The sequence below is a fragment of the Streptomyces silaceus genome, from assembly GCF_001419745.1.
Lineage (GTDB): Bacteria > Actinomycetota > Actinomycetes > Streptomycetales > Streptomycetaceae > Streptomyces > Streptomyces silaceus.
In genome coordinates this window covers 1-57,671 of record NZ_LIRJ01000042.1, presented here as the reverse complement: position 1 = coordinate 57,671, position 57,671 = coordinate 1, and the positions used below count along the sequence as shown (strand labels likewise).

The window sequence follows — 57,671 nt, the reverse complement described above, 5'->3', positions numbered from 1 at the left end:
CATGGCAGGCTTGGGGCATGGCCGTGCAGATCAACCCCAGCATCCTGTCCGCGGACTTCGCCCGCCTTGCCGACGAGGCGAAGGCCGTCGAAGGCGCCGACTGGCTCCATGTCGATGTGATGGACAACCACTTCGTCCCGAATCTCACGCTCGGTGTGCCGATCGTAGAGTCGCTGGCCCGTGCGACGGACACGCCTCTCGACTGCCACCTGATGATCGAGGACCCCGATCGCTGGGCCCCGCAGTACGTCGAAGCGGGCGCAGGATCCGTCACCTTCCACGCGGAGGCCGCCGCCGCGCCCGTCCGGCTCGCGCGCGAGATCCGCGCCAAGGGGGCCCGCGCCTCCATGGCGCTGAAGCCGGCGACGCCCATCGAGCCGTACGAGGACCTGCTCCCCGAGCTCGACATGCTGCTGATCATGACGGTCGAGCCCGGCTTCGGCGGCCAGGCGTTCCTGGACATCATGCTGCCCAAGATCCGCCGCACCCGTGAGCTGATCGGCAAGCACGGCCTGGAGGTGTGGCTGCAGGTCGACGGCGGTGTCTCGGCCGCCACCATCGAGCGCTGCGCCGAGGCGGGCGCCGACGTCTTCGTCGCGGGCTCGGCGGTCTACGGCGCCGAGGACCCGGCCCAGGCGGTACGTTCACTGCGCGCCCAAGCCGAGGCAAAGACGTCGTCAAGCGCATGGGCATGCGACCACTGAGCCACAGGAACGTGAACGCAGTCCCTCAGGGCTGATCAACTAGGCCGGATCTGCGAGGATGAACGGCGTACCCAGTTTGTGAACAGCAGTGAGGAGAGCGCCGTGTCGGCCATGTCGGCGGGTCGGTCAGCCATGCGGATGGGACCCGCGGAGCTGGTGCAGGCGGCGGCCATGGCCCGCCGCTTCTACCTCGAGGGCAAATCGAAGATCCAGATCGCCGAGGAGTTCGGCGTCAGCCGCTTCAAGGTGGCCCGGGTCCTGGAGACCGCCCTCGAGCGAGATCTCGTGCGCATCGAGATCAGGGTCCCGGCAGAGCTGGACGCCGAGCGCTCGGACGCGCTGCGGGCCCGCTACGGCCTGCGGCACGCGGTCGTGGTGGAGTCACCGGCGCCCAGCGACGAGATCGACGAGTCGCCCGACCCCGAGAACCTCGGCGAGGTCGCGGCGGGCCTGCTCGGCGAGCTCGTCACCGAGGGCGATGTGCTCGGCCTGGCCTGGGGCCGCTCGACCATCCACATGGCGGCCGCGCTGGAGCAGCTGCCGCCCTGCACGGTCGTGCAGCTGACGGGCGTGTACGACGCAGGGACCGCCGAGCGCGGCTCCGTCGAGGCCGTCCGCCGCGCCGCCCAGGTCTCCGGCGGCGAGGCCCACCCCATCTACGCGCCGATGCTGCTGCCCGACCCCGCCACGGCGGCGGCGCTGCGCAACCAGACCGGCATCGCCCGTGCCTTCGAGTACTTCGACAAGGTCACGGTCGCCTGTGTCTCCATCGGCTCCTGGGAGCCGGGCATCTCCACCGTCCACGACATGCTCAGCGACGAGGAGCGGGCGCACTACGCCTCGCTGGGCGTGGCCGCCGAGATGTCCGCGCACCTCTTCGACGCCGAGGGCCGCCGGGTCGGGCGTGACCTGGGCGAGCGGTGCATCACCGTCGAGGCGGACCGGCTGCGCCGGATCCCCGAGGTGGTCGCCATCGCGGGCGGGCAGCGCAAGGCCGCCGCGATCGACGCCGTGCTGCGGTCCGGTCTGGTCACCAGCCTGGTGACGGACACGGCCGCCGCGGACCAGCTCCTGGTGGCGGGCCCGCCGCCGCGGCCCGCGCTGAACCGCACGGACCCGGACGGCAGCTAGGCACCGCACGGGGTGCGGAATCCGCCCACGGGCCCTGAGCGGCCCGGTGTGCGGTGCCCCGCGCCCCCTGCGGGCCCTGCCGTGCGGGGCCCGCTGTGGCAGCATCTGTCGCATGGTGTCCCGTTTCATTCCCCGCGTCCTCGGGGTGCTGCTGGTCTGTGTCGCCTTCCTGGTCTCGGGCTGTTCGTCCGGTGGCGGCGACGGCGGGAGCGGGAGCGCCTCCTCCGCCGCCTCCGTGCCCGCCTGGGCCCGTGGGATGGCGACCGTGCGGGCCGAACGGCTCCCCGCGGAGGCCCGGACCACGCTGCGGCGCATCGACGACGGCGGCCCCTTCCCGTACGGGAAGGACGGCAGTGTCTTCAGCAACTTCGAGCGGGAGCTGCCGCAGCGCAAACGCGGCTACTACCACGAGTACACCGTCCGCACGCCGGGCGAGCGCGACCGCGGGGCCCGGCGGATCGTCACCGGGAACGGCGGCGAGTTCTACTACACCGATGACCACTACGCGTCCTTCAAGGCGGTGCTCAGGTAATGGCCGGCGGTACTGACACGACACCCGATCCGCTCGCTCCCGTGCTCGACGCGGCGCGCGGCTCCGGGTGGACCACCTGGACGCTGCCCCTGGCCGGGGTCGGCGACAAGGCGGGCCTCATGGAGCGCTGCGCAAGCAGCCTCGCGCTGCCCGACTGGTTCGGGCGCAACTGGGACGCCCTCGCGGACTGCCTCACCGATCTGTCGTGGGCGCCGCCCGCGGCGGGGCGGCTGCTCGTCGTCTCCGGCTGGCAGGAGTACGCGCGCACGGCGCCGGGGGAGTGGGAGATCGCGCAGGAGGTGTTCTCCGCGGCGGTGGAGTACTGGCGGGACGCGGGGACGCCGCTGGAGATCGTCCTCACCATGGGGTCGGCCCCCGCCGTGGAGCACGACGGGGGCTGAGGCCTCATCCGGCCGGGCGGGCGCCGGGCGGAACACCGCTGGGCGGGTCGTTCAGGCGCCGAGCCGCGCGCTGATCCTCCCGAGCACGGAGGCGGCGTGCACGTCGAGGTAGAAGTGCCCGCCGGTGTACGTGTGGAGCTCGAACTCGCCGGTGGAGAAGTCCTGCCAGCCCTTCGCCTCCTCGACGGTGACCATCGGGTCTGCGTCGCCGGTGAGCACCACCAGCGGGCAGTTCAGCGGCTCACCGGGAGTGAGCTTGTACGTCTCCACGGCCCGGTAGTCGTTGCGGATCGCGGGCAGCAGCATCTCCACCACGTCCGGGTCGTCGAGCAGACCGCCCGACGTGCCGCCCAGCTCCTTGACCTTGCGGAGCAGGCCCGCGTCGTCGCGCCGGTGCACGCCCTCGTCGCGCGAGAGGGAGGGCGCGGCCCGGCCCGAGGCGAAGAACGACACCAGCCGGATGTCCTTCCTCTCCAGGCGGCGCGCCACCTCGAAGCCGACCAGCGAGCCCATGCTGTGGCCGAAGAAGGCCAGCGGCCGGTCGGCCCACTGCAGGAGCTCCTCGGCCAGGGTGTCGGCGAGTTCGTCCACGCTCGCCACGAGCGGCTCCTTGCGCCGCTCCTGACGCCCCGGATACTGCACCGCCAGCACGTCGGCCACCCCGGACAGCTGCCGGGAGACGGGGAAGAAGTAGCTGGCGGCGCCTCCCGCGTGCGGGAAGCAGACCAGGCGTACGCCCGCGTCCGAGGGGTGGAAGCGGCGGATGGAAGGGGTACTGGGTTCCGTCGTGTCTGTCATGGCTGTCGTTGCTCCTCGGTACGGGATCTGCGGGGTGTGCCGACTCCCTTGTCACGCACGGGTTCGCGCACGGATGCGCGCACGGGCGGGCGTACGCCGTCACGCACCGGCGTTCGCCCCGCCCGGCCCGCGCCACCGCTTCACCCAGTCCTCCAGGATGTCGACGGCCGTCTCGGTGCCCTGCTCGGCACGCACGGCCTCGCCGATGGTCGCCGCGCGCTTCGCCATGGCCTCGTCGTTGAGGGCCTTGCCGAGGGCCTCGTCAAGGAGCTCGGCGGTGAACTTCGAGAACGGGATGGGCTTGGGGGAGACACCGAGCCGGTGCACCTGCGCCGCCCAGAACGGACTGTCCGCGAACGTCGGCACGACGACCTGCGGCGTACCCGAACGCAGCGCCTCGCCCGTGGTGTTGCAGCCGCCGTGGTGGATGACGGCCGACGAGCGGGGGAACAGCCAGGGGTAGTGCACGTCCTCGACGCGGAACACGTCGTCCGGCACCTCCTCGGGGCCGCCGCCCACCAGCACCAGGCGCTTGCCGTACGAGCGGACCACGCCGAGCACCTTGCGCAGCGTCTTGTCCGGCTGGTGCACCGGCCAGATGCTGCCGAACGACAGCGTCACCGGGGGATCCCCGGCCTCCATGAAGTCGACGAGCGCGTCCGAAGGGCTCCACTCGCGGTCCCAGAACCAGTAGCCGGTGAACTTCGACAGCGCGGGCCAGTCGCCGGGCTCGGTGAACATCTCGCGGGTGACCGGGCACAGCAGCGGGACGTCGCGGCCCAGTTCGCGGTAGGGCGCGCCGAACGGCAGCGGCGGCATGCCCGCGTCCTTGCGGTAGCCGCGGATGGAGACCCAGTCCAGGAGACCGGCCATCTTGTGCGTCACGCGGTTGTATATCGGGCCCGACTTGCTCTGCGGCGCCATCATGGCCGGCCACTGCTTGGTGGGCGGCAGCGGCCACCAGGTCAGCGACGCCCAGGGCGCCTTGCCGTTGTCCTGGAACAGGATCCGGCTCAGCACGCTGTTGACCACCAGGTCGGCTCCCTCGCACACCTCCGCGATGCGGGAGGCCAGGAGGCGGATGTGCTCGGGCGTCTGGCGCGGCACCTTGCGCGCCGCGCGGAACAGCGAGGCGCCCTGCTGGAGCGCCTCGGCGAGGGCCGGGTGCGCGAGGAAGTCCCGCGGGCTGCCCGGGAGTTCGGCGAAGTCGAGGCCGGCCTCGCGGACCAGCTTCTCGAAGTCCCCGTGGGTGGCGAGGATCACGGAATGTCCGCGGGCCGTCAGGGTCCTGCCCAGCGCGATGAACGGCTGGACGTCACCCCGTGAACCTGTGACAACGAGCGAGACCTGCATGCATCCTCCGTACGAAAGGGGCGGTGGAGAGGGGAGCCGCCCGCGCGCCGTGCCTCAGCGGCAGCCGTTGCTCCAGTGGTGCGGGGCGTGAACGGGCGTCGGTGTGAATGGAGTTGACCGTGTTTCAACAGTGCTTGGGGTGACCGTACTTGAGTTGCCCCGTCGTCGTCGCCGACGTCGGAGGGGCGTGACGTCGGCGGGAGAGAAGCGCGGCGTCAGTAGTAGGGGACGTAGCGGTCGAGCATCCGGTCGAGGTAGTCGGGCTCGGTCACCGACCGCATGCCGGGCAGCAGCGCGCACAGCTTGTCGATCGACACCGGCGTCATCGTGACGGGTACGTCGACGATCTCGCGGCGCGCGGTCAGGCCGAGGCGCTTCTCGATGCCGTCGACGACCTCCTCGACGGGCCGGGGCGTGCCCGAGGCCACGTTGACCACTTCGTTCTCGACGCCCTCGGCGAGCAGCCCGTCGACGGCCCGCACCAGGTCGGCCACGTCCACCATGTCGCGGTGGGCGCCCTGGAACAGTCGCACGGTGCCCTCGCGCACCTGCTGCGCGAACGCGGGCAGGAGCTGGTGCGCGCGCTGCCAGCGGCCCGTCGCGTGGCTCACCCGCAGCGCGAGCCAGGGCGCGCCGCACTCGGCGACGATGCTTTCCAGGCGCAGCTTCTGGCGGCCGTACGCCGAGGCCGGGGCCAGCGCGGCGTCCTCCGCCATGGGGGTGTTCCCGGTGCCGTACAGCGCGTGGGACGAGGTGGACAGGAACACCACGAGCCGGCCCTCGGCGCGGCACCGCCGGGTGATCTCGTCCACCAGGGCCGCCTCGCGGTCGAACTCCTCGTCGCGCGTGCTGGTGCTGGTGCTGGAGACGCCGGCGGCGATGACCGTGGCGTGCGGGTGGCGGTCGCCGACGGGCGCGAGGTTCCGGGCGATGAAGCCCCTGCCGACGATCTCCATCAGGGGGCCTCGGGGGCGGTGACGCGGACCGCCGACTTCTGGATGGCGTCGAGGAGTTCGGCGGTCCGCACGGTGGTGGCGGCCCAGGCCTCGTGGTCCGGGTCGGCGCCGGTGGCGACGCTCTTGCGCACCGCGGCGGCGAACGCGGCGACCGAGCCCGCGAACTGGTGCTCGGCGGGCAGCACGATCTCCTCGGTGTGGTTCTGCTCCTCGATGCGCAGCACGGGCGCCGCGGTCGCCGCCGGGGTGAAGGCGCGGTCCACGGACAGCCGGGCCTCGCTGCCCCACAGGGTGTAGCGCGAGCCGTAGGTGTGCACGAAACCGAAGCTGAGGGTCGCGATCTCACCGCCGGACGCGGCGAGCACGGCGCTGCCGGCCACGTCGACGCCGGAGGCAGGGTCGTCGTGGAGCACGGCGCCCGCGACGGTGAGGTCGTCGCCGAGGTGGTACTGCGCGAGGCGCACGGGGTAGATGCCCGCGTCCAGGAGGACGCCGCCGCCGAGTTCGGGGACGTAGCGGACGTCCTGCGGGGGCAGTGGCGGGAAGCAGAACGCCGCGTCGATGTGGCGCAGCCGGCCGAGGCGGCCCTCGGCCACCAGCTCGGCCACGCGGCGGTGCATGCCGTGGTGGACGAACGCGATGTTCTCGCGCAGCACCAGGCCGCGCTCCCGTGCGAGCGCGGCGAGCGCCGCGGTGTCCGGGGCGGCCGTGGTCAGCGGCTTCTCCGACAGCACGTGCTTGCCCGCGTCGAGCGCCGCGCGCACCCAGGCGGCGTGCAGGGCGTTGGGGACCGACACGTAGACCGCGTCGATGTCGTCGCGCTCCAGCAGCTTCTCGTAGCCGTGCACCGCCTCGCAGCCGAAGTCGGCGGCGAACCGCTGCGCCTTCTCCCGCTCCCGGCTGGCGATGGCGGCGACGGCGGTGTCCGGCACCTCGCGCAGCGCGGGCAGCGTGCGCCGCGCGGCGATCGAGGACGCGCCGAGCACACCGACCCGCAGCGGCTCCGGCGTCGTGGAGGTACTCACGTTCATTCCCCTCTGGTCTGGCGCAACAGGCTGTGCAGGCAGGCGAGCAGACTCCTGGCCTGGATGTTCAGGTAGTTGCTGTGCTGGACGAGCCCGGACAGCTGATGGGCCGTCAGCCAGCGGTAGTCCTCCGGTGCCCGCAGCTCGCGCCCGGCGGGGACCTCGACGATCAGATAGCGGCTGCGGGTGTGGAAGAACCGGCCGCCCTCCTCGGAGAGCACGCTGTCGAAGCGGATGGCGTCGGCCGGGGCGTGCAGCACCTCGTCCAGGAAGGGGGGAGCGGCCTCGGGCGGCAGTACGGTGTAGTTCTCGGGGGTGCACTGCACGGTGGGTGCGAGTTCGACCGCGTCCATGAAGCCGGCCTCGTGCTTGACCCGGGTCAGGGCGTGCAGCACCCCGTCGATCCGCTGCACCAGGAAGGCCACGACGCCTTGGCCGCGCGCCTCGATCATCGGCTGGGTCCAGCCGCCGATCTCGCGGCTGCCCGTGCGTACGTCCACGGCCATCACGTCGAAGAACAGGCCGGATTCATGGGAGATCCGCTCCGCCGAGCGGTGCCAGCCGCCGATGGCGCCGAGGTCCACCAGCTCGGCGTGGCCGTCGAATTCGGCCCGCACGCCGCTGATCCAGTTCCGTACGGAGCCGAGCGGGTGCAGTGCGCCGTGGCCGGGATCCAGCGACCGTGCCAGAGAAGAACGGACGGTGTCGTCCTCGACCGGATAGGGTGATCGTGGATCACCGCCAGGGGACCCGAAGCCGGGTAACGCGGGGTCCGTCAACGGGAGGCAGGACATCACGGTGCGCGCGTCCATGTTCACGAGATCGTCCACCGCGAGCAGCGCGTGCAGCTGGCCGACGGACAGCCAGTAGAAGCCTTCGAGCAGCTCCACGTCCTCGGTGGTCTCGACGACGATGTTCCGATTGCGTTTCCGGTAGAACCAGGAGCCCTGCTCCGACTGGAGCACATCGGCGAGCACGCGGTGGCGTGCGGCATTCCGGAAGTAGTCGAGATACGGCACCGCCCGGCCGCCGTGCACCCGGGTGTAGTTGCTCCGGGTCGCCTGAACAGTGGGTGAGAGCTGTACGCCGTTGTGGTTTCCCGGCTCCATCTTCGCCTGCATCAGGCAGTGCGGTATACCGTCGAATTCCTTGACCAGAATGCCCAGTACGCCGACTTCGGGCTGATGGATGACCGGTTGCTCCCAGGAGGGCACCCCGCCAGGGGCGTTGCGCACGCGCAGACCCTGTACCGAAAAGAATCGGCCACTGTCGTGGACCAGGTTTCCGCTCGACTCCTCGAATCGCCAGCCCTGTAGTTCCGTAAACGGGATGTGACGAATCTTCGACTGTTCCGTGTCTCGGTAAGCGTCGAACCACGTGTGAAAATCCCGCAGGCTTGTGACGGCGTGGTCCACGTCACGCATGGAACGGGCGATTCCGGTGGCCGAGCGGTTCTCCGGCCTGGTCAAGACGTTGGCGCTGCCCGACGGGGCGTGCGTCATCAGTCGCTCCTTGTTCCCTGGCGCGGTTCGCGTGGCGGAGTGGTGGGGGAGGTGGCGCATTGTGCCGCACCGGCGTGGATACGCAGTTGAGAGGCCGTCGGCTGCGCTATTCCCCGAAGTGGGTGCGGATAGTCCTGGGTTTTCTGGGCCTTGGCTAGTCCTACGTCTCACGGCGGCGGCTGTCAACTCGATTCTGTAGACCGTGGCATGACCATCATCCGGGCCCCCGCGTAGGGCTTCCGTGCATCCACTCGACACTTCTTTGGCATGTCAACAGCACTTCTTTGGCACGTTCTTGACGCCCTGGACCAGCAAGAACGTCTTGTGACCCCCGTCACATTGTCACTCTCGTTAGCGGTGTGGCAGAGTTGATGTACGCATTTGAACTGCTCTTTTTTCTCGGCGAATTGAAAAACTCGCATATTTCCTCCTGCGGCAACTTCCAGGTAGAAATTGACTGTTGGCAGTCATCGGCCGATGGATATGCGGGGCGACTTCGGCGAATCCAAAAGAACTAGCGGGGGTTCAATCTTGTCCAGGGCTGCTCGGTCGGCGCAGCACGGTGATGGCAACCAGATCGCGGTGGTGGGGCTCTCCTGCCGACTGCCGCAGGCCGGTTCGGTCGCACAGTTACGACAGCTCCTCCTCGACGGAGTCGACGCGGTCGGCGCGCTCCCGGACGGGCGGTGGCCCCAGCGCCCCGCCGAGGACGCGCTGTTGACGTCGGAGCGCGGTGGATTCCTCGACCGCATCGACCAGTTCGACGCCGACTTCTTCGGCATCTCGCCGCGCGAAGCCGCGGCCATGGACCCCCAGCAGCGCCTCGCGCTCGAACTCGGCTGGGAACTCCTGGAGAACGGCGGCCTCACCCCCGACCGTCTGACGGGGCAGCGCGCCGGTGTCTTCGTCGGCGCCATGAGCGACGACTACGCCACCCTCACGCGACAGCGCAGCTCCGCCGCCGTCTCGCACCACACCCTCGCCGGTCTGCAGCGCAGCATGATCGCCAACCGGCTCTCCTATCTCCTCGGGGTCAACGGCCCCAGCCTGACGGTCGATTCGGGCCAGTCCTCCTCTCTCGTCGCCGTGCACATGGCCTGCCAGAGCCTGCGCGCCGGGGAGTGCGAGGTCGCCCTCGCCGGCGGCGTGAACCTGAACCTCACCTTCGATGGCACCCTGACCGTCTCGCGCTTCGGTGGACTCTCGCCCGACGGCCGCTGCTACACCTTCGACTCCCGCGCCAACGGCTACGTACGCGGCGAGGGCGGCGGCTTCGTCCTGCTGAAGCCGCTGGAGCGGGCGCTGCGCGACGGTGACCACATCCACGGCGTCCTGCGCGGCAGCGCCGTCAACAACGACGGCGGCGGCGACAGCCTCACCACCCCCAGCCGGCAGGCCCAGGAGGACGTGCTCCGCCGCGCCCACGAGGCCGCGGGCGTCCGCCCCGAGGACATCCAGTACGTCGAACTCCACGGCACCGGCACCGCCGTCGGCGACCCCATCGAGGCGGCGGCGCTCGCCGCGGTCCTCGGTGCCACCCGCCCGGCGGACGCACCGCTGCGGGTCGGCTCGGTCAAGACGAATGTCGGCCATCTGGAGGGTGCCGCGGGCATCGTCGGACTGATCAAGGTCCTGCTCTCGCTCGAAGCGGGAGCGCTCCCGCCGAGCCTCAACTTCGAGACGCCCAACCCCGCCATCCCGCTGGACGACTGGCACCTCCAGGTCAACACCGAGCGCTCGCCCTGGCCGCGGCCGGAGACGTCGCTGGTCGCGGGCGTGTCCTCCTTCGGCATGGGCGGCACGAACGCGCACGTGGTCGTCGAGCAGGCTCCGGCGGAGGAGTCCGCCGAGGCCGACGGAACCGCAGAGTCCGCACCCGCGGGTGTGGTGGCCGGTTCCGGTGTGGTGCCGTGGGTCCTGTCGGGCCGGTCGGCCGCGGGTCTGCGCGGGCAGGCCGAGCGCCTGCGCGAGTACGTGGGTGCCGGTGCTGACACTTCGTCAATAGCAGACTTGGGTTGGTCGTTGGCCACCGCGCGGGCCGGTCTTGAGCACCGTGCGGTGGTGCTGGGGTCGGACCGTGCGGAGCTGCTGGCGGCGCTGGAGGCCGTGGCGGCGGGGGAGCCCGCCGACGGCGTGGTCTCGGGCGTGCGGGCCGACGACGCCGACGGCGTCGTGTTCGTCTTCCCCGGCCAGGGCTCGCAGTGGGCCGGCATGGCCACGCAACTCCTCGACTCCTCGCCGGTGTTCGCGCAGCGCTTCGTCCAGTGCGCCGCCGCGCTCGCGCCCCACATCGACTGGTCCCCCGAGGACGTCCTGCGCGAGCGGGACGGCGCGCCGTCCCTGGACCGCGTGGACGTGGTCCAGCCGATGCTGTGGGCCGTCATGGTCTCGCTGGCCGAGATGTGGCGCGCGCACGGCGTCGAGCCCGCCGCCGTCGTGGGGCACTCCCAGGGCGAGATCGCGGCCGCCGCGGTCGCCGGTGTGCTCTCGCTGGACGACGCGGCGCGGATCGTGGCGCTGCGCAGTCAGCTGATCGGGCGTGAACTGGCCGGTCAGGGTGGCATGGTGTCCGTGCCGGTCGCTCAGGCGACGGCGGAAGAGCTCATCTCGCCGTGGGCCGGTCGCATCAGCGTGGCCACGATCAACGGCCCGCAGTCCACCGTCGTGGCCGGTGAGGCCGCCGCTCTCGACGAGCTGATGGCCGCGTGCGAGCGCGACGGGGTCAACGCCCGTCGCATCCCGGTGGACTACGGCTCCCACACGCCTCAGGTCGAGCTGCTGCGCGAGGCGCTGCTGGAGCTGGCCGCTGCGGTGACTCCGCGCGCGGGTGACGTACCGATGTACTCGACCGTCACCGCCGAACTGCTCGCGGACGGCACCGCGGACGCGGACTACTGGTTCCGCAACCTGCGGCAGCCGGTGCGGTTCCTGGACACCGTGCGCGAGCTGATCGCCGCGGGGCACACCACCTTCGTCGAGGTCAGCCCGCACCCCGTGCTGACCTCCCCGGTCGAGGAGACCGGCGAGTCCGTGGGCGTGGACGTCTTCGCGGGCGGCACCCTGCGCCGCGAGCACGGTGACGGCCGCCGCTTCCTCACCTCGCTCGCCGCGCTCTGGGCGCACGGCGGCACCCCCGACTGGACCGAGGTCTTCGCCGGTACCGACGCGCGCCGCGTCGAGCTGCCCACGTACGCCTTCCAGCGCCGCCGCCACTGGCTGGACGGCGAGGTCACCGCCCCCGACGCCGTGGCCGGGGCACCCGAGGCCCTCGCGCACGACGGGGGCACCGAGGCCCCACGGGACGTCGCGCACGCCGTACGCGCCCAGACGGCCGCCGTGCTGGGCCACGACGCGCCGGAGGAGATCGACGCCCGGCGCTCGTTCAAGGACCTCGGCTTCGACTCGATCATGCTGGGCGACCTGCGCGGCCGGCTGAACACCGTGCTGGGCGGGCGGCTCACCATGGCCACCCTCTTCTCGCACCCGTCCCCGGCCCGGCTGACGGGACACCTGGAATCCATACGCGGCGGCGACGGCCCCACCGCGGCCGTCGCCGTGCGCGAAGCGGGACACGACGTCGCGGCGGACGACGACGACCTCATCGCCATCGTCTCCATGAGCTGCCGCCTCCCCGGCGGCGTGGCCTCGCCCGAGGACCTGTGGCGGCTCGTCACGTCCGGGCAGGACGCCATCACGCCCTTCCCCGACGACCGCGGCTGGGACCTGGAGCGGCTCCTCAGCCCCGACGGCCAGGGCCGCGTCACCACCGGCGTCGGCGGATTCGTCGACCAGGTCACCGACTTCGACCCGCGCTTCTTCGGCATCTCGCCGCGCGAGGCGCTCGCCATGGACCCGCAGCAGCGCCTCCTCCTGGAGACCTCCTGGGAACTCCTGGAGCGCGCGGGCATCGACCCGGACGAACTGCGCGGCACCAAGACGGGCGTGTTCGTCGGCACGATGGACCAGGAGTACGGCCCCCGGCTGCACGAGGCGCCGGAGACCCTCGACGGCCTGATGCTCACCGGCAAGACCACCAGCGTCGCCTCGGGCCGCATCGCCTACGTCCTCGGCCTCACCGGCCCCGCCCTCACCATCGACACCGCCTGCTCGTCCTCCCTGGTGGCACTCCACCTCGCCGTGGAGTCCCTGCGGCGCGGCGAGTGCTCGCTGGCGCTCGCCGGCGGTGCCACCGTCCTGTCGACGCCGGGCATCTTCACCGAGCTCACCAGCCAGCAGGGGCTCGCGCAGGACGGCCGCTGCAAGGCCTTCGCCGCCGCGGCCGACGGCACCGGCTTCTCCGAGGGCGCCGGCATGCTGCTCGTCGAGCGGCTCGCGGACGCCCGCCGCAACGGCCACCGCGTCCTCGCGGTCGTCCGCGGCTCCGCGATCAACCAGGACGGCGCCTCCAACGGCCTCACCGCGCCCAACGGCCTCTCGCAGCAGCAGGTCATCCGCGACGCCTGGACGCGCGCCGGACTCGCCTCCGCCGACGTGGACATGCTGGAGGCCCACGGCACCGGCACCGCGCTCGGCGACCCGATCGAGGCCGAGGCGCTGCTCGCCACGTACGGCCAGGACCGGCCCGAGGACCGGCCGCTGCTGCTCGGCTCCCTCAAGTCCAACATCGGCCACACCCAGGCCGCCGCCGGTGTCGCGGGCGTCATCAAGTCCGTGCTCGCCATCCGGCACGGCCTGGTCCCGCGCACCCTGCACGTCGACGGCCCGACGCCGGAGGTCGACTGGACCGCCGGCGCGGTCCGGCTCGCCACCGAAAGCACCCCGTGGCCCGGGACCGGCACGGTCCGGCGGGCCGGTGTGTCCTCCTTCGGCATCAGCGGCACCAACGCCCACGTGATCCTCGAACAGGCCCCCGAGGACGCCCCGGCCCCCGCCGAGGCCGCGCCCGCGCCCGTCGCCCGGCCGCGTGACGGCGGCGCCCTACCGTGGGTCGTCTCCGGCCGCACCGCGGCGGGACTGCGCGCCCAGGCCGCGCGGCTGCGGGAGTTCGCCGCCGACAGCGCCGTGACGGACGAGGAGCTGGGCCGCGCCCTGGCCACCACCCGGGCCGCGCTGGAGCACCGCGCCTTCGTCGTCGCCGACGACCGGGAGACCCTCCTGGCCGGACTCGACGCCCTCGCGGCGGGCGAGTCCGCCCCGCACGTCCTCAACGGCAGGGCGCCCGACGCCCCCGGCGACCTCGTCTTCGTCTTCCCCGGACAGGGCCACCAGTGGGCGGGCATGACCGCCGAACTGATGGCGACCTCACCGGTGTTCGCCGACTCCATGCGCCGGTGCGCCGAGGCGCTCTCCGCGGAGGTCGACTGGGACCTGCTCGACGTCGTCCGCGACGACGCGGGCCTGGAGAGCGTGGACGTCCTCCAGCCCGTGCTGTGGGCCGTCATGATCTCGCTCGCCGAGGTCTGGCGCTCCGTGGGCGTGCTGCCCACGGCCGTCGTCGGCCACTCCCAGGGCGAGCTGGCCGCGGCCTGCTTCTCCGGCGCGCTCTCGCTCGCCGACGGCGCCCGGCTCGTCGTGCTGCGCAGCAGGCTCGCCGCGGCCGAACTGGACTGCAGCGGCGGCCTGCTCACGCTCACCGCGCCCGTCGACCAGGTCGAGGAGCTGCTCGCGGGGCGCGAGGGCATCTGGATCGCCGCCGCCAACAGCCCCGGCTCCACCGTCGTCGGCGGCCTCCCCGAGGTCCTCGCCGAGGTGCGCGCGGAGGCCGAGCGGGCCGAACTGCGCCCGCGCGTCGTCCCCGCCGCCTTCGCCTCCCACACCCCCGTCGTCGAGGCCATCAAGGAGCCGCTGCTCGCCGGCGCCGCCCCGGTCCGCCCGCGCACCGGCACCATCCCGATGTACTCGACCGTCACCGCCGGGCCGATCGACGGCGCGACGCTGGACGCCCAGTACTGGTACGACAACCTGCGTCAGCGGGTCCGTTTCCAGGACACCGTCGAGACCATGCTGGACGCGGGCAAGCGCGTCTTCCTGGAGATCAGCGCCCACCCGGTCCTGACCGCCCCGTTGCAGGCCGTCGGGCACGCCGCCGAGCGCGACATCCTCTGCGCCGGCACGCTCCGCCGCGAGCAGGGCGGCATCGGCCAGTTCCTCACCAACCTCGGCCAGCTGTGGCTCCGCGGCGTCCGGCCCGACTGGGCCGCGCTGTTCGCCCCCGCCGCCGACGAGCCGGTCCAGCTGCCCACGTACGCCTTCCAGCGCGAGCGCTACTGGCTCGCGCCCTCGGCCGCCGGCGCCCCGGTGCTGGTGGAGCTGCCGTCCGCGCCGGTCACCGAACCGGTCGACGGCTTCCGGCAGAAGGTGTTCGACGCGCCCACCGACACCCAGCGGCTGCGCGTCGTCCTGGACGAGGTGTGCGGCCAGGCCGCGGCCGTCCTCGGCTGGTCCTCGGCGCAGGAGGTCGAGGTCAACCGGGCGTTCCGCGAGGCCGGCTTCGACTCGCTGACCGCCGTGGACCTGCGCAACCGGCTGACCATCGCGACCGGGCAGACCCTCGCGCCGACCGCCGTGTTCGACTACCCGACGCCGCGGCTGCTCGCCGAGCACCTGCGCGACCGCGTCCTCGGCGGGGACGCCCCGCAGGCCCCGGCCGACGAGGCCGCGCCGGTCCTCGCCGCCCGGACCGCCCGCACGGCGTCCGGCGACGACCCCATCGCCATCGTCGCCACCAGCTGCCGCTTCCCCGGTGACGTGCGCTCGCCCGAGGACCTGTGGCGGATGCTGCACGACGGGCAGGACGCCATCAGCGGACTCCCCGACAACCGCGGCTGGGACCTCGACGCGCTGTACGACCCGGAGTCGTCGCGGGCCGGCACCAGCTATGTCGACCAGGGCGGATTCCTGCACGACGCCGGTGAGTTCGACGCGTCCTTCTTCGGCATCTCGCCGCGCGAGGCCGTCGCCATGGACCCGCAGCAGCGCCTCCTCCTGGAGACCTCCTGGGAGGCCATGGAGCGCGCGGGCCTCGACCCGGCGACGCTGCGCGGCAGCCGGACCGGCGTGTTCGTCGGCATCGTCCCGCACGGCTACGGCACCGACGCCACCAACGCCCAGGACTCCGGCGGTTACCTGTTCACCGGCGCCGCGGGCAGCGTGGCCTCGGGCCGCCTCTCCTACAGCTTCGGCCTGACCGGTCCCGCCGTGACGGTCGACACCGCCTGCTCGTCGTCGCTGGTGGCGCTGCACCTGGCGGTGCAGGCGCTGCGGCAGGGCGAGTGCTCGATGGCGTTCGCCGCCGGTGTCACCGTCATGTCGACGCCGGGCGTCTTCACCGAGTTCAGCCAGAACCGCGGGCTCGCCCCCGACGGCCGCTGCAAGCCCTTCGCCGCGGCGGCGGACGGCACCTCCTGGGGCGAGGGCGTCGGCGTCCTCCTCCTGGAGCCGCTGTCCGAGGCACGGCGCAACGGCCACGAGGTCCTGGCCGTCATCCGCGGCTCGGCCGTCAACCAGGACGGCGCGTCCAACGGCCTCACCGCCCCCAACGGCCCCTCCCAGCAGCGTGTCATCCGTCAGGCCCTCGCCAACGCCGGGCTCACCTCGTCCGACGTCGACGTGGTGGACGCGCACGGCACGGGCACCACGCTCGGCGACCCGATCGAGGCGCAGGCGCTGCTCGCGACGTACGGCCAGGACCGCCCCGCGGACCGGCCGCTGCTCCTCGGCTCGCTGAAGTCCAACATCGGCCACACCTCCGCGGTGGCGGGCGTCGCCAGTGTGATCAAGATGGTCGAGTCGATGCGGCACGGCGCGGTGCCCAAGACGCTCCACGTCGACGCGCCGAGCCCGCACGTGGACTGGACGTCGGGCGCGGTGGAGCTGGTGACCGAGGAGCGCCCGTGGCCGGAGACCGGCCGGGTGCGCCGGGCCGGTGTCTCGTCCTTCGGCGTGAGCGGCACGAACGCGCACGTGATCGTCGAGCAGGCGCCGGCCGATGAGCAGCAGGCCCCGGCGCGGACCGTGGCCGACGAGGGCCCGGCCGGGCTCGCCGGCGGCGGCGGAGTGGTGCCGTGGGTCGTGTCGGGCCGGTCGGCCGACGGGCTGCGGGGCCAGGCCGCGCGGCTGCGCGAGCACGTGGCCGCCTCCGCCGAGCTGTCGATCGCGGACGTGGGCTGGTCGCTGGCGTCCTCGCGGGCGGGTCTCGAACACCGAGCGGTGCTGCTCGGGGCCGACCACGAGGAGCTCCTCAGCGCCCTGAAGTCCCTGGAGGAGGGCGAGCCCGCGGCCGGTGTCGTGTCGGGCGTGGCCTCCGAGAACGCCTCGGACGTGGTGTTCGTCTTCCCGGGCCAGGGTTCGCAGTGGGCGGGCATGGCGACCGAACTCCTCGACTCCTCCGCGGTGTTCGCGGAGCGCTTCGCCGAGTGCGCGGCCGCCCTGGCGCCCCACATCGACTGGTCTCCCGAGGACGTCCTGCGCGAGCGGGACGGCGCGCCGAACCTGGACCGCGTCGACGTCATCCAGCCCATGCTGTGGGCCGTGATGGTCTCGCTGGCCGCCGTATGGCGTGCGCACGGGGTCAGGCCCGCCGCTGTGGTGGGTCATTCGCAGGGTGAGCTGGCCGCCGCTGTGGTCGCCGGTGTGCTGTCGATCGAGGACGCGGCGCGGATCGTGGCGCTGCGCAGCCGGCTGATCGGGCGCGAACTGGCCGGTCAGGGCGGCATGGTGTCCGTCCCGGTCGGACAGACGGCGGCCGAGGAACTCATCGGGCCGTGGGCCGGTCGGATCAGCGTGGCCACGATCAACGGTCCGCAGTCCACCGTCGTGGCCGGTGAGGCGGCGGCGCTGGACGAGCTGATGGCGGCCTGTGAGAAGGACGGTGTGCGGGCCCGCCGGATTCCGGTGGACTACGGCTCCCACACGCCTCAGGTCGAGCGCCTGAAGGACGCCCTCCTGGAGCTGGCCGCCCCGGTGACCCCGCGCGCGGGCGACGTACCGATGTACTCGACCGTCACGGGCGAACTGCTCGCGGACGGCGCCGCGGACGCCGAGTACTGGTACCGCAACCTGCGCGAACCCGTCCGCTTCCTCGACACCGTCCGGGCCCTGATGGAGACGGGCCACACCACCTTCGTCGAGTCGAGCCCCCACCCCGTCCTGACGTACGCCATCGCGGACGCCGGAGAGGCCGCGGCCACGGACGTCACCGTCGTCGGCACCCTGCGCCGCGACGAGGGCGGCCCGCAGCGGCTCCTCGCCTCCCTGGCCGAGCTGTGGGTCCAGGGCGTCGTCCCGGACTGGCGCGCGGTGTTCGCCGGCAGCGGCGCCCGCCGGGTGGACCTGCCCACCTACGCCTTCCAGACCAGGCACTACTGGTTCGACACCGCGCAGGCCCGCCCCGCGGCGGGCGCGGACCCGCACTCCGCCTTCTGGGACGTCGTCGAACGCGAGGACCTCGAAGGACTCGCCAAGACCCTGCGCCTGGAGGAGACGCGGACCGAACTGACCGCCGTCCTGCCCGCGCTGTCCGCCTGGCACAAGCGGCACGCCGAGACGAGCGCCCTGGACTCGTGGCGCTACCGGGCGCACTGGAAGTCGCTGCCCGGCGGCACCAGGAGCACCCTGTCCGGCACCTGGCTGGTGGCCGTCGCCCGGGACCGCGTCGACGGCCCCCTCTACACCGCGGTGGCCTCGGCCCTGCGCGCCCAGGGCGCCGAGGTCGAGCCGCTCGTGGCGGACGCGTCCGGCGACGGCGCGCGCCCCTGGGCCGACGCCCTGGCCGCGCACCCCGGCGCGGCCGGTGTCCTGTCCCTGCTCGCCCAGGACGAGACGCCCCTCACGGACGCGTCCGCCGTCCCCGCCGGATACGCCGCGAACCTCGCGCTGCTCCAGGAGCTGGAGGCCGCCGACGCGGACGCCGCGCTCTGGTGCGTCACGCAGGGAGCGGTGTCCACGGGCGACCGCGACGCGCTGACCCACCCCGCCCAGGCCCTGATCTGGGGTCTCGGCAGGGTCGCCGCCCAGGAACTGCCGACCCGCTGGGGCGGTCTGGTCGACCTGCCGCAGGAGCCGGACGACCGCGCCCTCGCACGGCTGTGCGCGGTGCTCGCGGGCGACGCCGACGACGACCAGGTCGCGGTCCGCTCCACGGGTACGTACGGCCGACGGCTCGTCCGCGCGCCCCTGGGCGACGCGGCGGCCGACCACTGGAACCCCGGCGGCGGCACGGTCCTGATCACCGGCGGCACCGGCGCGCTCGGCGGCCAGGTCGCCCGGCGCCTCGCCGCCCAGGGCGCCGAACACCTGCTGCTCGTCAGCAGGCAGGGCGACACGGCCCCCGGCGCCGCCGAGCTGACGGCCGAACTGGTCGCGGCGGGCGCCCGCGTCACCGTCGCCGCGTGCGACGTGGCCGACCCGGACGCCCTGCGCGACCTGCTGGCCGACGTGCCCGGCGACTGCCCGCTGACGATGGTCGTGCACACCGCGGCCGTGCTGGACGACGGCGCGCTGAGCACCCTGACGCCCGAACAGCTCGACCGGGTGCTGCGGGTCAAGGCGGGCGGCGCGTGGCGCCTGCACGAGCTGACCCGCGACATGGACCTCTCCGCCTTCGTGCTGTTCTCGTCGCTGGCGGGCACCGTCGGCATGGCGGGCCAGGGCAACTACGCGCCCGGCAACGCCTATCTGGACGCGCTCGCCCAGCACCGCCGCGCACAGGGCCTCGTCGCCACCTCCGTGGCCTGGGGCTCCTGGGCCCAGGGCGGCATGGCGGGACTCGACGCGGTGGGGGAGACCAGCACCCGGCACGGCGTACCGCTGCTGCGGCCGGAGCGCGCCACCGTCGCCCTGGAGGCGGCGCTGGCGCACGGCGACACCAGCCTCGTCATCGCCGACATCGACTGGGAGAGGTTCGCGCACGCCTACACCGCGACGCGGCCCAGTCGGCTCCTCGACGAACTGCCCGACGCCCGCGCCGTCCTCACCGCGGACGAGCCCGCGCAGAACACCGCCGCGGGCGCGCTGCCCGAGCGCCTCGCCGGTCTCGCGCCGGCCGAGCGCGAACGGCAGCTCCGCGAGGTCGTCCGCGCCCAGGTGGCGGCCGTCCTCGGCCACGACTCGGTGGAGACGGTGGAGCTCCGGCGCCGTTTCCTCGAACTCGGCCTCGACTCCGTCACCGCCGTCGAACTGCGCAACCGTCTCAACGTCGCGACGGGACTGCGCCTGCCCACCACCGTCATCTTCGACTACCCGACCGTCACGGAGCTCGTGCGCCATCTCGGCACCGAACTCTTCGACGACGAGGGGCCGGCCGCGGACCCCGCGGACGGCACGGCGCCCGGCACGGCCGAACTCGACCGGATCGAGGCGCTGCTGACCCGTCTGCCCGACGGCGACCCCGACAGAGCCGAGCTGGCAGGGCGGCTGCGGCAGCTGCTGCGTGCCGCCACCGGCACGGCCCCCGGCGACGACGACGCCGTCGACGCCGAGGACCTCGAATCCGCGAGCAACGACGAGATCTTCGACTACATCGGCAAAGAGTTCGGGATCTCCTGAACCCCCTGTTCACGTCGCGGTTCCGACCACCCGCGCCCTCCCGTGGGCGCACGCACACTTCCGTCTCACCCTCGGGGGCACGCAAGCATGGATGACGCCAAGAAGCTCCGCTACTACCTGACCCGGGTCACGGCCGAGCTGAAGGAGACCCAGTCGCGGCTGCAGGCCGCGGAGTCGGCGGGCAGCGAGCCGGTGGCGATCGTCGGCATGAGCTGCCGCTTCCCCGGCGGCGTCGCCTCGCCCGAGGACCTGTGGCGGCTGCTGTCCGAGGGCGGCGACGCCATCACCGGACTGCCGGAGAACCGCGGCTGGGACCCGGCCGCGCTCATCGACGTGACCGGTGAGCGCCCCGGTTCCTCGTACGTCGCCGAAGGCGGATTCCTGCACGAGGCGGGGGAGTTCGACGCGTCCTTCTTCGGCATCTCGCCGCGCGAGGCGCTCGCCATGGACCCGCAGCAGCGGCTCCTCCTGGAGACCTCGTGGGAGCTGTTCGAGCGGTCCGGCATCTCCGCGGACACGCTGGAGGGCAGCAGGACCGGCGTCTTCATCGGCTCCAGCTTCCGCGACTACGGCAGCAGGTTGCCCGCGATCCCCGAAGAGGTCGAGGGTCACGCCATGACCGGCACCGCGGGCAGCGTGGCCTCGGGCCGCATCGCCTACAGCTTCGGTCTGACCGGCCCGGCGGTGACGGTGGACACGGCGTGCTCCTCCTCGCTGGTGGCGCTGCACCTGGCGGTGCAGGCGCTGCGGCAGGGCGAGTGCACGATGGCGCTCGCCGGCGGCGTCGCGATCATGTCGACGCCCGACCTGTTCACGGAGTTCAGCCGCCAGCAGGGTCTGGCGCGCGACGGCCGCTCCAAGGCGTTCGCCGCCTCCGCCGACGGCATGAGCGCCTCCGAGGGCGTCGGCCTGCTGCTGGTCGAGCGCCTCTCGGACGCCCGCCGCAACGGCCACCAGGTGCTCGCCGTGATCCGCGGCTCGGCCGTCAACCAGGACGGCGCCTCCAGCGGTCTGACCGCGCCCAACGGCCCCGCGCAGCAGCGCGTCATCCGCCAGGCCCTGACGAGCGCCGGTCTCGCGTCGTCCGACGTGGACGTGGTGGAGGCGCACGGCACGGGCACGGCCCTGGGCGACCCGATCGAGGCGCAGGCGCTGCTCGCGACGTACGGCCAGGACCGTCCCGAGGGCCGGCCGCTGCTCCTCGGATCGCTGAAGTCCAACATCGGTCACACCCAGGCCGCCGCCGGTGTCGCCAGTGTCATCAAGATGGTCGAGGCGATGCGCCACGGCGCGGTCCCCAAGACGCTGCACGTCGACGAGCCGACCCCGCACGTCGACTGGACGTCGGGCGCCGTGGAGCTGGCGACGGAGGAGCGTGCGTGGCCGGAGACCGGCCGGGTGCGCCGGGCCGGTGTCTCGTCGTTCGGCGTGAGCGGCACGAACGCCCACGTGATCGTGGAGCAGGCCCCCGAGGCCGAGACCGCCCCCGCCGAGCGCGCGGCCGAGGCCGGTCCCGCGGGTGTGGTGGCCGGTTCCGGTGTGGTGCCGTGGGTGCTGTCGGGCCGGTCGGCCGACGGGCTGCGCGGTCAGGCGGAGCGCCTGCGCGACTACGTGAACAGCACTGCTGACACCACGTCAACGTACGATCTGGCCTGGTCGTTGGCGTCCTCGCGGGCCGGGCTTGAGCACCGTGCGGTGGTGCTGGGGTCGGACCGTGCGGAGCTGCTGGCGGCGCTGGAGGCCGTGGCGGCGGGGGAGCCCGCCGACGGCGTGGTCTCGGGCGTGCGGGCCGACGACGCCGACGGCGTCGTGTTCGTCTTCCCCGGCCAGGGCTCGCAGTGGGCCGGCATGGCCACGCAACTCCTCGACTCCTCGCCGGTGTTCGCGCAGCGCTTCGTCCAGTGCGCCGCCGCGCTCGCGCCCCACATCGACTGGGTGCCCGCGGACGTCCTGCGGGAGGAGCCGGGCGCCCCCTCGCTGGACCGCGTGGACGTCATCCAGCCGATGCTGTGGGCCGTCATGGTCTCCCTCGGGGAGCTGTGGCGTGCGCACGGGGTCAAGCCCGCCGCTGTGGTGGGTCATTCGCAGGGCGAGCTGGCCGCCGCTGTGGTCGCCGGTGTGCTGTCGATCGAGGACGCGGCGCGGATCGTGGCGCTGCGCAGCCGGCTGATCGGGCGTGAACTGGCCGGTCAGGGTGGCATGGTGTCCGTGCCGGTCGCTCGGGCGACGGCGGAAGAGCTCATCTCGCCGTGGGCCGGTCGCATCAGCGTGGCCACGATCAACGGCCCGCAGTCCACCGTCGTGGCCGGTGAGGCCGCCGCTCTCGACGAGCTGATGGCCGCGTGCGAGCGCGACGGGGTCAACGCCCGTCGCATCCCGGTGGACTACGGCTCCCACACGCCTCAGGTCGAGCTCCTCAAGGACGCTCTTCTCGACCTGGCCGCCCCGGTCACCCCGCGCGCGGGTGACGTACCGATGTACTCGACCGTCACCGCCGAACTGCTCGCGGACGGCACCGCCGACGCGGACTACTGGTACCGCAACCTCCGCGAGCCCGTCCGCTTCCTGGACACCGTGCGCGAGCTGATCGCCGCGGGGCACACCACCTTCGTCGAGGTCAGCCCGCACCCCGTGCTGACCTCCCCGGTCGAGGAGACCGGCGAGGAAGCGGGCGTCGACGTGTTCGCCGGCGGCACCCTGCGCCGCGACCAAGGCGACGGCCGCCGCTTCCTCGCCTCGCTCGCCGCCCTGTGGGCGCGGGGCGTGGAGCCGGACTGGCAGGCGGTGTTCGCCGGTACCGACGCGCGCCGCGTCGAGCTGCCCACGTACGCCTTCCAGCGCCGCCACTACTGGCTGGACGGCGCGGCGGGCGCCGCCGAGGTGTCCGGCGCCGGTCTCGCCGCCCTCGGCCACCCGCTGCTGGCCGCCGGCATCGCCCTCGCGGACGGCGAGGGCCACATATCCACCGGCCGCATATCCCTGCACACCCACCCCTGGCTCGCCGACCACGCCGTGCTGGGCCGGGCGCTGGTGCCGGGCGCCGCCGTGCTGGAACTCATGCTGCGCGCGGGCGAGGGCGTCGGCGCCGAGCAGGTGGACGAACTGGTCCTGCACGCCCCGCTGGCCGTGCCGGGCGGCGACGCCGTCGCCGACATCCAGGTCGCCGTGGACGCCCCCGACGAGCAGGGCAGGCGCGCCGTGCGGCTGCACTCCCGGACCATGCGCCCCGGGCAGGAGGACGACGGCGCCGAGTGGACCTGCCACGCCGAGGGCCTGCTGACCGCCGCGCCCGCCGAGGAGCAGGGCGCGGCCGACACCGCCTGGCCGCCCGCCGGTGCCGAGTCCGTGGACATCGACGGGCTGTACGAGCGCCTCGCGGCCACCGGCTACGGCTACGGGCCGGTCTTCCAGGGCATCCGCGCGGTCTGGCGGCGCGGCGACGAGCTGTTCGCCGAGGTCGCGCTGCCGGAGGGCGCCGAGCGGGACGCCGGACGGTTCGGGGTGCACCCCGCCCTCGTCGACGCCGCGCTCCAGACCCGCCTCGTCACCCTCCTGGAGGGCGAGGGCGAGCGCCTGATGCCGTTCTCGTTCGCCGGGGCCCGCCTGCACGCGACCGGGGCGACCACCGCGCGGGTCCAGCTGACCCCGACGGGACCCGAGACCCTCGCGGTGCGGCTGACCGACCACACCGGACTGCCCGTCCTCACCATCGACGCGCTCACCTCGCGGCCGCTCACCGCCGACGCGGTCGCAGGTCAGCGGGTGGACTCGCTGTACGAGGTCAACTGGACGCCGCTGCACGGCACTTCGTCCGACATCGATGCCATCGGGACGTCCGTCGTCCTCGGCGACGCCCTGCCCGGCCTCGACCTGCCGCGCCACGACGACCTCACCGCGCTCGCCGAGAGCGTCCGCGCGGGCGGCCCGGTGCCGGCGACCGTGTTCCTGGCCTGCCCCGCGCCGGCCGACGGCGACACCCCGGCGGCCGTCCGCGCGCTGCTGGCCGCCACGCTCGCCACCGCGCAGGAGTGGCTCGGCCTGACCGAGCTGGAGGAGGCCCGCCTCGCCGTGGTGACCCGCGGCGGCGCGGCCGTGGCGGCGGGCGAGCGCCCCGAGCCCGCGCACGCGGCCGTGCGGGGCCTGCTGCGCACCGCGCACACCGAGAACCCCGACCGTTTCCTGCTCGCCGACCTGGACGGCGAACCCGCGTCCGCCGCCGTCCTGCCCGCCGCCGTCGCCGGTGCCGTCGCCGCGGCCGAGTCGGCGCTCGCGATCCGCTCCGGCGCGGTCCTCGTGCCCCGCCTCGGCAAGGTCGCCCCCGCCGACGCCGGCACCCTGGCCCTGCCCGGGGACGAGGTCTGGGGCGTGGACCTGGACACGGCCGGCACCCTGGACGGGCTGCGCCTCGCCGCCGCCCCGCGCGCCGCCGAGCCGCTGGAGCAGGGCCGCGTACGGGTGGCCGTGCGCGCCACGGGCGTCAACTTCCGTGACGTCCTGGTGGCGTTGGGCGTCGTCCCGAACACCGAGGCGCTGTTCGGCAGCGAGGGCGCGGGTGTCGTCACCGAGGTGGGCCCGGGTGTCACCGGGTTCCAGGTCGGCGACCGCGTCATGGGTCTGCTGTCCGGCTCGTACGCGGGACCCGTCGCCATCGCCGACAGCCGCATGCTCGTACCGATGCCCGCCCACTGGTCGTTCGCCCAGGCGGCGTCCGTGCCCGCGGCGTTCCTGACCGCCTACTACGCGCTCGTCGACCTCGCCGGACTGCGCGAGGGCGAGTCGCTCCTCGTGCACGCGGCCGCCGGCGGCGTCGGCATGGCCGCCGTGCAGCTGGCCCGCCACCTCGGCGCCGAGGTGTACGCGACGGCGAGCGAGCCCAAGTGGCCCACCGTGCGCGCCACCGGAGTCGAGGCCGACCGCCTCGCCTCCTCGCGCAGCCTCGACTTCGCCGACCGGTTCCTCGCGCGGAGCGAGGGACGCGGCGTCGACGTCGTCCTCAACAGCCTCGCCCGCGAGTACGTGGACGCCTCGCTGCGGCTGCTGCCGCGCGGCGGCCGCTTCGTCGAGATGGGCAAGACCGACATCCGCGACGCCGACGAGATCGCCGCCGCCCACAGCGGTGTGCGCTACCGCGCCTTCGACCTCGGCGAGGCGGGCGCCGACCGCCTCGGCGAGATGCTCACGCACCTGGCCGACCTCTTCGCCCGCGGCGAGCTCGCCCCGCTGCCCGTCACCGCGTGGGACACCCGACAGGTGCCGCAGGCCTTCCGGCACATGAGCCAGGCCCGCCACACCGGCAAGGTCGTCCTCACCCACGCGCGCCCCGCCCTCGACGGCACCGTCCTGGTCACCGGCGGCACCGGCCTCATCGGCTCCGCCGTCGCCCGCCACCTGGTCACCGGGCACGGCGTGGGCGACCTGGTGCTCACCAGCCGCCGCGGCCAGGACGCCCCCGGCGCCCGCGAACTCGCCGCCGAACTGACCGCACTCGGCGCCACCGTGCGGGTCGAGGCCTGCGACGCCGCCGACCGCGCCGCCCTCGGTGCGCTCCTGGACGGCATCGACGGGCTGTGCGGCGTCGTGCACGCCGCCGGTGCCCTCGACGACGGCATCGTCTCCGCCCTCACGCCCGAGCGCCTCGACACCGTGCTGCGCCCCAAGCTGGACGCCGCCTGGAACCTCCACGAGCTGACCCGCGACCGCGACCTCGCGCTGTTCGTGCTCTTCTCCTCGGCCGCCGGGGCCCTCGGCTCCGCGGGCCAGGGCGGCTACGCGGCGGCGAACTCCTTCCTCGACGCCCTCGCCGAGGAGCGCCGCGCCCAGGGCCTGCCCGCGCACTCCCTCGCCTGGGGACTGTGGGCCGACCGCAGCGCCATGACCGGCACGCTGGGCACCGCCGACCTCGACCGGATGCGCCGCATCGGCATCCGCCCGCTCACCACGGACGAGGGCCTCGCCCTGTTCGACGCGGCGGTGCGCCTGCCGTACCCGTACACCGTCCCCGTCCGCCTCGACGTGGCCGCGCTGCGCGAACAGCGGCCCCCGGCGCCGCTGTTCCGCGCGCTCGTGCGCACCACCGCCAAGCGCGCCGCCGCCAACTCCCCGGCGGGCGGCGGCGACGGGCTGCGCGAGCGGCTCGCCGCGCTGGCCCCGGCCGACCGCGACCGCGCCCTCACCGACCTCGTGCGCACCCAGGCCGCGGTCGTCCTCGGCCACGGCGGCGCCGACGCCGTGGAGACCGACCGGGCCTTCCGCGACATGGGCTTCGACTCGCTGACCGCCGTCGAACTGCGCAACCGCATCGGCACCGCCACCGGCCTGCGCCTGCCCGTGACCGCCGTCTTCGACCACCCGACGCCCGCCGCGCTCGCCGCCGAGATCGGCGCGCGGCTCGGCGTGGACGCAGCACCGGAGCGCGCGACCCCGCTCGCCGCACCGGCCGCAGCCGTCGCGGGCGACGACGACCCGATCGCGATCGTCGGCATGAGCTGCCGCTTCCCCGGCGGCGTCGACTCGCCCGAGGCGCTGTGGCGGCTGCTCACCGACGAGCGCGACGCCATGGGCGACTACCCCACCGACCGCGGCTGGGACTCCGTCGACCTGCACAACCCCGAGTCCCCCGACCTGCACTTCGCCAAGGTCGGCGGATTCCTGCACGACATGGCGGACTTCGACCCCGGCTTCTTCGGGATGTCGCCCCGCGAGGCCCAGGCCACCGACCCGCAGCAGCGCCTGCTCCTCGAGGCCACCTGGGAGGCGCTGGAGCGCGCCGGCATCGACCCGGGCACGCTGCGCTCCACCCCGACCGGCATCTTCACCGGCCTCATCTACAACGACTACGCCGCCCGCTTCCCCGACCTGCTCAGCGGCTACGAGGGCTACCTCGGCAACGGCAGCGCCAACAGCGTCGCCTCCGGCCGCATCGCCTACACGCTCGGCCTGGAGGGCCCCGCGATCACCGTCGACACGGCGTGCTCGTCCTCCCTGGTGGCCCTGCACCAGGCCGCGCACGCCCTGCGCAACGGCGACTGCACGCTGGCCGTCGCCGGCGGTGTCACCGTCATGTCGACGCCGCGCCCGATGGTCGAGTTCAGCCGGATCAGCGGCCTCTCGCCCGACGGCCGCTGCAAGGCGTTCTCCGCCGAGGCCAACGGCATGGGCTTCGCCGAGGGCGTCGGCATGGTCGTCGTCGAGCGGCTCTCCGAGGCCCGCCGCAACGGCCACCCGGTCCTCGCCGTGCTGCGCGGCTCCGCCCTGAACCAGGACGGTGCCTCCAACGGCCTGACCGCGCCCAGCGGTCCCGCCCAGCAGCGCGTCATCCGCCAGGCCCTCGCCAACGCCGGGCTCACCGCCGCCGACGTCGACGCCGTCGAGGCGCACGGCACCGGCACCCCGCTGGGCGACCCCATCGAGGGCCAGGCCCTGCTGGCCACGTACGGCCAGGACCGTCCCGAGGACCGGCCGCTGCTGCTCGGCTCGGTGAAGTCCAACATCGGCCACACCCAGGCCGCGGCCGGTGTCGCGGGCGTCATCAAGATGGTGCTCGCCCTGCGCCACGGCGTCGTACCGCGCACCCTGCACGTCGACGACCCCACCCCGCACATCGAGTGGGGCTCCGCCGGCGTGCGCCTCGCCGACGCGAGCGTGCCGTGGCCGGAGACCGGCCGCCCGCGCCGGGCCGCCGTCTCCTCGTTCGGCATCAGCGGCACCAACGCCCACGTCATCCTCGAACACGCCCCCGAGCCGCAGGTGGAGACCGGTGAGGACACCGGCGCCCACCTGCCGTGGGTGATCTCCGCCAAGAGCCCGGAGAGCCTGCGCGAGCAGGCCCGCAAGCTGCACGCGCACGTCAGCGACGGCTCGGCCACCGCCGTCGACGTCGCCCGCTCGCTGCTCACCACCCGGGCCCGCTTCGACCACCGCGCCGTCGTGATCGGGCGCGACCGCGACGAACTCCTCGACCGTCTCGCCGCGTTCGGCCGCGGCGAGGAGCCGGCCGGTGTCATCCACGGCACCGCCGCGCGCGACACCCGGACCGCGTTCGTCTTCCCGGGCCAGGGTTCGCAGTGGGCGGGCATGGCGACCGAACTCCTCGACTCCTCCCCGGTGTTCGCCGGACGCTTCGGCGAGTGCGCCGCCGCGCTGTCGCCGCACATCGACTGGGTCCCCGCGGACGTTCTGCGGGAGCGCGAGGGCGCGCCGTCGCTGGACCGCGTGGACGTCATCCAGCCCATGCTGTGGGCGGTCATGGTCTCGCTGGCCGAGGTGTGGCGCGCGCACGGCGTCGAGCCCGCCGCCGTGGTGGGTCATTCGCAGGGCGAGCTGGCCGCCGCCGTGGTCGCCGGTGTCCTCTCGATCGAGGACGCGGCGCGGATCGTGGCGCTGCGCAGCCGGCTGATCGGGCGCGAACTGGCCGGTCAGGGCGGCATGGTGTCCGTGCCGATCGGCGAGGACGCCGCCGAGGAACTCATCGGGCCGTGGGCCGGACGCATCAGCGTCGCCACGATCAACGGTCCGCAGTCGACGGTGGTCGCCGGTGAGGCCGCCGCTCTCGACGAGCTGATGGCGGCCTGTGAGAAGGACGGTGTGCGGGCCCGCCGGATTCCGGTGGACTACGGCTCCCACACGCCTCAGGTCGAGCTCCTGAAGGACGCCCTCCTGGAGCTGGCCGCCCCGGTCACCCCGCGCCCGGCCGACGTACCGATGTACTCCACCGTCACCGCCGAACTGCTCGCGGACGGCGCCGCGGACGCCGAGTACTGGTACCGCAACCTGCGCGAACCCGTCCGCTTCCAGCAGACCGCGCAGGCGCTCGCCGACGCGGGCCACGGCGTCTTCGTCGAGGTCAGCCCCCACCCGGTGCTCACCAACGGCATCGCCGACAGCCTGGCGGACCTCGCCGCCGAACCCGTCGTCGCCGGCACCCTGCGGCGCGACGACGGCGGCCACGGCAGGCTGCTGACCGCGCTCGCCGAACTGTTCGTCGCCGGCGCCCCCGTGAACTGGTCGGGCACCCTCGACGGCGGCCGGACCGTGGACCTGCCCACCTACGCCTTCGACCGCCAGCGCTACTGGCTGGACGCGCCCGCGCCCGCCCGCGGCACGGCGGCCCCCGGCGTCGACGGCGCGTTCTGGACGGCCGTCGACGGCGGCGACACCGAAGAGGTCGCCGCCGCGCTCGGCGTCGCCGACGACACCGTGCGCACCTCGCTCGCCACCGTCCTGCCCGCGCTCTCCGCCTGGCACAGCCGCCGGCGCGAGGAGTCCACCGTGGACGCCTGGCGCTACGGCATCGAGTGGACGCCCGTCCAGGACATCCAGGCCCGCCTCTCCGGCATCTGGCTGCTCGCCGTCCCCGAGGAGCACGCCGACGACCCGGCCGTCCACCTCGTCGCCGCGGGCGTCGAGCGGCGCGGCGGCAGCGTGCGGCCCGTCCGGCTGCCCGCGGAGACGGCCGACGACGCCGGTACCGCGTACGCCGAGGAGATCGCCGCACGACTGCGCGCGGTCGAGGGCCACGAGCAGGCCGCAGGCGTCCTCGCGCTCACCGGCCGCGACGAGGAGTCCCACCCGGCGCACCCCGGCGTCCCCGTCGGCTTCACCCGCACCCTCGGCCTGATCCAGGCACTGGCCGCCACCGAGATCACCGCGCCCGTGTGGTGCGTGACCAGCGGGGCGGTCACCACCGGGGGCCAGAGCGAACTCACCGGGCCCCGGCAGGCGATGGTGTGGGGCCTCGGCCGGGTCGCGGCCCAGGAGTACCCCGACCGCTGGGGCGGTCTCGTCGACCTGCCCGCCGACCCCGCCGACCAGGACATCGACCGGCTGTGCGCGCTGCTCACCGGCGAGTCCGGCGAGGACCAGCTCGCGGTACGCCCCTCCGGCGTCCGCGCCAGGAGGCTGGTGCGCACCGCGACCGACGCGGGCCGCGGCGGCGCCTGGCGGACCCCGAAGGGCACCGTCCTGATCACCGGCGGCACCGGCGCGCTCGGCGGCCACCTCGCCCGCTGGCTCGCGGAGCGCGGCGCCGAGCACCTGCTGCTCCTGAGCCGCAGCGGCGAACGGGCCGAGGGCGCCGCCGAGCTGCGGGCCGAACTCACCGCGGCGGGCGCCGAGGTGACCATCCGGTCCTGCGACGCGGGCGACCGCGACGCGCTCGCCGCCGTGCTCGCCGACATCCCCGCCGAGCGCCCGCTGACCGCGGTCTTCCACACCGCGGCCGCCCTGGACGACGGGCCGCTGGAGACGCTGACCGTGCCCCGCGTGGCGGCGGCGCTGCGCTCCAAGGCCGGAGCCGCGTGGAACCTCCACGAGCTGACCGCCGACGCGGACCTGTCGGCGTTCGTGCTCTTCTCGTCCACGGCGGGCACCTTCGGCGCCGCGGGGCAGGGCAACTACGCGCCCGGCAACGCCTACCTGGACGCCCTCGCCTGGTACCGCAGGGCGCAGGGCCGGGTGGCGACGTCCATCGGCTGGGGCGCGTGGGACCAGGGCGGCATGGCGGAGAAGGACGCCGTCGCCGACCTGCGCCGCAGGCACGGCGTGCCGCTCATGTCGCCGGAGCGCGCCACGCTCGCCATGGAGCGGTCGCTCGCCGGGGACGACACCTTCGTGGTCCTCGCGGACATCGAGTGGGAGAAGTTCCAGCTCGCCTACACCGCAGCCCGGCCCAGCCCCCTGCTGTACGGCCTCGCGGAGGTCGTCCGTCCGCAGGAGGCTGCCTCGGACCGGCCGGGCACCGGCGGCCCGGCGGGCCCCGCGCTCGCCGAGCGCCTGCGCGGCCTCGCCCGCAAGGAGCAGGAGCGCGTGCTGCGCGAGGCGGTCCGCACCCACGCCGCCGCCGTGCTCGGCCACGACGGCGCCGAATCGGTGCCGCTCGCCCGGCCGTTCGGCGAGCTGGGCCTCGACTCGGTCACCGCCGTGGAGCTGCGCAACCGGCTCGGCGGCGCCGTCGGCCACAAGCTGCCCGCGGGTCTCATCTTCGACTACCCGACGGTCGCCGACCTCGTCGCCTACCTGCACGACCTGCTGTGCGGCGACGAGACCTCCACCAGCAGCCCGCTGCTGGCCGAACTGGACCGGCTCGACGTCGAGCTGGCCACCCTGCGCGACGACGACCCGGCCCGGGGCGAGGTGGCGGAGCGGCTGGAGAAGCTGCTGCGCCGCGTCAGCCCCGACTCGGTCGTCACCTCGGGCGGCGGCGCCCAGGGCTGGGACCTGCAGGCCGCCTCCCAGGACGAAGTGTTCGCAATGATCGACGAAGAGCTGGGGGAGTCGTGATCCCGGACCGGCCGGGCGCCCTGCGCGCCGGCCCGCTGACCAGCCCCGGAACCACGTCTGCCGATCTCGTTAGTGCACAGAAGGATGGACTCGTCCCCCATGGCGAATGAAGAGAAGCTCTTCGACTACCTCAAGCGCGTGACCGCGGAGCTCAAGGAGACCAAGTCACGGCTGCGCGAGGTGGAGTCGGCGACCGCCGAACCCGTGGCGATCGTCGGCATGAGCTGCCGTTACCCCGGCGGCGTCGCCTCGCCCGAGGAACTCTGGCGGCTGGTGGCCGACGGCGCCGACGCCGTCTCCGGCATCCCCCTCGACCGCGGCTGGGACGTGGCGGGCCAGTTCGACGTGACGGGCGAGCGCGCCGGCACGTCGTACGTCGCCGAAGGCGGATTCCTGCACGAGGCCGCCGAGTTCGACGCGTCCTTCTTCGGGATCTCGCCGCGCGAGGCCCTCGCCATGGACCCCCAGCAGCGCCTCCTCCTGGAGACCTCCTGGGAGCTGTTCGAGCGCTCCGGCATCGACCCGACGAGCCTGCGCGGCAGCGACACCGGCGTCTTCGTGGGCTCCAGCTTCCACGGGTACGGCGACCAGGCCACCGCCCCCGACGAGGTGCAGGGCCACCTCCTCACCGGGCGCGCCGACAGCGTCATCTCCGGGCGGATCTCCTACACCCTGGGCCTTGAGGGCCCCGCACTCACCGTCGACACGGCCTGCTCGTCCTCCCTGGTCGCCCTCCACCTGGCGGTCGGCGCCCTGCAGCGCGGCGAGTGCTCGCTGGCGCTCACCGGCGGGGTGATGGTCATGGCGACGCCCGAGGTGTTCGTCGGGTTCAGCCGCCAGCAGGGGCTCTCCCGCGACGGCCGCTGCCGCGCGTTCGCCGACAGCGCCGACGGCACCGGCCTCGGCGAGGGCGTCGGCCTGCTCCTGGTGGAGCGGCTCTCCGACGCGCGCCGCAACGGCCACCAGGTCCTCGCCGTCGTCCGCGGCACCGCCGTCAACCAGGACGGCGCCTCCAACGGCCTCACCGCGCCCAACGGCCCCGCCCAGCAGCGCGTCATCCGCCAGGCCCTGAACACCGCCGGGCTCGCCCCCGCGCAGGTCGACGTCGTCGAGGCGCACGGCACCGGCACCACCCTCGGCGACCCCATCGAGGCCGACGCCCTGCTCGCCACCTACGGCAAGGAGCGGCCCCGGGAACGGCCCGTGCTGCTCGGCTCGGTGAAGTCCAACATCGGCCACACCCAGGCCGCCGCGGGCGTCGCCGGCATCATCAAGATGGTCGAGGCCATCCGCCACGGCACCGTCCCCAAGACGCTGCACGTGGACGAGCCCACCACGCACGTGGACTGGGCCTCCGGCGCCGTCGAGCTGGTCACCGAGAGCCGCCCCTGGCCGGACACCGGCCAGCCCCGCCGCGCCGGTGTGTCCTCCTTCGGTGTGAGCGGCACCAACGCCCACGTCATCGTCGAGCAGGCGCCGCCCGCCGAGCCCGCCGACGCCGAGGCCCCCGCACCGGCCGACGAGCCCGCCGCGCCCGGCGTCGTCGCCACCGGCGGCGTCCTGCTGTGGCCGCTCTCCGGACGGTCGGCCGCCGGACTGCGCGGACAGGCCGCCGCCCTGCGGGAGTTCACCGCCGCCACCGAGGCCGCCCCCGCCGCCGTCGGCCGCTCCCTCGCGCTGACCCGCGCGGGCCTCGAACACCGCGCCGTGCTCCTCGGCACCGACGCCGACGAGCTCGCGGCGGGCCTCGCCGCGCTGGAGAACGGCGAGCCCGCCGCCGGAGTCGTCTCCGGCACACGCTCCGGCGAGCCCTCCTCCGACGTCGTCTTCGTCTTCCCCGGCCAGGGCGCCCAGTGGGCGGGCATGGCCACCGAACTCCTCGCGACCTCGCCGCAGTTCGCGGACCGCTTCGCGCAGTGCGCCGCCGCGCTCGCCCCGCACATCGACTGGGTGCCCGCCGACGTCCTGCACGAGCGGGAGGGCGCGCCGTCCCTGGACCGGGTGGACGTCGTCCAGCCGATGCTGTGGGCCGTCATGGTCTCCCTGGCCCACCTGTGGCGCAGCCACGGCGTCGAGCCGTCCGCCGTCGTGGGCCACTCCCAGGGCGAACTGGCCGCCGCCGTCGTCGCCGACGTGCTCTCGCTGGAGGACGCGGCCCGCGTCGTGGCGCTGCGCAGCCGCCTCATCGGCCGCGAACTCGCGGGCCAGGGCGGCATGGTCTCCCTGCCGCTGCCCCGCGCCGCCGCCGAGGAGCTCATCGCCCCCTGGGACGGCCGCATCGACGTCGCCACGGTCAACGGCCCCCAGTCCACCGTCGTCGCCGGCGAGGCCGCGGCCCTGGACGAGCTGATGGCCGCCTGCGAGCACGACGAGGTGCGGGCCCGCCGCATCCCCGTGGACTACGCCTCCCACACCGCGCAGGTCGAGCAGCTGCGCGAGGCGCTCCTCGACCTCGCGGCCCCGGTGACGCCGCGCCCGGCCCAGGTGCCGATGTACTCCACGGTCACCGCCGAACTCCTCGCCGACGGCACCGCCGACGCCGAGTACTGGTTCCGCAACCTGCGCGAGCCCGTCCGCTTCCACGACACCGTCCAGGCCCTCGTCCGCGACGGCAGCACCACCTTCGTCGAGGCCAGCGCCCACCCCGTGCTGACCGCCGCCGTCCAGGACACCGGCAGCGCGCTCGACACCGAGGTCGCCGCCGTCGGCACCCTGCGCCGCGACGAGGGCGGCCCGCGCCGCTTCCTCGCCTCCCTCGCCGAGCTGTGGACGCACGGCGTGGAGCCCGACTGGCAGGCCGTGTTCGCCGGCTGCGGCGACGAGCGCGTCGACCTGCCCACGTACGCCTTCCAGCGCCGCCGCTACTGGCTGGACAGCGCGGCCGGCACCGCCGACGTCGCGGGCGCCGGGCTCACCGCGCTCGCCCACCCGCTCCTGTCCGCGGGCATCGCGCTCGCCGACGGCGAGGGATACGTCTGCACCGGCCGCCTCGGCCCCGACTCCCACCCCTGGCTCGCCGACCACACGGCCGCGGGCCGCACCGTCGTCCCCGCCGCCGTCCTCCTCGAACTCGCCCTGCACGCGGGCGAGCACCTCGGCGCCGACCGCCTCGCGGACCTGGAGATCCACCGGCACCTCGTGCTGCCCGACACCGCGGTCGACGTACAGGTCGTCGTGGACGCCCCGGACGGGCGCGGCGAGCGCCGCGTCCGCGTCTTCGCGGGCACCGACACCGACGGCGACCCGGACCGCGCCTGGACCCTGCACGCCACCGGCACCCTCGGCACCCGCACCGGCACCGGCGCCCCCGACGAACTGGGCGGCACCTGGCCGCCCGCCGGCGCCACCGAGGCCGACCCCGAGGAGCTGTACGGACGCCTCGCCGCCGCCGGACTCGCCCACGGCCCGGTCTTCCGCGGCCTGCGCGGCATCTGGCACAGCGGCGGCGACGTCTTCGCCGAGGCCGAACTGGCCGAGTCCGCCGCCGGGGACGCCGCGCGGTTCTGCGTGCACCCCGCCCTGGTCGACGCCGCGCTCCAGCCCGCCGAGGGCACGACGGCCGCGGCCTTCACCGGCGTCGAACTGCACGCCACCGACGCCACCGCCGTCCGCGTACGCCTGCGGACCGTCGGCACCGACACGGTCGAGCTGCTCCTGACCGACCCCACGGGCCGCCCCGTCCTCACCGTCGAGCAGGTCACCACCCGGCCGTTCGACGCCGCCGAGGCCGCCGGAGCCCCGCAGGCACTGTCCTCGCTGTACGAGGTGACCTGGACCGCGCTCGCGGACGGCCCCGCCGCACAGGGCACCGCCCGCCACGCCTTCCTGGGCGGGGCCACCGCGCCGGAGGGCGCCACCGTCCTCGCCGACCTGGATGCGCTCCGCGCCGCCGTCGCCGAGGGTTCCGCCGCACCGGACACCGTGTTCCTGACCGTGCCGAACACCACGGACGCCGCCGCCGGTACCCCGCGCGCCGCCCGGGACACGGCGGTCGACGTCCTGGAGACCCTCCGCGCCGTCCTGACCGACGACGCGCTCGACGACGTCCACCTCGTCGTCCTCACCGAGCGCGGCGCCGCCGCCTCCGCCGGCGAGCCCGTCGAGGTACCCGCGGCGACGGCGCGCGGCCTGGTCCGCTCGGCCGCCGCCGAATACCCCGGCCGCGTCACCCAGATCGACCTCGACGGCACGGACGCCTCCCGCGCCGCGCTGCCCGCCGCCGTCGCGGCCGCGGCCGCCGCCGGGGAGCCGGAGACCGCCCTGCGCGAGGGCACCGCCCTGGTGCCCCGCCTCGGCCGGGTCCGCGACGCCGAGCCCGCGCCCTTCCCGCGCGACGGCGAGGGACCCGTCCTGATCACCGGCGGCACCGGCGTCCTCGGCGCCGCCGTCGCCCGCCACCTGATCACCGAGCACGGCGTCACCGAGCTGGTGCTCGCCGGCCGCCGCGGCCCGGACGCCCCCGGCGCCGCCGAACTCGCCGCGGAACTCGCCGAACTCGGCGCCGACGCCCGCGTCGTCGCCTGCGACATGGCCGACCGGGACGCGGCCGCCGCGCTGATCGCCGGGCTGCCCGGACTGCGCGGCGTCGTCCACGCGGCCGGCGTGCTGGACGACGGCGTGGTCGCCGCGCTCACCCCCGAGCGCCTGGACACCGTCCTGCGGCCCAAGGCCGACGCCGCCTGGCACCTGCACGAACTCACCGCGGACCTCGACTTCTTCGTCCTGTTCTCCTCCGCCGCCGGCGTCTTCGGCGCCCCCGGCCAGGGCAACTACGCGGCGGCCAACGCGTTCCTCGACGCCCTCGCACAGCACCGCCGCGCCCAGGGCCTGCCCGCGCACTCCATGGCCTGGGGCCTGTGGGCCGACGCCAGCGCCATGACCGGAGTCCTCGACCAGGTCGACCTCCAGCGCATCGGCAGGACCGGCGTGCGCCCGCTGGCCACCGACACCGGCCTCGCCCTCTTCGACGCGGCCCTCGGACTCGACCGGGCGCTCACCGTGCCCATCGGCCTCGACCTGGCGAAGGCCCGCACGGCGGACACCGTGCCCGCGCTGCTGCGGGGCCTGGTGCGCCCGCGCCGTGCCCTCGGCCGGGCCGCCGCCGAGAGCGCCACCCTGGAACTCGGCGACCGCCTCGCCGCGCTGCCCGAGCCCGAGCGCCGGCGCGCCCTCGTCGAGCTGGTGCGCGCCCAGGCCGCCGCCGTGCTCGGCCACGACAGCACCGAAGAGGTCGGCGCCGACCGGCCGTTCAAGGCGTTGGGCTTCGACTCGCTCACCTCCGTCGAACTGCGCAACCGCCTCAACAACGCCACCGGCGTACGGCTCTCCGTCACCGCCGTCTTCGACCACCCCACGCCCCTCGCGCTGGCCGCGCACCTGCTGCCGCTGGTGCTGCCCGGCGCCCCGGCCGAGGGCACGGACCGGCCCGTCACGGTCACCGTGGCGCGCGCCGACGACGAGCCCATCGCCATCGTCGGCATGGGCTGCCGCTTCCCGGGCGGCGTCACCTCGCCCGAGGAGCTGTGGCGGCTGCTCGCCGACGAGCGCGACGCGCTCACCGACTTCCCCACCGACCGCGGCTGGGACCTCGACGCGCTGTTCGACCCGGACCCGGACCGCGCGGGCACCTCCCACACCCGTACCGCCGGATTCATCGACGACGTCGCCGACTTCGACGCGGAGTTCTTCGGGATCTCGCCGCGCGAGGCGCTCGCGATGGACCCGCAGCAGCGCCTCCTCCTGGAGACCACCTGGGAGGCCATGGAGCGCGTCGGCCTCGACCCGCTGAGCCTGCGCTCCACCCCGACCGGCGTCTTCATCGGCGGTGCCGTCTCCGGCTACAGCACCGACCTGTTCACGACGGAGGACGGCCTCGACGGCCACCTCCTCACCGGCAACGCGACCAGCGTGGCCTCCGGCCGCCTCTCGTACACGTTCGGCTTCGAGGGCCCGGCGGTGACCGTGGACACGGCGTGCTCGTCGTCGCTCGTGGCGCTGCACCAGGCGGTGCAGGCGCTGCGGCAGGGCGAGTGCACCCTCGCCGTGGCCGGCGGCGTCGCCGTCATGCCCACGCCGAGGCTCCTCGTCTCCTTCAGCCGGCAGCGCGGGCTGTCCCAGGACGGCCGCTGCAAGGCGTTCGCCGCGGACGCGGACGGCACCGGGTTCGCCGAGGGCGTCGGCGTGCTCCTGGTGGAGCGGCTTTCGGACGCGCGGCGCAACGGGCACCAAGTGCTCGCGGTGGTGCGGGGTTCGGCGGTCAACCAGGACGGTGCGTCCAACGGTCTGACGGCGCCGAACGGCCCGTCGCAGCAGCGCGTGATCCGCCAGGCCCTGGCGAGCGCCGGTCTCCGGGCCGCCGAGGTCGACGTCGTCGAGGCGCACGGCACCGGCACCTCCCTGGGCGACCCGATCGAGGCCCAGGCCCTGATCGCCACGTACGGCCAGGACCGGCCCCAGGACCGGCCGCTGCTCCTCGGCGCCCTGAAGTCCAACATCGGCCACACGCAGGCGGCCGCCGGTGTCGCCGGTGTCATCAAGATGGTCGAGGCGATGCGCCACGGCGTCGTACCGAAGACGCTGCACGTCGACGAGCCGACGCCGCACGTGGACTGGTCCGCGGGCGAGGTCGAGCTGGTGACGGAGAGCCGCGCCTGGCCGGAGACCGGCCACCCGAGGCGGGCCGGTGTCTCCGCGTTCGGCATCAGCGGCACGAACGCCCATGTCGTCCTGGAGCAGGCGCCGGCGGAGCCCGCCCCCGCCGCCGACGAGCCCGCCGGGCAGCCGGACACGGAGCGGCAGGCCGCCGCAGGCCCGCTGCCGTGGGTCGTCTCCGGCCGCACCGCCGCCGGGCTGCGCGGACAGGCCGCGCGGCTGCGGGAGTTCGCGGCGACGGCCGAGGCGTCCGACGCGGACATCGCCTGGTCGCTCCTCTCGACCCGCGCGGGCCTCGAACACCGTGCCGTGGTGCTCGGTGAGAACCGCGCCGACCTGCTGGCCGGCCTCGACGCCCTGGCCGTCGGTGAACCGGCCGGGAACGTCGTGCGCGACCTCACCGCCGGTGACCGTCCGCTGGCCCTGGTGTTCTCGGGTCAGGGGTCTCAGCGGGTCGGCATGGGCCGTGAGTTGGTGGATCTGCCTGGTTTCGGTGAGGTCTTCGAGGAGGTGTGCGGGGCCTTCGACGCGGTGTTGGAGGTGCCGTTGCGTGAGGTGCTGTGGGCCGAGGAGGGCTCCGGGACTGCCGCGCTGATCGATGAGACGGTCTATACGCAGTCGGGTCTGTTCGCTTTCGAGGTGGCGTTGTTCCGGCTGCTTGAGCGGTGCGGGGTGCGTCCGGATTATGTGATGGGGCATTCGGTCGGTGAGTTGGCCGCGGCTCATGTGGCGGGTGTGTGGTCGCTTGAGGACGCGGTGCGTGTGGTGGCGGCTCGGGGTCGTCTGATGCAGGCGCTTCCCGCGGGTGGCGTGATGGTTTCGCTGGAGGCTTTCGAGGAGCAGGCGGTTGCGTGGATCGGCGAGGCCGGGGGTGATCTGGTTTCGCTGGGTGCGGTGAACGGGCCTTCTTCGGTGGTGGTTTCGGGTGCCGAGGTCGCGGTGGAGCGGGTGGCGGAGCTGGCGCGGGCCGCCGGGTGTCGTACGCGTCGTCTGCATGTGTCGCAGGCGTTCCACTCGCCGTTGGTCGAGCCGGTGCTCGACGAGTTCGCCGCCGTCCTGCGCGAGGTCTCGTTCGCCGAGCCGTCGCTTCCCGTTGTCTCCAATGTGACCGGTGAGGTCGCCGGGGCCGGTGAGCTGACGGATGTGGACTACTGGGTCCGGCACGTGCGTCAGGCCGTGCGGTTCGCCGACGGGGTGGAGAGCCTCGTCGGGCGGGGCGTCACCGAGTTCGTGGAGGTCGGTCCCGAGGCCGTGCTCAGCGGTCTCGTCCAGGGCCGCGGCGAAGGCGTCGTGGCGGTGCCCGCGGTGCGCGTCACCCAGGGCGAACTGGCCTCCTTCATCCAGGCGTTGGCGCGCCTGCACACGCGGGGCGCCCAGGTGACCTGGCCGACCCTGCGTCCCGGACGCCGCGTCGACCTGCCCACCTACGCCTTCGACCGCCGGCGCTTCTGGCCCCGGCGCTCCGCTCCGGCGGGCGTGGACGCGGCCATCGGATCGGTCGGGCTCGAATCCACCGGGCACCCGCTGCTCGGCGCCCGGGTGGGCCTCGCCGACGGCGACGGCGTGCTCCTCACCGGCCGGATCTCGCTGGCCGAACAGCCCTGGCTGGCCGACCACGCCGTGCTCGGCACCGTCCTCTTCCCCGGCGCGGGCTTCGTCGAGATGGCGCTGCGCGCCGGCGACGAGGTCGGGTGCGACGGCGTCGAGGAACTGACGCTGCACGCGCCGCTGGTGCTGCCCGAGGGCGTCACCGCGCGGATCCAGCTCGCCGCGGGCGACGCCGACGACGAGGGCCGGCGCCCCTTCACGGTGTACGCGCGGACCGGCGACGCCGGACAGTGGGTCACGCACGCCACCGGTGTGCTGTCCCCGGCACAGGCGGCCCCCGCGCCGTCCGCCGCGTCCGAGGTGTGGCCGCCCGAGGGCGCCGTACCCGTCGAGGTGGCCGGGCTCTACGACGAGATGAGCGACGGCGGCTTCGCCTACGGCCCCACCTTCCAGGGGCTCAGGGCGGCCTGGCGCCGCGGCACCGAGGTGTTCGCCGAGGTCCGGCTGCCCGAGGGCGGCGACGCGGGCGACGCCGGCGACTTCTGCCTGCACCCCGCCGTCCTCGACGCCGCGCTGCACGGCGTGTCCCTGCTGGAGGCGACCGGCGGCGGCGAGCCGCCGCGCGGGCTGCCCTTCTCCTGGGAAGGCGTACGCCTGTACGCCACCGGCGCGAGCACGGTGCGGGTCCGCCTCGCCCAGACGGGCACCGGCGGCGTCACGGTCACCATGACCGACGGCGCCGGGCTGCCGCTGGCCTCCGTCGGCTCGCTCGCCCTGCGCCCGGTCACCGGCGACCAGCTGCGCGCCGCGCGCGGCCACGGCGACTGGCTGTACCGCGCGGGCTGGGCCGAGGTGTCCGCGGTCGCGGCCGCGGACGGCGCGCCCCGCCCCGTCTGGGCCGCCGTCGGCGACACGGCCGCCGCGCTCACCGGCGCGGTGGACGCGGACGTCACGCCGTACGCGGACCTCGCCGCGCTCGGCGCGGCCCTCGACGCGGGGACCGCCGCGCCGGAAGCCGTCGTCGTCGCCTGCCCGGACCTCTCCGGGGACGGCGTGGACGTGGCGGAGGCCGCCAAGGAGGCCACCGGCTGGGCGCTGGAGACCGTGCAGGCCTGGCTCGACGACGACCGGTTCGCCCCGGCCCGCCTGGTGCTCGTCACCCGGAACGCGGCGACCCTGGAGACCGTCGGGGGACAGGGCCCCGACCTGCCGCACGCCGCCGCCCGCGGCCTGCTGCGCTCGGCCCAGTCCGAACACCCCGACCGCATGGTGCAGCTCGACCTGCCCGCCGACGCGGCCGACGTCACCGCGGCGGCCCTGGTGCCCGCCGTCCGGACCGCACGCGCGGCCGGCGAGCCCGAACTGGTGCTCCGCGACGGCACGTTGTGGGCGCCCCGGCTGGCCCGCACGGCCCCGGCGGTCCCCGGCGAGCGGACCGGCGACGAGCCGGCCCCCGTGTGGGACCCGCAGGGCACCGTGCTCATCACCGGCGGCACCGGCGTCCTCGGCGCCGCCGTCGCCCGCCACCTGGCCGCCGAGCACGGCGTACGCCATCTGCTGCTGCTCGGCCGGAAGGGCCCGCAGGCCCCCGGCGCCCAGGAGCTGGTGGACGGACTCGCCGCGCTCGGCGCCGAGGCCACCGTCGCCGCCTGCGACGTCGCCGACCGGGAGAGCCTGGCCGCCGTCCTCGCGGACATCCCCGCCGACCGGCCGCTGCGCGGCGTGGTCCACTCCGCGGGCGTCGTCGACGACGGCGTCATCTCCTCGCTGACCCGCGAGCGGATCGAGACCGTGCTGCGGCCCAAGTCGCAGGCCGCGTGGAACCTCCACGAGCTCACCGCCGACCTGGACCTCACCGCGTTCGTCCTGTTCTCGTCCGCCGCCGGCATCCTCGGAGCCGTGGGCCAGGCCAACTACGCCGCGGCCAACACCTTCCTCAACGCCCTGGCCGAGCACCGCAGGGCGCGGGGCCTCGCCGCGCACGCGCTGGCCTGGGGCCTGTGGGAGCAGCGCAGCACGATGTCCGGCGTCATGAGCGAGCAGGACCTCGCCCGTGTCTCGCGCGGCGGCATGTCGGCCCTGTCCATCGAGGACGGTCTAGCGCTGCTCGACGCGGCCCTCGCCGCGGGCGAACCGGTGCTCGTCCCCATGGCGTTCGACCCGGCCGCCGTGCGCGGCGACGCCGGAGGCATCCCGCCGGTGATGCGCGGTCTCGTGCGCACCACCGCCCGCCGGGCCGCGGGGACGGAGCCCGACGGCGGGCTCCGCGACCGCCTGCGCACCCTGCCCGCCGCCGCCCGCGAGGAGGAGCTGCTGCGCCTGGTGCTGCGGCACGTCACCGCGGTGCTCGGCTACGCGGCCGACGCCGACCTGGAGTCCGACCGGGCCTTCTCCGAGCTGGGCTTCGACTCGCTGACCGCGGTCGACCTGCGCAACCAGCTCGCCACGGCCACCGGGGTCCGGCTGCCCGCCACCCTCGTCTTCGACTACCCGACGCCCGAGGCGCTCGCCCGTCACCTGCGCGCCGAACTCGTCGGCGAGGACGCCGACGCGGCGGCCCCGGCCCTCGTGGCCCAGGCGGCGTCCGGTGACGACGACCTGATCGCGATCGTCGGCATGAGCTGCCGCTACCCCGGCGGCGTCCGTACGCCCGAGGAGCTGTGGCAGCTGGTCGCCGAGGGCCGCGACGGCGTCACGCCGTTCCCCGAGGACCGCGGCTGGAACGTGCGCGAGCTGGTCGACCCCGACGGCACGCGCCCGAACACCAGCTACGTCGGCGAGGGCGGATTCCTGCACGACGCCGCCGACTTCGACCCCGAGTTCTTCGGGATCTCGCCGCGCGAGGCGCTCGCGATGGACCCGCAGCAGCGCCTCCTCCTGGAGACCACCTGGGAGGCGTTCGAGTACGCGCAGATCGACCCCGCCTCCGTACGCGGCAGCCGCGTCGGCGTCTTCGCGGGGCTCATGTACCACGACTACGCGGCCCGGCTGCCGAGCATCCCCGAGGAGGTCGCCGGCTTCCTCGGCAACGGCAACACCGGCAGCATCGCGACCGGCCGTGTCTCGTACACGTTCGGCTTCGAGGGCCCGGCGGTGACCGTGGACACGGCGTGCTCGTCGTCGCTCGTGGCGCTGCACCAGGCGGCGCAGGCGCTGCGGCAGGGCGAGTGCACGCTGGCCCTCGCGGGCGGCGTCGCCGTCATGGCGACCCCGGACTCCTACGTCGAGTTCAGCCGCCAGCAGGGCCTCGCGCCCGACGGCCGGTGCAAGTCCTTCGCCGGCGGCGCCGACGGGACCACCTGGTCGGAGGGCGTGGGCCTGCTCCTGGTGGAGCGGCTTTCGGACGCGCGGCGCAACGGGCACCAAGTGCTCGCGGTGGTGCGGGGTTCGGCGGTCAACCAGGACGGTGCGTCCAACGGTCTGACGGCGCCGAACGGCCCGTCGCAGCAGCGGGTCATCCGCCAGGCGCTCGCCGGCGCCGGGATGACGGCCGCCGACGTCGACGTGGTCGAGGCACACGGCACCGGCACCCCGCTCGGCGACCCGATCGAGGCGCAGGCCGTCCTCGCCACGTACGGCCAGGAGCGCCCCGAGGGACAGCCGCTCCTGATGGGCTCCCTGAAGTCCAACTTCGGTCACACGCAGGCCGCCGCGGGCGTCGCGGGCATCATCAAGATGGTCGAGGCGATGCGCCACGGCGTGGTGCCCAAGACGCTGCACGTCGACGAGCCGACGCCGCACGTGGACTGGTCCGCGGGCGAGGTCGAGCTGGTGACGGAGAGCCGCGCCTGGCCGGAGACCGGCCGTCCGCGCCGCGCCGCCGTCTCGTCGTTCGGCATCAGCGGCACGAACGCCCACGTCGTCCTGGAGCAGGCACCGGCGGAGCAGCCGGCGGAACAGCCCGCCGAGCCCGTCGAGGTCACGGCCGGCGACACGGCCGTGCCCTGGGCGCTCTCCGCCCGCTCCGCCGCCGGGCTGCGCGGACAGGCCGCGCGGCTGCGGGAGTTCGCGGCGACGGCCGAGGCGTCCGACGCGGACATCGCCTGGTCGCTCCTCTCCGCGCGCTCCGCCATGGAGCACCGCGCCGTGGTCACCGGCCGCACCCGCGAGGAGCTCCTGCGCGGCCTCGACGCCGTCCTGTCCGGCGAACCCGCCGCGCACACGGTCCTCGACCGCGCGAAGTCCGGCCGCTCCACGGCCCTGGTGTTCTCGGGTCAGGGGTCTCAGCGGGTCGGCATGGGCCGTGAGTTGGTGGATCTGCCTGGTTTCGGTGAGGTCTTCGAGGAGGTGTGCGGGGCCTTCGACCAGGTGTTGGAGGTGCCGTTGCGTGAGGTGCTGTGGGCCGAGGAGGGCTCCGGGACTGCCGCGCTGATCGATGAGACGGTTTATACGCAGTCGGGTCTGTTCGCTTTCGAGGTGGCGTTGTTCCGGCTGCTTGAGCGGTGCGGGGTGCGTCCGGATTATGTGATGGGGCATTCGGTCGGTGAGTTGGCCGCGGCTCATGTGGCGGGTGTGTGGTCGCTTGAGGACGCGGTGCGTGTGGTGGCGGCTCGGGGTCGTCTGATGCAGGCGCTTCCCGCGGGTGGCGTGATGGTTTCGCTGGAGGCTTCCGAGGAGCAGGCGGTTGCGTGGATCGGCGAGGCCGGGGGTGATCTGGTTTCGTTGGGTGCGGTGAACGGGCCTTCTTCGGTGGTGGTTTCGGGTGCCGAGGCCGCGGTGGAGCGGGTGGCGGAGCTGGCGCGGGCCGCCGGGTGCCGTACGCGTCGTCTGCATGTGTCGCAGGCGTTCCACTCGCCGTTGGTCGAGCCGGTGCTCGACGAGTTCGCCGCCGTCCTGCGCGAGGTGACCTTCAACGACGCCGGCATCTCCGTGGTCTCGAACCTGACGGGGACGGTCGCGGAAGCGGGCGAGCTGGGCACGGTCGAGTACTGGGTCCGGCACGCGCGCGAAGCCGTGCGGTTCGCCGACGGCGTGGAGAGCCTCGTCGAGCGCGGTGTCACCGAGTTCGTGGAGGTCGGTCCCGAGGCCGTGCTCAGCGGTCTCGTCCAGGGCCGCGGCGAAGGCGTCGTGGCGGTGCCCGCCGTACGCCAGAGCCAGGGCGAACTGGTTTCCTTCGTCCACGCGTTGGCCCGTCTGCACGCCCGCGGCGCCCAGGTGACCTGGCCGACCCTGCGTCCCGGACGCCGCGTCGACCTGCCCACCTACGCCTTCAACCGGCAGCGCTACTGGCTGGACGCCCCCGCCGCCGACGACGCGGACCACACCTCCGAGGTCGACCAGGCGTTCTGGTCCGCCGTGGAGGGCGAGGACATGGACGTACTCGTCCGCACCCTCGGCGTCGACGACGACGAACGCCGGGCGCCGCTGCGGGAGATCCTGCCGGTCCTCGCCGACTGGCGGCGCAGGTCCCGGGAGCGCTCGGACCTCGGCGAGCTCTGCTACGACGTGAGCTGGCAGCCGCTCGTGGAGCAGCCCGGCCGGGCGACCGGCACCTGGCTGCAGATCACCGCGGGCGGTCCGGCGGCCGCCGCGTGCGCCGAGGCCCTGGAACAGCAGGGACTCGACCTCGTCACCGTGGACCTGTCCGCCGACCTCGCGGACGGCGTCGGGGCCGAGGTGCTCGTCGAGCGGCTGCGCGCTGCCCTCACGGACACCTCCGTGCGCGGCGTGCTCTCCCTCCTCGCGCTGGCCGAGGGCCAGGACGACGCCTGGCCGCTGAGCGTCACCCATGAACTGGTACGCGCCCTCGGCGAGTCGGATGTCACCGCACCGCTGTGGTGCCTCACCCGGGGCGCGGTGGCCGTCGCCGGTGAGCCGGTCCGTCCCGACCAGGCGCAGGTGTGGGGCCTCGGCCGCGTCGCGGCCCTGGAGCACCCGGAGCGCTGGGGCGGCCTCGTCGACCTGCCGGACGCGTTCGGGGCGCGGGACGCCGCACGCCTGGCCGGAGTACTGGCCGGGGACGGCGGCGAGGACCAGGTGGCGCTGCGCGCCGGCGGGGCCCTCGCCCGGCGGCTGCGGCGCGCGCCGCTCGCGGTCACCGCGGACGGCACGGGCTGGACGCCGCGCGGCGCCGTCCTCGTCACCGGCGGCACCGGCGCCCTGGGCGCCCACGTCGCCCGCCGCCTGGCCCGCTCGGGCGCCGAACACCTGGTGCTCACCAGCCGCCGGGGCCCGCAGGCACCCGAGGCGGCGGCGCTGGAGGCCGAACTGACCGCCCTGGGCGTCCAGGTGACCGTCGCGGCCTGCGACGTCGCCGACCGCGGCGCCCTGGACGCGCTGCTCGACCGGCTCGCCGCCGACGGCGTACGGATCACGGCGGTGCTGCACACGGCGGGCGTCGCCCAGTCCAGCCGCATCGACGGGACCGGGCCGGAGGAGGTCGCCGCCCTCAGCGCGGGCAAGACCGACGGCGCACGCCACCTCGACGAGGCCTTCGCGGACACGGACCTGGACGCGTTCGTCCTGTTCTCGTCCACGGCCGGTGTCTGGGGCGGTGCCGGACAGGGCGCGTACGGAGCGGCCAACGCCTACCTCGACGCGCTCGCCGAACAGCGCAGGGCGCGCGGTGCCGTGGCCACCTCGGTGGCGTGGGGCCCGTGGAGCGAGGGCGGCATGGCGGCCCAGGACGACGCCGAGGCGCACCTGCGCCGGCGCGGCGTGCGGGCGCTCGCCCCGGACACCGCGCTGACGCTGCTCCAGCACGCGGTCGACCAGGGGGTGGCCTGCCTGACCGTGGCCGACGTCGACTGGGAGAAGTTCGCCCTGTCGTACACCTCGACCCGGCCGAGCACCCTCCTGTCCGACATCCCCGAGGCCCGGCAGGCACAGACGCCCGCCGAGCCGGCCAAGGACGACGCCGACGCGTTCGCCCGGCGGCTGTCCGGGCTCTCCGGAGCCGAGCAGCAGCAGGCGCTCACCGAACTGGTGCGCACGCACGCGGCGGCCGTCCTCGGCCACACCGGGATCGCCGCGATCGAGGCGGACAAGCCGTTCCGCGACGTGGGCTTCGACTCGCTGGCCGCGGTCGAGTTCCGCAACCGGCTGACCGAGGCCACCGGGCTCGGCCTCTCCGCCACGTCCATCTTCGACTACCCGACCCCGGCCGAGCTGGCGGAGCACCTGCGCGCCGAGCTGGGCGGGGACGAGCTGTCGGAGAAGTCCGTGCTCGCCGAGATCGACCGGCTGGAGGGCAGGCTCGCCGCGGTCGCGGGGCAGGCCGCGCCGTCCCCGGACGTCCTGGCCAGGCTGACGGCCCTGGTGGAGCGCTGGTCCACGGAGTCGCCGGGCGAGACGGCGACCGAACATCTCCAGACCGCGTCGCGCGACGAGGTCTTCGACTTCATCGAGAACGAGCTGGGCCTGTGAACGACCACGGGCCGAGCGGTACGAACGGGCCGGCGCACGCCGGCGGAACCGCGCGCACGAGCGGCGAGCGGCAAGGCGTAAGGCGGCGAGACACACGAATGGGATCCACCATGGATGAGGACAAGACTCTCGACTACCTCAAGCGGGTCACCGCCGACCTGCACAAGGTCCGCGGCCGGCTGCGCGAGGTCGAGGACGCCGACCGGGAGCCCATCGCCATCGTGGGGATGAGCTGCCGGTTCCCCGGCGGCGTCGGCTCGCCCGAGCAGCTGTGGGACCTGGTGGTCCAGGGGGCCGACGGCGTCACGCCGTTCCCCGAGGACCGCGGCTGGGACCTGGCCGCGCTCTTCGAGGGCGGCCCCGGCCAGGAGGCGGGCTCGGCCACCCGCGCCGGCGGATTCCTGCACGACGCCCCCGACTTCGACGCGGACTTCTTCGGGATCTCGCCGCGCGAGGCGCTCGCCATGGACCCGCAGCAGCGGCTCCTCCTGGAGACCTCCTGGGAGGCCATCGAGCGCGCCGGCATCGACTCCCGGACGCTGCGCGGCAGCAGGACCGGTGTGTTCGTCGGCACCAACGGCCAGGACTACGCCACCCTGATGCTCGGCGACAACCAGTCCGAGCTGGCCGGCTTCATGGGCATCGGCAACGCCGCCAGCGTCGCCTCCGGCCGCATCGCCTACACCTTCGGCTTCGAGGGCCCCGCGCTCACCGTCGACACGGCCTGCTCGTCCTCGCTGGTCTCGCTGCACCTGGCCGCGCACGCGCTGCGCAAGGGCGAGTGCACGATGGCCCTGGCCGGTGGCGTGACGATCATGTCGACGCCCAGCATGTTCACCGAGTTCACCAAGCAGCAGGGCCTCGCCTCCGACGGCCGCGTCAAGGCGTTCGCCGCCGCGGCCGACGGCACCGCCTGGGGCGAGGGCGTCGGCGTGCTGCTCGTCGAGCGGCTCTCCGACGCGCGCCGCAACGGCCACCCGGTCCTCGCCGTGCTGCGCGGCTCCGCCGTCAACCAGGACGGCGCGTCCAACGGCCTCACCGCCCCCAACGGCCCGTCCCAGCAGCGCGTCATCCGCCAGGCCCTCGGCAACGCCCGCCTGTCCGCCGCCGAGGTCGACGTCGTCGAGGCGCACGGCACCGGCACGACGCTCGGCGACCCGATCGAGGCGCAGGCACTGCTCGCCACGTACGGCCAGGACCGTCCCGAGGACCGTCCGCTGCTGCTCGGCTCGGTGAAGTCCAACATCGGCCACACCGCGGCCGCCGCGGGTGTCGCGAGCGTCATCAAGACCGTCCTCGCCCTGCGCCACGGCGTCGTACCGCCCACCCTGAACGTCGACGAGCCCACCCCGCACGTCGACTGGACGGCCGGGGACGTCCGCCTGGTCACCGAGGCCACCGACTGGCCGCGGACCGGGCAGCCGCGCCGCGCCGGCATCTCCGCCTTCGGCGTGAGCGGCACCAACGCGCACGTCATCCTGGAAGAAGTCCCGGAAGAGGCCGCCGAGGCCGCGCCGTCCGCCGGAACCGGCGAGGCGCCCGCCGAGGCCCTCGTGCCGCTCGCCGCCGAGGGCGCCACCGTGCCGTGGGTCGTCTCCGGGCACAGCCCCCGCGCCCTGCGCGAACAGGCCGCCCGGCTGCGCGCGTTCGCCGCGGAGAGCGACGCGGACACCCTCGCGGTGGGCCGCTCGCTGGCCCTGCACCGCACCCCGCTGCGCCACCGCTCCGTCGTGCTGTCGGGGGAGCGGGACGGGCTCCTCGCCGGTCTCGACGCCGTCGCGGGACAGGAGACCTCCGCGCACGTCGTGACCGGCGAGGCGGCCTCCGCCGACGCCAAGGTCGTCTTCGTCTTCCCGGGCCAGGGTTCCCAGTGGGCCGGCATGGCCATCGAACTCATGGCCGCCTCGCCGGTGTTCGCCGAGGCCATGCGCGAGTGCGCCGACGCGCTCGCGCCCCACCTCGACTGGGACCCGCTGGAACTGCTGCGCAGCGGCGAGAAGCTGGAGCGCGACGACGCCGTCCAGCCCGTCCTGTGGTCGGTCATGGTCTCGCTCGCGCGCCTGTGGCGCTCCCTGGGCGTCGTGCCCGCCGCCGTCGTCGGCCACTCGCAGGGCGAGATCGCCGCCGCCTGCGCGGCCGGCGCGCTCTCCCTGGCCGACGGGGCCCGGCTCGTGGCGCTGCGCAGCCGGGTGTTCAACGAGCACCTGTCGGGCAAGGGCGCCATGTACGCGCTCTCGGCGACGCCCGAGCAGGCCGCCGCGCTCATCGGGGACCGGGCCGGGGTGTGGATCGCCTCGACCAACGGCCCCGAGTCCACCGTCGTCGCCGGTGACCTCGACGCGCTCGCCGAGGTCAACGCCGAGGCGGAGGCCGCGGGGCTGCGCCCGCGGAAGGTCGGCATCGAGTACGCCTCGCACACCCCGCACACCGAGCGGGTCCGCGACCAGCTCCTGGAGCTGGCCGCGCCGGTCGCGCCGCGCGCCGGACAGACCCCGCTGTACTCGACCGTCACCGCGGGGCCCGTGCCCGGCGAGACCCTCGACGCCGAGTACTGGTACCGCAACCTGCGCGAGCCGGTCCGCTTCCACGAGACCATCCAGCTCCTCCTGGACGAGGGCAACACCGCCTTCGTCGAGGTCAGCCCGCACCCGGTGCTCCTGACCGCCGTCCAGGACACCGTCGCGAACCAGCCCGCGGGCGCCCGCGAGGCCACCGTCACCGGCACCCTGCGCAGGAACGACGGCGGCACCCGGCGCCTTCTGACCTCGCTGGCCCAGCTGTGGACCGGCGGCGTGCACGTCGACTGGCAGGCCGTCCACGGCCCGGCCGACGCCGTCGACCTGCCCACCTACGCCTTCCAGCGCCGCCGCTTCTGGCTGTCGGGCTCCGGCGGCACGGCCGACGTGTCGGGCGCCGGACTCTCCCTGGTCGGCCACCCGCTCCTGGCGGCGGGCGTCGAGGCCGCCGACGGCGACCGCTACGCCCTCACCGGCCGGCTCTCCACCCGCACCCACCCCTGGCTCGCCGACCACCAGGTCCTCGGCCGCGTCCTCGTCCCCGGCACCGCGCTCGTCGAACTCGCCCTGCGCGCGGGCGAGTACGCGGGCTGCGGCCAGGTCGGCGAACTCATCCTGCAGAGCCCGCTCGCGCTGCCCGCCGAGGGGCCCGGCGTCGACGTCCAGGTCACCGTCGGCGAGCCCGACGAGACCGGCGGCCGCTCCGTGGGGATCTTCTCCCGCCCCGCCGACGGCAGCGACCAGGAGTGGACCGCGCACGCCACCGGCACCCTGACCGCGCAGCCCGCCGCCGCGCCCGCCGCCGAACAGGGCGTCTGGCCGCCGGCCGACGCCACCCCCGTGCCCGTCGAGGGCCTGTACGAGCGCCTCACCGAGTGGGGCTACGCCTACGGTCCCGTCTTCCAGGGCCTGCGCGGCCTGTGGCGGCGCGGCGGCGAACTGTTCGCCGAGGTCGCCCTCGACGAGCGGGGCGGCGCGGACGCCGGCCGGTTCGGCGTCCACCCGGCGCTCGTCGACGCCGCGCTGCACAGCCAGATCGCCACCGCCCTCGACCAGGACAGCGGCGTCGAGCCGAGGCTGCCGTTCTCCTTCGGCGGCGTACGCCTGCACGCCACCGGCGCCACCGCGGCACGCGTCCGGCTCACCCCGAACGGCGACAACGCGCTGACCCTGACCATGACCGACCCCGCCGGGCAGCCGCTGCTGACCGTCGACGAGCTGACCTCGCGTCCCGTGGCGGCCGCCGACGTGCGCGAACGCCCCCGCGTCGACGGGCTGTACCGCCTCGACTGGGCCGCGCTGCCCGAGGCCGAGGAGACCGTGCGCGCCCTCGCGGTGCTCGGCGCCGCGGACGACCTGCCCGACACGGCCGAGGTGAGCGGCCACTACGCCGGACTCACCGCGCTCCAGGAGGCCGTGCGCACCGGCGAGGAACTGCCGGACGTGGTCCTGCTGCCCGTGCCCGCGGGCACCGGCGACACCGTGGCCGCGACCCGCGAGGTGACCGGCGCCGTCCTGGAGGCCGTCCAGGCGTGGCTCGCCGCCGAGGAGGCCGAGGAGGCCTGCCTCGCGGTCGTCACCCGCGCGGGCGCCGCCGCCGTCCCCGGCGACAGCGTCGACCCCGTGCACGCCGCCGTGCGCGGCCTGGTCCGCTCGGCCTGCTCGGAGAACCCGGGCCGCGTCGTCCAGATCGACGTCGACGCCGACACCCGTTCGGCCGCCGCGCTGCCCGCCGCCGTGCGGGGCGCGGTCGCCGCGGGGGAGTCGGAGAGCGTGGTGCGCGCGGGCGATGCCCTGGTGCCCCGGCTCGCCCGCGTGGTCCCCGCCGACACGCTCACGCCGCCCGCCGAGGGCGCCTGGAGCCTCGACGTGGACGGCAGCGGCACCCTGGAGGGCCTGCGGCTCGTGCCGTGCCCGTCCGCCGAGGTGGCGCTCACCGAGGGCCAGGTGCGGGTCGAGGTACGCGCCACCGGCGTGAACTTCCGCGACGTGCTGCTCGCCCTCGGCGTGGTCGACGTCGCCGCGTCCTTCACCGAGATGGCCTTCGGCTCCGAGGGCGCCGGCTTCGTCACCGAGGTCGGGCCCGGCGTCACCGGCGTCGCCGTGGGCGACCGCGTCATGGGCCTGCTGTCCGGTGCGTACGCGGGACCGCTGGCCATCGCCGACGCCCGCACCGTCGCCCCGATCCCCACCGGCTGGTCGTTCGCCCAGGCCGCCGCCGTGCCCACGGTGTTCCTCACGGCCTACTACGCGCTGCAGGACCTGGCCCGCATCAAGGAGGGCGAGTCGCTGCTCGTGCACGCGGCGGCCGGCGGCGTCGGCATGGCCGCCGTGCAGCTCGCCCGGCACTGGGGCATCGAGGTGTACGCCACCGCCAGCGAGCCCAAGTGGCCCACGGTGCGCGCCTCCGGCATCCCCGCCGAGCGCCTCGCCTCCTCCCGCACCCTGGACTTCGCCGAGACGTTCCGCGCCGCCAGCGGCGGCCGTGGCGTCGACGTCGTCCTGAACTGCCTGGCCCGGGAGTTCACCGACGCCTCGCTCGACCTCCTGGTGCCCGAGGGCCGGTTCATCGAGATGGGCAAGACCGACATCCGCGAGCCGGAGGCCGTCGCCGCCTCCTGGCCCGGCACCTTCTACCGCTCCTTCGACCTCGGGGAGGCGGGCGCGGCGCGCATCGGCGAGATGCTCACCGACCTCGCCGGGCTCTTCGAGGAGGGCGTGCTCGCCCCGCTGCCGGTGACCACCTGGGACGCCCGCCGCGCCCCCGAGGCCTTCCGCTACCTCAGCCAGGCCCGGCACGTCGGCAAGGTCGCCCTCACCATCCCCACCGCGAAGCTGGACGGCACCGTCCTCGTGACCGGCGGCACCGGCGCCATCGGCGGCGCCGTCGCCCGCCACCTCGCCGCGACGCGGGGCGTCACGGACCTGGTCCTCACCAGCCGCCGCGGCCCCGAGGCGCCCGGCGCCGACGAGCTCGTCAAGGAGCTGGCCGAACTCGGCGCCACCGCCCGCGTGGTGGCCTGCGACACCGCCGAACGCGCCGACCTGGAAGCGCTGCTGGACGGCATCGCGGACCTGAAGGGTGTCGTGCACGCCGCCGGCGTCATCGACGACGGCGTGCTCACGGCGCTGACCCGCGAGCGGTTCGACACGGTGCTGCGGCCCAAGGTCGACGCCGCCTGGCACCTGCACGAGCTGACCCGCGGCAAGGACCTCGCGCTGTTCGCGCTGTTCTCCTCCGCCGCCGGCGTGTTCGGCGCGCCCGGACAGGCCAACTACGCCGCCGCCAACGCCTTCCTGGACGGTCTCGCGCAGCACCGCCGCCGCCTCGGACTGCCCGCGCAGTCCCTGTCGTGGGGGCTGTGGGCCCAGGCCAGCGGGATCACCGGCGAGCTCGACAAGACCGACCTCGACCGGATGGCCCGTACCGGCGTACGCGCCCTGTCCACCGCCGACGGACTCGCCCTGTTCGACGCCGCCACCGGGGACAACCACACGCACACCGTGCCCGTGCAGCTCGACCCCACGCGGTTCACCGGCGCCGTCCCGCCGCTGCTGCGCGGCCTGGTCAAGGCCCCGGCCCGGCCGACCGCGTCCGCCGCCGCACCGGCGGCGGGCACCGCGGGCGGCGGACTGACCGAGCGCCTGGCCCAGCTGTCGCCGCAGGAGGCCGAGGAGCTGCTCACCGAGGAGGTGCGCCGCCAGGCCGCCGTCGTCCTCGGCCACGACGACACCGAGACCGTGGGCGCGCAGCGGCCGTTCAAGACGCTCGGCTTCGACTCGCTCACCACCGTCGAGCTGCGCAACCGCCTCAACTCCGCCACCGGACTGCGCCTCCCGGTCACGCTGCTGTTCGACCACCCCACGCCCGCGGCCGTGGCGGCGCACCTCAAGCAGCAGCTGCTCCCCGAGGTCGACGCCGCCGACCTGGCCGCGAGCCAGCTCGGCAAGCTGGAGGCGCTGCTCGCCGAGGTGGCCGAGGACGACCCGGCGCGCGCCAACCTCACCGTGCGGCTGCGCGCCGTCCTGGCGAAGTGGACCGAGGGCGAGGGCTCCGCCGACTCGGTCGACCTGACCGACGCCACCGACGCCGAACTGTTCGAGCTCATGGACAACAAGCCATGGTCCAGCTGACCGGCAGGCGGGCGACCCCGCTGCCATGTGAACCCACCTGCTGACTGCATTTGTTGGATCGGAAGAGGATTGGATGTCGAACGAGCAGAAGCTCCGCGAGTACCTGAAGCAGGCGGTTGCCGACGCCCGCGACTCCTACGCACGGCTGCGCGCCGTGGAGGAGGCCGCCCGTGAGCCGCTCGCCGTCGTCGGCATGAGCTGCCGGTTCCCCGGCGGGGTGCAGACCCCCGAGGACCTGTGGCAGCTGGTCGCCGAGGGGCGCGCGGGCATCGCGGACTTCCCCGCGGACCGCGGCTGGGACCTGGGGGCCCTCTACGACCCGGACGGGCTGCGCCCGCGCAGCTCGTACATCCGCAAGGGCGGATTCATCGACGGCGCCGCCGACTTCGACGCGGAGTTCTTCGAGATATCCCCACGCGAGGCCCTCGCGATGGACCCGCAGCAGCGGGTCCTCCTGGAGGCCTCCTGGGAGGCGTTCGAGCGGGCCGGGATCGACCCGGGCACGCTGCGCGGCGAGAGCGCGGGGGTCTTCGTCGGCGGTGTCCTGTCCGGGTACGGGGGGAACGTGGGCAACACGCAGGACAGCGAGGGCTACCTCCTGACCGGCAACGCCTCCAGCATCTTCTCCGGCCGCATCTCCTACACGTACGGGTTCGAGGGACCCGCCGTCACCGTCGACACCGCCTGCTCGTCCTCGCTGACCGCGCTGCACCTGGCGGCGCAGTCGCTGCGCAACAAGGAGAGCTCGCTGGCCCTGGTGGGCGGCGTGATGGTGATGTCGACCCCGGCCGCGTTCACCGAGTTCAGCAAGCAGCGCGGGCTGTCCCAGGACGGCCTGTGCAAGGCGTTCGCTGCTTCCGCCGACGGCACCGCGTGGGGCGAGGGCGTCGGCGTGCTGCTCGTCGAGCGGCTCTCCGACGCGCGCCGCAACGGCCACCGCGTCCTCGCGGTCATCAAGGGCTCGGCGGTCAACCAGGACGGCGCGTCCAACGGTCTGACGGCGCCCAACGGCCCGTCCCAGCAGCGCGTCATCCGTCAGGCCCTCGCCAACGCCGGGCTCTCCCCGGCCGACGTCGACGCCCTGGAGGCGCACGGCACCGGCACGACGCTCGGTGACCCGATCGAGGCGCAGGCGCTGCTGGCGACGTACGGCCAGGACCGTCCCGAGGACCGTCCGCTGCTGCTCGGCTCGGTGAAGTCCAACATCGGGCACACCCAGTCGGCGGCCGGCATCGCGGGCGTCATCAAGATGGTGCTCGCCCTCCAGCACGGCGTCGTACCCCCGACCCTGCACGTCGACGAGCCCACCCCGCACGTCGACTGGACGGCCGGCGCCGTCGAGCTCGTCACCGAGCCCGTGGCCTGGCCCGAGACGGGCCGCCCGCGCCGGGCCGCCGTCTCCTCGTTCGGCATCAGCGGCACCAACGCCCACGTCATCCTCGAACAGGCCCCCGAGGCCGAGGAGCCGGACACCGAGGCTCCCGCAGCCGACGCCGGGGGAGCCGCGCCGGTCCTCACCGGCGTCGTACCGCCCTGGCCGCTGTCCGCCAAGAACGAGGCCGCGCTGTACGACCAGGCCGCACGGCTGCGCACCTTCGTCGGCGCGGCGGGCGACACCGCCGCCCCCGACGCGGACGCCGTCGCCGCCGCGCTGGTGCGCACCCGCGCCGCCTTCACGCAGCGCGCCGTCGTCTTCGGCGACGAGCGCGCCGGAGCGCTGACCGCCCTCGCCGACGGCACGGCGGACGCCCCCGGCCTGGTGCACGGCACCGCCCGCGCCGGCGCCAAGGTCGCGTTCGTCTTCCCCGGCCAGGGCGCCCAGTGGGTCGGCATGGCCACCGGACTGATCACGTCCTCGCCCGTCTTCGCCGAGGCCATGGGCGCCTGCGCCGACGCGCTGGCGCCGCACACCGACTGGCGGCTCCTCGACGTCCTCGGCGACGAGCAGGCCCTCAAGCGCGTCGACGTCGTGCAGCCCGCGCTGTGGGCCGTCATGGTCTCCCTCGCCAAGGTGTGGCAGGCCGCGGGCGTCACCCCCGACGTCGTGGCGGGCCACTCGCAGGGCGAGATCGCCGCCGCCTGCGCCGCCGGCATCCTCTCCCTGGAGGACGGGGCGCGCCTGGTCGCGCTGCGCAGCCGCACCATCGCCGAGGACCTCGCGGGCCAGGGCGGCATGGTCTCCCTCGCCGCCTCCGCCGAGCGCACCGCCGAACTCCTCGGCGAGCGCGAGGGCGTGTGGGTCGCCGCCGTCAACGGCCCCGGCGCCACCGTCGTCGCGGGCGCCCCCGAGGTGCTCGCCGAGGTCTCCGAGGCCGCCGAGGCCGCGGGCGTCCGCGCCCGCACCATTCCGGTCGACTACGCCTCGCACACCCCGCACGTCGAGGGCATCCGTGCCCGGCTCCTGGAGGTCGCCGAGCCGGTCGCGCCGCGCGCCGGAACCGTGCCCATGCACTCGTCGGTGACGGTGGAGCCACTCGGCGACACCGAGGCCGACGCCCAGTACTGGTACCGGAACCTGCGTCGGCCCGTGCGGTTCGCCGAGACGGTCGCCGCGCTGCTCGACCGGGGCATCGACACGTTCGTCGAGATCAGCCCGCACCCGGTGCTCGCCCCCGCCATCGAGGACGTCGCCGCCGCCGCGGGCCGCGCCGACGTGGTGGTCTCCGGCACCCTGCGCCGCGACCAGGACGAGAGCACCGCGCTGACCCGCGCCGCCGCCGCGCTGTGGACCCGCGGCGTCCCCGTCTCCTGGGGCGCCTTCCTGGACACCCCGGCCGCGACCGCCGCCCTGGCCGACTCCGCCGAGCTGCCGACGTACCCCTTCCAGCGGCGCCGCTTCTGGATGGAGGGACCGGCCGCCACCGGCGACGCCGCCGGCATCGGCCTCGACCCCGTCGCGCACCCGCTGCTCGCCGCCGCCACCGTGCCCGCCGAGTCCGGCACGACCGTCCTCACCGGGCGCCTCTCGCTGCCCACCCACCCCTGGCTGGCCGACCACGCCCTCCTGGAGACCGTGCTCCTGCCGGGCACCGCCTTCCTCGAACTCGCGCTCGCCGCGGGCCGCGAGACCGGCTGCGCCCGCGTCCAGGAACTCACCCTGGAGCGGCCCCTCACCCTCACCCAGGACATCGGCGTCACCGTCCAGGTCCAGGTCTTCGAGGCCGACGAGAACGGCGCGCGCGGCGCGGCCGTCTACTCCCGCGCCGGCACGGCGGACCAGGACGAGCCCGCCGAGTGGATCCGCCACGCCACCGCCACGCTCACGGCCGAAGAGCCCCGGGACGGCGCCGAGTTCGGCGACCTCCGGGGCGCGTGGCCGCCCGCCGGCGCCACCTCCGTCGAGATGGGTGACTTCTACGACGCGCTGTTCGAGCGCGGCTACGAGTACGGCCCCGCCTTCCAGGGCCTGCAGTCCGTCTGGCGGCGCGGCGACGACGTGTTCGCCGAGGTCGCCCTCCCCGAGGAGGCGAGTGCCGAGGAGTTCCTCGTCCACCCGGCGCTCCTCGACGCCGCCCTCCACGCCATGGGCCTGGGCGGGCTGTTCGGCGACGAGGGCACGCTACGCCTGCCGTTCGCCTGGTCCGGCGTGCAGAGCTGGAGCGACGGCGCCACCGCGCTGCGCGTCCAGCTGACCGCGGCGGGCGAGGACGGCGTACGGCTGCGCGCCACCGACACCTCGGGCGCGCCCGTCGCCTCCGTGGACGAGCTGGTCCTGCGCCCGCTGTCCGCCGCCGACGTGCGCACCGTCCCCACCCGCTCGCTGTACGTCCCGCGCTGGGACGCCTGGCAGCCCGCGCACACCGACGCGCCCCGCACCGCCTTCTGGCACCCGGGCGCCCCGCTCGCCGAAGTCCTCTCGGGAGAGCCCGAGTTGGTGCTGCTCGACTGCACCGCTCAGGCTGTGCCCGACGGCGCCGACGTCCCGGCCGAGGCCCACGCGCTGACCGGTGCCGTGCTGGCCCGCGTCCAGGAGTGGCTCGCCCAGGAGGCGCCCGCCCAGGCGCGCCTGGCCGTCCTGACGCGCGGCGCCGTCGGCATCGCGCCCGAGGAGCTGCCCGACCCGGCGCAGGCCGCCGTGCGCGGTCTGCTGCGCTCCGCCCAGTCCGAACACCCGGACCGTTTCCTGCTGGTGGACACCGACGGCGAGCCCGCCGGCGTGCCCGCCCCCGTCCTCGCCGCCGCCGTGGCCGAGGGCGAGCCGGAGGCCGCCCTGCGCGGCGACACCGTGTTCGTCCCGCGCCTGGCCCGCCCCGACACCGCCGCCTCCGGCGCC

General features: G+C 74.7%; 13 protein-coding genes and 2 pseudogenes. 10 read left to right on the top strand and 5 right to left on the bottom strand.

Annotated elements, in window-relative coordinates:
• The first annotated feature begins 17 nt into the window (after positions 1–17).
• The 4 genes from rpe (at position 18) to AOK22_RS04995 (ending at position 2,768) form a co-directional block, all read left to right on the top strand.
• Positions 18–704 carry a ribulose-phosphate 3-epimerase gene (rpe, locus tag AOK22_RS05010; protein ID WP_055697332.1) on the top strand — a complete coding sequence of 229 codons (687 nt, stop codon included), beginning with the start codon at positions 18–20 and terminating at the stop codon, positions 702–704.
• 78 nt (positions 705–782) lie between these two features.
• Positions 783–1,835 carry a sugar-binding transcriptional regulator gene (locus AOK22_RS05005; RefSeq protein WP_079036347.1) on the top strand — a complete coding sequence of 351 codons (1,053 nt, stop codon included), beginning with the start codon at positions 783–785 and terminating at the stop codon, positions 1,833–1,835.
• Positions 1,836–1,947: 112 nt separating this feature from the next.
• Positions 1,948–2,367, top strand: a complete 420-nt coding sequence (locus AOK22_RS05000; RefSeq protein WP_055697331.1) for a guanyl-specific ribonuclease — start codon at positions 1,948–1,950, stop codon at positions 2,365–2,367.
• The gene (locus AOK22_RS04995) at positions 2,367–2,768 is read left to right on the top strand and encodes a barstar family protein (RefSeq protein WP_055697330.1); all 402 of its coding nucleotides are present in this window, start codon (positions 2,367–2,369) and stop codon (positions 2,766–2,768) included. Before AOK22_RS05000 ends, AOK22_RS04995 begins: the two co-directional genes overlap by 1 nt.
• A 51-nt stretch (positions 2,769–2,819) precedes the next feature.
• Here AOK22_RS04995 and AOK22_RS04990 read toward each other — a convergent pair whose 3' ends face one another.
• The 5 genes from AOK22_RS04990 to AOK22_RS04970 form a co-directional block, all read right to left on the bottom strand.
• Positions 2,820–3,566, bottom strand: coding sequence for a thioesterase II family protein (locus AOK22_RS04990; RefSeq protein ID WP_055697329.1), 747 nt, complete (start codon positions 3,564–3,566; stop codon positions 2,820–2,822).
• A gap of 99 nt (positions 3,567–3,665) precedes the next feature.
• Positions 3,666–4,919, bottom strand: coding sequence for a glycosyltransferase (locus AOK22_RS04985; RefSeq protein WP_055697328.1), 1,254 nt, complete (start codon positions 4,917–4,919; stop codon positions 3,666–3,668).
• Between the two features lie 215 nt (positions 4,920–5,134).
• On the bottom strand, positions 5,135–5,875 hold the full coding sequence (locus AOK22_RS04980; RefSeq protein ID WP_055697327.1) for an NAD-dependent epimerase/dehydratase family protein: 741 nt from the start codon (positions 5,873–5,875) through the stop codon (positions 5,135–5,137).
• Positions 5,875–6,900, bottom strand: a complete 1,026-nt coding sequence (locus tag AOK22_RS04975) for a Gfo/Idh/MocA family protein (protein ID WP_237773034.1) — start codon at positions 6,898–6,900, stop codon at positions 5,875–5,877. The genes AOK22_RS04980 and AOK22_RS04975 overlap by 1 nt, the downstream gene beginning before the upstream one ends.
• Before the next feature lie 2 nt (positions 6,901–6,902).
• Entirely contained in the window at positions 6,903–8,402 is a 1,500-nt protein-coding gene (locus AOK22_RS04970) for an NDP-hexose 2,3-dehydratase family protein (RefSeq protein ID WP_079036346.1), read from the bottom strand.
• Positions 8,403–8,933: 531 nt separating this feature from the next.
• On the opposite strand from AOK22_RS04970, the gene AOK22_RS04965 reads away from it, so the two are divergent.
• From AOK22_RS04965 to AOK22_RS43670, 6 genes and pseudogenes are all read left to right on the top strand, one after another.
• Entirely contained in the window at positions 8,934–19,907 is a 10,974-nt protein-coding gene (locus AOK22_RS04965) for a type I polyketide synthase (protein ID WP_167357831.1), read from the top strand.
• Between the two features lie 87 nt (positions 19,908–19,994).
• A pseudogene (locus tag AOK22_RS44155) lies at positions 19,995–23,645 on the top strand (type I polyketide synthase); the annotation flags it as partial.
• A 24-nt stretch (positions 23,646–23,669) separates the two neighbouring features.
• Positions 23,670–31,184: a type I polyketide synthase gene (locus AOK22_RS42530; protein WP_482255552.1), complete on the top strand. Its 7,515-nt coding sequence runs from the start codon at positions 23,670–23,672 to the stop codon at positions 31,182–31,184.
• A 141-nt stretch (positions 31,185–31,325) separates the two neighbouring features.
• Positions 31,326–46,748: pseudogene (locus AOK22_RS04955) on the top strand (type I polyketide synthase); the annotation flags it as partial.
• A gap of 110 nt (positions 46,749–46,858) precedes the next feature.
• Entirely contained in the window at positions 46,859–53,398 is a 6,540-nt protein-coding gene (locus AOK22_RS04950) for a type I polyketide synthase (protein WP_055697322.1), read from the top strand.
• 103 nt (positions 53,399–53,501) lie between these two features.
• A partial coding sequence (locus tag AOK22_RS43670) for a type I polyketide synthase (RefSeq protein WP_425264002.1) occupies positions 53,502–57,671 on the top strand: 4,170 nt, incomplete at its 3' end.

Coding starts and splice junctions, on each gene's coding strand:
- rpe (WP_055697332.1), top strand. CDS start 18: ATGGCCGTGCAGATCAACCCCAGCATCCTGTCCGCGGACTTCGCCCGC.
- AOK22_RS05000 (WP_055697331.1), top strand. CDS start 1,948: ATGGTGTCCCGTTTCATTCCCCGCGTCCTCGGGGTGCTGCTGGTCTGT.
- AOK22_RS04995 (WP_055697330.1), top strand. CDS start 2,367: ATGGCCGGCGGTACTGACACGACACCCGATCCGCTCGCTCCCGTGCTC.
- AOK22_RS04990 (WP_055697329.1), bottom strand. CDS start 3,566: ATGACAGACACGACGGAACCCAGTACCCCTTCCATCCGCCGCTTCCAC.
- AOK22_RS04985 (WP_055697328.1), bottom strand. CDS start 4,919: ATGCAGGTCTCGCTCGTTGTCACAGGTTCACGGGGTGACGTCCAGCCG.
- AOK22_RS04980 (WP_055697327.1), bottom strand. CDS start 5,875: ATGGAGATCGTCGGCAGGGGCTTCATCGCCCGGAACCTCGCGCCCGTC.
- AOK22_RS04970 (WP_079036346.1), bottom strand. CDS start 8,402: ATGACGCACGCCCCGTCGGGCAGCGCCAACGTCTTGACCAGGCCGGAG.
- AOK22_RS04950 (WP_055697322.1), top strand. CDS start 46,859: ATGGATGAGGACAAGACTCTCGACTACCTCAAGCGGGTCACCGCCGAC.